Below are 57,671 nucleotides of genomic sequence, written 5' to 3'. Positions count from 1 at the left end.
GGTGAATGAAGGCGATCGTATTGCGATTATCGGTCGCAATGGGAGTGGAAAAACAAGTTTACTTAACTCCATTATTGGTAAGCTTTCACCGAGTGAAGGCTCTATTGATATTTCAAATGATGTAGTGATTGGTTATGTTAGCCAATTGGATACACACAACATGAAACTCAGTGGTGGACAACGCTTTAATAAACGCTTGTCTAAGGCGTTATCAAAATATCCTGATATTTTAATTCTCGATGAACCGACGAATAACCTTGATGAGGATAATCGTAAGAGCTTAATTAATATGCTCAAATATTTTTATGGCACATTGATTATAGTCACTCATGATATTGAATTGATTGACAAAGTCACACATATCATTTGGGATGTTGCCTCTGAGAAGATAGCGGTTTTTAATGGTCGTTATAGTGATTACCAACAAGAGAAACGGTATAAAAGTCATCGAATAACCAGTGAGATAAATCAGCTTGAGAAAGAAAAGAAATTAGTACACCAGAAGCGAATGAAAGAGCAAAAACGAGCTTCAAATAGTAAAGCCAAAGGGCAAAAACAGATTGATAACAGGAAATGGCCAACGGTTGTTAGTAAGGCTGCAATGAACCGAAGTAATACTACAGCAAACCAAAAGAAAGCCGTCATTACACAAAGTCAAACCGCCCTTAGAGATAAGCTGAAAAATTTACATTTTATAGAAGACATACATCCTCATTTCGATATTAACCAGTATGATCAGGTTAAGGGATATATTCTATCTATTTCTGAAGGTTATCTTAAATATAAAGATGAACAAGCATCAATTTTAGAAAATATAAACTTTCGAATAATGTCAGGAGATCGGGTTGTTCTAAAAGGTAAAAATGGGACCGGTAAATCGTCATTTATTAAAGCACTGCTTGGTGAAAATAATATTGATATTCAAGGTTCTTGGCGTTTAATTGGTGCCAATGATATTGGATATTTAGATCAACATTATGAAAATCTTAATGATAAATTGAGTGTGTTTGACAGTGTAAAAGAAATAAAACCTGAATGGAGTGTACAAGAGGTTAGACATAAACTGAACGAGTTTTTATTTAAAAATAACGAAGAGGTATTTAAGACCGTCAATCACTTATCGGGTGGTGAAAAAGCCAGACTATCACTTTGTATTATTTCAATGTTAAACCCGAAGTTACTGATTTTAGATGAAGTAACAAATAACCTAGATATTGAAACAAAAGAACATGTCAGCAGTATTCTCGCAAGTTACCCAGGTACACTTTTAATTATTTCGCATGATGAAATGTTTATTAGCAAGGTTCGGTGCCAGCGCTTAATTGAAATTCAAAATAAGCAGTTTATTGAATTAAATAATAAAGACGTTTATATATCAGGAGACGAATTTTGAGAGATATTATCAAGTATAACTGCGCTGTCTGGGATAACTTAGCGAAAAGTGGCAGTAGATGGACGTTGCCCGTCGATACGGAGGTTATTAAGCAAGCCCAAGCTGGGACTTGGTCGGTACATATTACGAAAAAACCGCTGCCTAGTGATTGGCTACCTAAAGATATCCAAGGTAAGAAAATCCTTTGTTTAGCTTCTGCTGGTGGGCAACAAGCACCTGTATTAGCTGCCGCTGGTGCTGACGTAACCGTGGTTGATATTTCTTTAGAACAACTCGCAAAAGATGAGTTTGTTGCTAAAAGAGACGGTTTAATGTTGAGAGCAATTCAGGCTGATATGACAGACTTGAATATGTTAGAGGATAACATCTTTGATTATATAGTTTCGCCGATTTCAAACCTATATATCCCTGATTTAACGCGTCTATGGACCGAGTGTTATCGTGTTCTGGTGTCTGGCGGTATATTGTTGGCGAGCTTTTATAACCCAGTATTGTTTATTTTTGAACGTTCGGAATTATTGGAGAAACGAGGATTGATAAAGCCGAATTTCATTTTGCCTTATTCAGATATTGAGAGCTTATCGAATGAGAAATATCAACAAAAATTAGAACAAGGTGAGGCAATAATTTTTGGTCATACCTTGTCACAACAAATTGGCCTTCAAATGGAAGCCGGCTTTTTACTCGCAGGGTTCTATGAAGACCAACACCCGACACCACGATTTATTATTGAAAAACACATGGATACATTAATCGCAACTAAAGCGATCAAACCTTAATTATTGATCTTATGAAGTGACCAAAGAGCCCACTTGAGACTGGGCTCTTAAGAAGGTTTAGTACGTTAAGAAGAAAAGTTGAATCTAGTTATTACTCTTTGGTGTGATTAACTTAGCGCCTGGTGAGGTGATGCCGTTAACATCATTATTGTTATATAGCGCGCAACTTTCCATTGATAAGCAGCCACATTGAATACAACTGCCTAACTGGTTTTGTAGTTGTTTTAACTCATTCATTTTATCTTCAAGCTTTTGATGCCAAAGTGTAGAAAGTTGTTCCCATTGCTCTTTTTTTACATTTTCGTTTAAGGGAATATGAGCTAAAGCTTGCTTTATTTCTTGTAATGTTAAGCCTACATTTTGTGCTGCTTTTATTACGGCAATACGGCGCAGTACAGAGCGCTTATAACGGCGCTGGTTGCTCGCAGTTCTATAACTAAGAATAAGCTCTTTTTGTTCGTAAAAATGTAACGCCGAAACACTGACGCCTGCGCGTTTTGCAACTTGTCCTACACTCAATTCCATTTGATTCTCCACATCACATATTTATTTGTTCTTGTAGCCAGTTTTTAAAGGCAAGGTATTTAGGCCGTTCTTCCATCCCTTTCATGCAGGCAATATAGTAGTTTAAATCTGATGGTATAGCTGAAAAAGGGGTCACGAGTTGCCCTGATGCTAATGGTTTTTCTATTAACTGTTGACGTCCAATAGCAATGCCTAATGAGTTTATTGCCGCTGTTATATACAAATTACTTTGATTAAAACTATAGGTTTTTTGGTAACAATCAATATCACTATTGTTTGCTGTTAGCCATCTGGGCCAAGCTTTCGATTGTGTTCGGTGTATAAATGTTGCTTCTTCTAAACCCTTAATACCTTTCTCAATTAATCCTAACTGTTGTGCATATTGAGGGCTACAAACAGGGATCAGGTTTTCATTAAATAATAATTCGGTATGTAAATCAGGATGATTAGGCTTGATGTAATAAATCGCTAAGTCGATAGGCTCATACCTAAAGTCATGAATTGAGTCTTTAACTTGAATACGGACATCAAGGTTGGGGTAGCGCTTTTGAAAAGATGTTAAACGAGGGATAAGCCATGATGCCGCAAAATTATTTGAGGTACCAATAAACAACTCACCACTTAGTTCATTGTGTTTGATGTCATTAAGCTCACTGTAGATAGCATCGAATGACTGTGATACAGCCATCTTTAGCCGTATACCTTCAGGAGTCAGCTCGAGTTTGCGAGTGAGCCGAATAAATAATTTAAACCCAAGCTGTTGTTCTAAATTTTTAATTCGATGACTTACCGCACTTTGAGACATATTTAAATATGATGCCGCTTTGGTAAAACTAAGCTCTCTGGCTGCAATATTAAATACATGCATATTTGCCATTAGAATTTGTTGTTTATCCATTCAACCTCCTTATGCATGAGTAAAACTCATTTATAGGCGATAAGTCTTCGTTTGTTAAGGCTGTTGAAACGGTTTTTAATGAATTTATCTAAACTGTAATGTTTTGCTAAAGGAAAAGAGAATGAAAAAGCCATTAAAAATTGTTGTGATTGGTGCAGGCTCTAGTTATACCCCAGAACTTATTGAAGGCTTATTAGTCCGTAAAGATGAAATGCAGATTTCAGATTTATGGCTCGTTGATATTGAAGATGGATGGGAAAAAGCGCAAATCATTGCAGCGTTAGCGAAAAGAATGGTAGATCGTGCCGGTGTTGATATGACAATTCACCTAACACAGGATCGACAATTAGCATTAAAAGATGCTGACTTTATTTGTTCTCAATTTCGAGCTGGTGGACTTGAAGGGCGGATAAGAGATGAAAAAATCGCTCTTAAATACGGTATGATTGGGCAAGAAACCAATGGGCTTGGTGGCTTTGCTAATGCTTGTCGCACTATCCCTATTGCTCTCGATATCTGTCGGGACATTGAAGCACTATGTCCTGATGCGTGGCTTTTAAATTTCACTAACCCATCGGGTATGGTGACAGAGGCTATTTTGAAGCACACGAATGTTAAAACGGTAGGACTATGTAATGTGCCTGTAACGATGCAAAAAGGGGCGGCAGCAATCTTAGGCTGTAAAGAACAAGATTTAATGATCCAAATTGCAGGTTTGAATCACCTCGTTTGGGCTACTCAAATATTACATCAAGGGCAAGATAAACTTTCTGAAGTACTAGAGGCTGTATTAGCGGGGAACGACAGTATGGTGCCACAGAATATTCCGCCGTTCGCTTGGCCTGAAAATTTGGTTCGCTCGCTAGGTATGATCCCTTGTGCTTATCTTCGTTACTATTATCAAAGCCAAGATATGTTGGATGAAGAAGTGAAAGAGTTGCAACACCAAGATCAAGGTTGCCGTGCTGAAGTTGTAAAATCGATAGAGAAGAAATTATTTGATATTTATCGCGATCCTCACCTTGATGTAAAACCCAAAGAGTTAGAACAACGTGGTGGTCAATATTATTCAGAAGCTGCGTGTGAATTAATGAATGCTATTCATAATGACAAGCGTTCAGTTATGCATGTTAATACTCGTAATAATGGGGCAATTTCAGGTCTTCCTGATGACTGTGCTGTTGAAGTGAGTGCGATGATCACCAGTGCTGGCCCTATTCCTTTTAATGTTGCGCCTCTGCCGACCGATACTCTGCGCTTAATTCAATTAATGAAAGAGTTTGAGACCTTAACGGTAAAAGCAGCAGTCGAAGGGGATATGAATGCGGCTATTCGCGGATTGATTTTAAACCCTATCGTACCAACAGGACATGTACTAGAGCAGGCATTAGCTGAAACGATTGAAGCGAATCGAGCATATATGCCTCAGTTTTCTCATCTGCATTAATCGTTAGTCATATTGTTTAAGTCTCTGTAGAGGATTGGTAAATGAAATTAATAATGAATGCCGATGATTTTGGGTTAACAGAGGGGGTTAACCAAGCGATAATTCAGTGTTTACAGGCTGGCATTGTGCAATCAACAACATTAATGGTGAATCAACCGGGGACGTTAGATGCCATTACCAGAATGAAAAAAGGTGAATGTGGCGATGCCGATGTTGGATTACATATTACATTAACGTCGGGTAAACCTGTGCTCGAACCTGAAAAGGTAAGGAGTTTAGTTGATAACAATGGCTATTTTCTTAAAAAGCCTGAACTGTTCTCTCGCCAGTTATCAGAGATAGATCAAGAGCAAGCTTATCAAGAAATGCATGCACAATATGCTTGTGCGTTGGCTTTAGGTTTAGAACCTAGCCATATTGATACTCACCATTTTGCAGCAACTATCCCATCGATTAAACATGCCTTTATTCGTTTTTTAAATGATATCGGTTTGCCAGCAAGACGTGTTGATGTGATGACGGAAGGAATGAGGGATTTAACGGTCGCAACACCAGATATCTTTGATATGGGCTTTTTTGATGAGGGGGTGTCGCTATCAAGGTTAAAAGGTTATTTACTTGAATACCAGGCACAGTTTACTCATACATGCGTCGAATTTATGTGTCATCCTGGTTTAGCCGACGATCCACTATTACAATCATTATCAAGTTATAGTGATAAGCGCTTTGAAGAGTTACAAATTCTAACCGATCCTCAATTTAAGCTATGGTTAAAACAGCATAAGATCACGCCGACGAATTTCTCCGCATTATAGTTAATAAGTGATGAGCGATGTTGAGTACCGTGATAGTTATCGTTTTAATGAGTAACTATCACGGTGACTTATTTATTGCTCAATCGTGATATTTGATGTTGGGATTGAACAACAGGCTAGTACTACACCTTGTTGTTTTTCTTCTTCACTCAATGCTGCGCTGTCTTGTTGTAATACATTCCCTTCAGCCACTTTTACTTTACAGCGTCCACATAAACCTGCACGACAACCACTTTTTATTGGTAGCTCTGCCGCTTCAATTTGATCTAACAAGCTAGCTTGGTTGTTACCTGTAAATTGTTGCTGCTTATATTGGATGTTAAGTGATTGTTCTTGTTCTGGCTTGGTCAATACTTTATTAAATAGCTCTTGATGAAAGCGATCGGTCGGTAAGCCTTGGTTTCTTAATAACTCTTGCGCTATTTGGTTAAAACCACTGCTGCCGCATACATAAGCATGGTAGTTATCTTGTATGTCAATGTTCGCAAAGTGCTCTGAGCAAATACGTCCATGATAAGCATGTGATGTATCATTATCTTGAGTTAAACAGATATGAATACTAATTTCTGGGTGGTTTCGTTGTATTTCAGCAAGCTCAGCAGCAAAAGGAATGTCTGTTTGTGTTTTACAGTAATGATAAAAAGTTAGTCCCTGAGTATTTTTCTCAGAAATTAAGCTGCGTAGCATCGACATCATAGGTGTAACGCCACTACCAGCAGAGAGCAGCAAGGTGTTTTGATGTTTATGTGGCTCGAGGTAAAACTGACCTGATGGTTTTTCACTCCATATCGTATCACCGACTTGTAAGTTATCGTGAAGCCAGTTTGACACAGTTCCTTGCTCAATTCGTTTAACTGAAATAGTGTATTCTTGCTCTAGTGGTGATGAAGACAGCGTATAACAACGTTCAACGATATTACCGTTAATCGCAATACGAATAGGAAGGTACTGTCCTGGTAAGTATGGTGCTAAAGCTGTGTCTTTTTGTGCTTTAAAAGAAAAAGAAACAAAATCTTTTGCAATGATTTCACGCTTAACGCAGGTCAGGGCAACACGTTGGTCTGGGTATGTTTCTGGAGTACGGTGCTCTAACACTTCAACCTGATCCCCTTGACGAACAATGCCTTCTTTTACCACGATGGCATTCATGCCAAAGTTCACGTTAGTTGGAATGACTTTATCTGTACGAAAGGTCATGAGTGTTGCAAGGGGTTCATTATTATCTGCTTTTTTTGCGGTACTAGGATCATAGTTTACTAATACACAGCGGCTACAAGGAGCCTTAATTTCAAGTTCTACTTCACCAATACGTATTCTTTTCCAACTATCTTCAGCAAATGCATTAACTCCAGAAACGACTAAGTTGGCACGAAACTTATCCATCGAATGGACTTCCTGAGCACGATCATTCAGCGCATTTAGTGATGCTTCAGAGACAATCATAACTGGAAAGTTATCAGCAAAACTGACTTTAACTTGTGCTTTGCCTCCTATACGCTGGCTTTCGACACCGTTATAAAGCAGTTGTGCTGGTTGCCCAATAATTTCACTGACCCATAGGTCTGCATCACTCGATGTTGTGTAAGCTTCGCAATTATCATTCCATACAGCAGTGGAAGTCGTCATAAGTGCTAATTGTTCAAAGCTCAAAGAGAGTGGCGGTTTATTTGGGTAATTAAAAAGTAAACCGTTAGACTCAATAGTTGTACTGATAAGCAGTAGCTGGGGATAACGACGAGAGGTGATCATCGAACCGTCAGTGAGTGCAATCATAAAGCGTCGATCAAGATCAATACCCGCTGATTTAACATAAGCCTGAGATAGAGAGATTTTCTGAGTGGATTTGATGGGAAAGATATTGATCTGGGAAAGTACTTTATTCACTGGGCACCCTAAAAAGAAAACGACATTTGTTTGATGAACAATAGGGTGAAAATGTTAGTAAAATGTCAGCGTGTATGTGATTGCTTTTAAATCGGCTGCTTTTAGGTATTAATTGAGTGAAAATGACAGTATTGTAAATAAGAAAACAGATAGCCTGTCCTCTTTTTAGTTCCGTTCTGACTTACTAGCAGCCTCATCTTTTTTCTGATTTACACAACAGTCTCCAATCACGCCGTCTTTTTTCGCTTTAATAGAAAGTTGAATGTATAAAAAGATGATGAAAAATAGGAATAACACTAAAGAAATAACAACATAGAGTGGAAGTAATTCATCGTTACTCATAGCTTTTTCCTCATTAACTTAAAGCGATTATCATTTAATATAATAGATAATTTTAATAATGTTAGTTTGTTTTTACTCTAAAAATGAAAACATAAATATTAAATTTTTTTAAATAAGTTATTGGATTTATTTGTCTGATACAGAATCTATTTTATCCCGAAATAAGTGTGTTAAGTATAAATGGCAATTTTTTAATATGTTATTATTTTATGATAAAAGTTAAGTTTTTACTGAATAGGAGATACCTTCTGTATTTGTTAAGGTTTCGCTTCTTACTCTCGTGTTAGGAGTCTAAAAAGAAAACAAAGTTGCAAGATTTTACACTTCCTTAAAAATTGAAAGTCTTTACAGGAGTAATATGCATTTGATGGCTTAATGCTAGATAGTGAAGCTTTCATTTCATTTAGATAAAGTGCGTTTTCTCACTTTTTCGTAAAGGCTTTAACTCTTTAATTTACGGATAGAAGGATAAATCAATAATGCAGTTCTTGAATAAAGTGGCCATAGTGACAGGCGGCTCAACAGGCATTGGAAAATCTACGGTTGAGCTCTTAATAGATCGTGGAGCAATTGTTTATAATATTGATATTAATACGCCTGATTCAAATAATAGCCATTTTATTCACTGTGATATCACTGATTATGAAAAGCTACAAAAAGTAATTAATAATATTTACCTGAAAGAAAAAAAGATTGATGCTTTATTTGCTAATGCTGGGGTCCACTTAGTATCTAACATTGAGCAAACGTCTTTAGAAGAACTCGACAAGGTAATATCAGTAAATATTAAAGGTGTTTTTTATACACTTAAAACCGTAATCCCCTTAATGAAAGAACAACGTCAAGGTAATATATTATTGATGGGGTCTGATCAAAGTTTTGTAGGTAAAGGATTAAGTGCAGCTTATGGTTTAACAAAAGGTGCAATTGCACAACTGACTAAAAGTACCGCCATTGACTATGCCGAATTTAATATAAAGATAAACTGTATCTGTCCTGGGACTATAGATACACCGTTGCTTGAGAAGGCCAAAAGGTCATTTATGTCAGCAACAGGTCTAAGTGGTAAAGAAGTCATGAATATGTTGGAAGAAGCCCAGCCAATCAAGCGTATCGCACGACCTGATGAAATCGCTAAGCTAGCGTGTTATTTACTATCTGATGATAATAGTTTTATGACAGGTTCATTAGTGCCAATTGACGGTGGTTATACCTGCCAGTAATACGATGATACCTGCCGTTTAAAACTGTAATGATGAAAAAAAGTATTAGATATCAAGTGATAGTGAATGACGTCAATTGATGGTATCTCTTATAGTGAATTTTTCTTGTCAGATCCATGTTGACAATAAAAGCCGATCTTACGATCGGCTTTTTATATGAAAGGGCGAATTAGTTAAAGCTTGCCTTTAGCCACACCATACGGTGGTCGGAAGAAATATCTTTGCCTTTTCCTTTACCAATGCGTTCATCGTTCATCAGCAAGTATCCAGCTTCATTCGGTGCTGGCCAGTAAACACCAGAATCAACAATGTTTAGATTACTTGATGGGATAGCGTGATCCACTTGTAAACCAAACGTACTGGTTATGCGCTCTGGGTGTGGGTTATCTTGGCGACATTCACCACTTGGGAAGCAGTATTCAGCACCAAAGCTTGTCGGAACATAGGCGCCATTAGTGGCTTCTTGATTCACACGCTGGTGCTTTAATAGGGTATCAATTGTTTCGATAAAACCGTCACCCGCTTCAGGATCGGCATTAAGATCACCCACAATAACAAACTTGGCATTATCAGCTAAACCGCCTTTTGTGCCTTTGTCATCATAAATAAACTCTGCACCATCAATGTAATCTGTCCAGAATTGAATTTCATCGCGGTTTTTTTGTTTATTGTTTTCAGTCACAGTGTCAAATACCGGTGGCGTTGGGTGCGACATTAAAATGTGTACCACTTGCTCGCCTGATACTGTCGGAATGATAACGGGTGCATCAACATGGTTTTTCGATGATAAACGTACTTGATTCCATTCAGCATCGGTGTACCAGTTATCACCACAACTCATACCTGCAGGAATTTTATTTTTATCATCGTTGCAATTAGTAATAGTTGGGTTCGTTGCCGTTGGTAAATCTTTCCACTTAAAGGTTTGGAATGTACGGGTATTCGCATCATCAATTTTAAATTGAGACATGAGCGCAAACGCATACTGACCATGATATTGACCAAAGCCCCACGCATCATTTGGACCGCTATTTACTTTACCGTCGTTATTAAGATCTAAGCCGCTCATTAAACCAGTGTTCGTGGCATAACTTTGGCTAAACGGGTAGTGAATTGGAGATAATGTATCGCCGCCATCAATGCTATTAAGGCTTTGTCCTACCGCTAAGTAGTTATCTTGGAATCCATTTAAAGCGGTAAGATCATCACCAGTACCGTCGTTATTGTATTCTGCCAGTAAAATAATATTAGGACGCTGGCTTTGAATAATGGCTGCAACGTTTCTGATTTGAATGATCTTTTGTGCTTTTGCTTTGTCATCAGCACTTAGCGTATTGACAATAAAACCATCGACTAATGCTTGTTGTACTGAAGGTGTTGTTTGCATCTCATCGACAAGTTGTTCAAACGTAAAGCGGTCAAATGAAAGGTTAAAGGTCGCAACGGAGACCTCGCTTACTGGGATCACATCGTTATCGCTTTCAAATACACAGCCTGTTAATAAAGCAGATGAAATCGCAACAGCAGCAAGAGTTTTAATTAGTTTCATTCAATCATCCATATTATTGATAGAAATAACGGCGGGGAATTGCCGTGCTGCATAGTAACCTTCTATTTATAAATTAATGTGATTTGAGCACGATTTAATGCAATTAATAGCAACCGTTTGCGTTGCTTTGTTGTTTTTTACGCTAAAGATCTCAAAAAGTGTCACGCGATGTTTTAAGCAAATAGAGATTAAACAAGTTCAATATAAGCGGTATAAAGAGATGCAGGTAACGATCATGCTGTAGATATAACGCTATTTATATCTACAGCATGGTGGACTTGGGGGTTATGTCGGTTTTTTAGCTAATTGTATTAAGTTGGCACCTATATAGCTTTGATCATTGTTTAGACCTGGTAATACAAAATAATAACCACCACCAAAAGGTTTGATATATCGTTCTAATGGCTCTCCATTAAGTCTTTTTTGGGTATCAATAAAGCCTGTTTTTAAGTTTTTTTGGTATGAAACAAAGATTAACCCCATATCCAGAGCCCCTGTGTTGCTGAGCCCTAATGAGTAACTGTAGCTCCGTCTTCTAAGCTTTGCTGTATGGCGTTCGGGATTTCGAGGTTCAGCACGGCGCATGTGAGAATCAAATAAAATGCGATCACCATGCGGATCTTTATCAAATTCTGGCGAGTCTTGCTCGTGCTTCATGCCTATCGGAGCACCGCTGATCTTATGACGACCAAAATTATTTTCTTGATCTTCTAATGGCGTTCTATCCCAAAACTCAAGATTAAATCGGATCAAACGTATGGCTTGGTATGAGCCTCCTACACACCATGATTGCTCTTTATCTGTATCGGTAACCCAAACGAGCTCGTTCATGAGCTTTTCATCACTAGCAGACGCATTACCTGTTCCATCTTTAAAGCCAAATAAGTTGATCGCTGTGGACTTATTATCTATGTCTCGTGAAGGGAGAAAGCCATCCATTTTCCATCGTGGAGAAAGGTACTTATTGGTATGTTGAATAATGTCTCTAACGGCATAAATGACACTTTCAGGGCTGTCAGCACAGATTTGCAGTGTGATATCTCCACCACACCAATTAGGCTCTAATCGATCATTTGGAAAGCTTGTCATTGTTTGTAGATGCTTGGGTTTGAAGGGAGCAAGACCAAAGCGTTTGTCAAATAATGATTCTCCTAACGCGACAGTAATGGTAAGGGAATCTGGTTTGAGTGCGCGTCCCAAGATCCCAGATTCATGAGGAGGCAACTTATCATCGGTATTGGCTGGTAACACATGATCTTGGGTTAAATAAGCAATGCGTTCCGTTAGGATTTTTAGTACTGTTTCGAGCCCGTCTAGCGTTTCAGAGGTAACATCAAAGGCAATAAAAGAGGCATCTTTTTGCTCCTTAGTGATCACTCCTGCTTGATGGTCACCTTTGAAGTTAATCGTTTTACTGTAATCATGAGAAGATTCTGATGCATTCGCTGCCAGTGTCGGCATTGAAAGTGCCGCGCTACCTACTGCAAGTGTTTTCAATACACGACGGCGAGAGAGTGTAAATGTTGATGGTGTTTTCTTATCGCTCATGGTGTTTCCGCCTGATATTTGTAGTAAACATCTACGTTTAAGGTAGATCTTAATGTTGCCAGTAAATAAGCTTGATCTGATAACAGCGAATAAAGCTTCTTCTTATCATGGTTGGTTAGTTGGCCATATGGCTTAAAACTACCTTGATCTGTTACGTAGTGACCAATAAGCTGATCGATCTGCTGGTAGTTTTTAAGTATTGGCTTTAACGTTTCAGGCGAAAGAAATGGTTTAAGCTCTTCAACAATTTTTTCTGACCCTGCCATGTTTGCTGCAATATCTGCGAGATCTGAATGACTGTATATATTTTCTTGCCCATTGAGTTTTACTTCGATGATCATTTCAATATAGTCGGCAGATGATTGAACTAACTTTGGGATCTCAATATGTTCTTGCTCAACACGTTGTTTGAGATCTTTGACATACATGACTAATTCATCCACAGCGTCAGATGCTGCTGACTTATTTTTAGCTTTGAATAGCATATACTCAACGAGATGAAAGCCTTTAAAACGATAGTCATCAACACCTTGTAAAAAATAATCTGCACGCGAATTAATAATACGATCTGTATTTCCAAATAGGTCTACAACAGGGCGTATCATTTCGTAATGTTGATGTGCTTGTATGTAATAACCTTGGGCATCTTCGAGATTATTTTCCGCTAAAGACTCTTTTAAATGGTTAAGTAACTCAATGATTTGTTCAATATTGTCAGTAGCATAAACGATAAAGGCTTCCGTGGCTGGTTTATATTTGTCCGGTGTTGGTATATCTCCTTTGGCGACGATGACGTCATCACCTGTTTGGACTGGTGAACGTAATGCCTTGGCTTCAAGAGTGAAACTTGAAGCTAAAAGAAGAGATAGACAAAGGGTATTGACCAATGATCTAGTTCTGTTGTGCATGTTTTCCTCCGCGTAAGAAAAGCCATGCCATTGAGAGCCAAAAAATGATGAAGGTAATAATACTTAGCCAAATTGGCTGAGAACGATAGGCAAAGAAGGAGGACAGTAAACTTCCAAACAAGCCTGAATCATCAATAATATTTGTGGTATCCCATGCAGGTAAATACAGGAAGTCTGGAACGGAATAATCGAATTCAATTAATAGATTCAATCCTTCTTCCATGCCTTTTAGCAGTAATGACACGGCTAAAAAAAGCAATATAATTCCTGTAATGTTGAAAAAGATGCGCCACGGAATATAACGTTTGAATAGTGAAAATACATACATAGTGAATGCAGCAACGACAATGCCACTTAATACTGAAATGAAGAAATCAACAGCATTGTTTTTATTTAATGTCATGATAAAACTAGATAAAAAGACAACTACTTCACTTCCTTCTCGTGCGATTGCAATCGCGACGATGAAGGTCACTCCCCACCAACTTTTCTTTTGGGTTTGTGCTGCTAAGCCTGACTCTATGTCAGATTTTAATGATTTACCGTGGCTATTCATCCAATAAACCATTTGGACGATTAACAGACAAGCTGTAATTTCCATAATGATCATGAATAAAGATTGGCCTGTATCGTCTAGAACATTAAATACACCATAAATCAACAAAGCGAGCATAACGGAAGTTACGCAACCTATTACAACACCGCCCCATAAATATTTCAGTCCATGTCGGCTATCTGTATGTTGTTTGAGCCAAGCATAAATAATGCTGATAAGAAGTAGTGCTTCAATACTTTCACGCCAGATAACAAAGGTAACTTGTCCCATTATTCTACCTGCTCACTTGCTATTATTTTGCCTTTTGGAAGATCGAGATGAAAGTCATCAAAAAAGGTATAGGTTCCTTCCCTTAATGGTGCAATAACAACTACAGAGCTTGCTCCTGGTGCTAATACTTTTTCTTTTCGTAGTTGAGTGCTTTCAAACTCGGCGGGCTGATCACCTATATTTGATACCTTAATACGTATGATTTTCTTTGTTGGTACGTTGAGCACTTCAGGAGTGAATACCCCATTGTTTATAGTCAATTCAACGGTGAATTTCTCTGCTGCGAAAGCAGAAAAGGGCAGAGCTAAAAAAAGAAGCAAAAGAATAAACGTGGGATTTCTTTTCATAATGAATATCAGTCTGTTAAATGTGAAAAAAGGGAGCTTTAAGCCCCCCTATAAGATTAATTAAATCTTAGTAACTACCTTTTCTACCAACACCTGCGTAGTTAACTTCCCATGAAACGTCAAAAGGTTTAAACCATGGAGCCACCCCTGTTTCTTTGTCAATATGACGTCCAAATGGGGCCTTTTTGTTGTATGACGGTGGGTAGATAGTAAAGGTCACTTTATATTTACCATTACCATCTAATTTGATGTTTTTACCGTAGTGAGGACCGTCACTTGCAACCATAGGCATGAATTCACCTGTTTGGGCGGGTTTATCATCACCTAGTTTGTCTACAGAGTATTTGATCGTAAGATAAGGCATCCAATCGCCTTCCGCGAAGCCGTTGGGATTCTCTTCAACAGCATGAATATCTGCTTCTAAATGCACATCGGAATCTTTTGCAGACAAGCTGTGCATGTTCTCCATTCCTTCTGTATCCATGGTAATCGGTTGAAGGTAAACCCCTTGTATTTCCATACCATTTTTAATTACTGGCTGACCAAGAGGGTACTCTTGGGCAAATACGGAGGTAGAAGACAGAATAAAAGTAGTTGCTAGAAAAAGGTGAGCTGTTTTCATTATTGGACTTCCATTATTGATTAAACGAGTGGGGATATTAATGATAATGGTTATCATTACAATGGTTTTGAGCGGCCAGTTTCCCCACTAAATTGCAAACTAAGTTTTATGATTTTTATGGAGATATATTCTATGCATGTTCGTATCGAATAGTAATTTACTGTTTTTATTAATTATTAATGATTACATTACACTTGAAACAGGCAATGTATTTTCGATGGTATGTATAGGACTTGAGAGAAGAAGAAATGTCCTAAAACCGGAACAGTCTCTTTTTTTGTTCCGTTTTTAGATGGCTTAAAGCTCCTAAAATAGAATCATCAAATAACAGGAGCTAAATCATGAAATTTTATAATCAAATTAAAGAAATCATTAACTCATCAAAACGTTACGATAAAAAAACAGGATGGCTTGCTCGTTTGCTATATATTAGTCCTGCACAGCGACTAGAAAGGCTGAACACTATTTTTGGCTCAGAGCAGTTTTCTAAAGCCAGACCATTAACGCTCAGTCAGCAAAAGAAGTTTAATGATAATTATCTAAAGTAATGTAAGGATCCCTCTGTATGAGCCGACGAAAACTAGAATTATATGAAAATATATTTAATCGTGTCGGTCCTGGTAAAAGTAAGGTAACCATTGTAGAGGTCGCCGCTTACCTTCATTGTAGTGAGCGTCACGCAAGAACCTTATTAAATCAAATGACAACATTAGGCTGGTTAACGTGGTCACCTACTGTGGGGCGAGGTAATAAAGGTGTCCTCAATTGTTTACTGGAGCCGATACAGGCGTGCCACAAAGAGATTGATAAAGCGAATGACAACAGCAATCTAGATTTGGTTTACAAGTTGGTGGGTTTTAACGGAAGAGATACCGCAGCCGGCTTATGGCAGTATTTATCACAAGCTGTGACAGAAAAACACGACACGATCCTGGCGCCCTTCCATCGCTGCATGAAAACGCTACATCCACATTTTGTTACTGAACGTACTGAGCGCCACTTTATCTCTGAGATTTATCAAACTCTAGTTGAAGAAAAAACGAATAAGCTGACAGGTAATCTCGCTCATTTTTGGGAAAGTAATAACAACCATACCGTTTGGACCTTTTATCTTCGTCCTGAAACCCAGTTTCATGATTTATCTGTTCTAACAGCGGATGATGTTGTTGCAAGTTTTAAAGGGCTTATCCATTCAGCGCAATGGCAGCGATTGTATGATCATATAGAAAAGGTTATTGCCGTTTCTTTTGATGTGGTTGAAATTCATTTATCAGCTCCAGATCCTCTTTTTATTAAATTATTGTGTCGCGCTGAAACCGCGATCATGCCAAAACAGTTCGTATTTGCTAATGAATCACATTTTAGAGCCATTGGCTCAGGACCTTTCTTGTTAGCCGTAAATTCGAACAAACTATTACGCTTGCAACGCTTTTCACAATATAACCGTACATCTGCATTAATTGAGAAAATTGAATTTTGGATCCACGAGAGTTGGGCAGAAAGAAAGAAGTGTTATCAGAACTTTTTCTTTTTAAATGATAGTTTAAACGTCTATGAGACGGCCTGTGATTATGTCGGATCCTTCTATTGCTTGATTACAAATAAGCAATTACAAACGCAAGACGTTAAACAAAATCTAGCTGCGGCATTTTTAGGCGATCATAATCAAGCCGGTGAGAATTATCCTGTTTATACGATAAGTCATGAGAATAATCGAGAATGTCGAGAGTATTCAAAACAGTTAATTTCCTATTTTGATAAGCATGAAACACTGCAGACGAAAGAAGTAAAGTTTGGTCAGTTTCTTGATGGCGTTGATGTGTCGATTTTAGGGATACGAAAGGAAGATAATAAGTACACCAGTTGGTTTGCTTTCTTAACGTTATACCCACACTGGGCATCGGTATTGACCTTTACCCAGCAAGATTATTTACATCAGCAGATTGATGCGATCCGTATTGAAGTGGATGCGTTACGTCAACAAGCATTGATTAGTCATGTAATGACGTGGTTAGAGCAACAGCATATTTTATTTGAAATAAAGCGTGAAGGGTTAACCCTCTCGGTACCTGAGCAAATACGAGGTGTGGAGATCAATGCGAATGGGTGGTGCGATTTTTCTAAGCTTTGGATCAAACCAATGAAAGTGAAATCGGATGTCACAACGTCAATGGAAAGTCTGATCGCCAAATATTAATCAACGAGTTATTAAGTAATAAATACATAATTATTTCTTCTTGACCTCAAGTTTACTTGAGGAATTAAAGTGCTTACATATTTTAAAAAAGAAGGAAAAAATTATGAAAGGATATGTAGAGCACATCAATATACAAGTATCTCAGCCAGAAAAAACGATTCATTTTTTATTAACAGCGTTACCTGAATGGACGATTCGAGGGGAAGGGAAAATTGATAACTGGTTTGGTAAACCAATGCATTGGTATCACATTGGCGATCAGGACAGTTATGTGGCGATAGGATCAGGGGGGGAAGGTCAGGTTCCTGATTGGCAGGGAAATGTATCAGGCATTAAGCACGTTGGTATTGTGGTTGAACGTATTGATGATACGGTTGAAAAGCTAATGAATGCCGGTTATGAAATTGATCATTGGAGTGCCGATCATCCTTATCGTCGCAGTGTTTATTTTATCGATGATAACAATTTAGAGATCGAGTTTATTGAATATTTTACCGATGATTGTGCACTTAGAAATGATTACAGCCAATAAAGGTGAAATGAAATAACAAAGGAGAGAACCCTTCTCTCCTTTATGGATTGAATACAAGCGTTATAAGTATACGTTTCCACGCAGATATAAAACCGCTGATCCGGCAATAATAATGCGATCATTATCGATCATTTTACACTGTAAAACACCACCACGTTGTGAAGCTTGGTAAGCGGTTAATTCACGTTTACCAAGCTGTTCAGCCCAATATGGCGCTAAAGCAGTGTGGATTGAACCTGTCACTGGATCTTCATAGCCGCCATTGGCTGGCCAGAAATAACGAGACACAAAATCGTATTGTGTCGATTGTGCAGTGACAACGATATCGTGAGGAGCGAGTTGTTTAAGCAGCTCTGAATCGCAAACCACATCTTGTACTGCTTGTTCACTGGGTAAAACGGCAATGTAGGCTTGGCGATTTTTTAGCACCTTGGTGGGCGTAATAGATAATCCCTTGAGTAAGGCGGCTGGTGGTTCAACTTCTTCACCAGGCTGGCAAGGGAAGTTCATTTCAATATTGCTATTTGGGGCTTGTTTTACTGTCAGTGTACCGACTTGCTCAGTTGTAAAAGTGATCTCGCCTTTAAGCTGGTAAAACTGATACAGAATAAAGGCAGAGGCAAGCGTTGCATGGCCACAAAAGTCAATCTCAGTTAGAGGTGAAAACCAACGTATCGCATAGGTATTATCGCCCGTTTGTTTAATAAAAGCCGTTTCAGACAGATTATTTTCAGCGGCAATACGTTGCATTAATGATGCATCTGGAAAAGTGGTAACTGGCATGATTGCCGCAGAATTACCTTTGAAATGTTGGTCGGTAAAAGCATCGACAACGAAAATATCCATATCGTGTTTATCCTGCGTGTGCGTTAAGAATTGACAAGTATGTCTTGTCTGATCAATTTTTTGTTAATTTTAAATAAAAGTTCGCGTTCTTCATTTGTTAGTGGAGCAAAGAAGTCTTGATTGAGATTAGCAATACACACGGTGGCTTTTTGCTCAATATCTTTACCTTTATCAGTAATGACAAGATAGCGGGCTTTTTTGTTTTGTTCTGATTTATGGACGGCGATTAATTCACGTTTAATACAGTTATCGATTAAACGTTTTGTTACTGAACGTTCGCGGTGTAGTACATCAGAGACGGCTTGTTGCGGTACTTCGCCTAAGTGACTGAGCACGCGAAGTGCACCTAACATTTCTAACGTAATATCAAATTCCGTCGCCAAGGCTGAGGTGGCAATACTACGAAATTGCTTATAGGCTAATCCCATCGTAAAAGACAAACTCTTATTAAGAGAAGGGATATCAGTGTAGTTCTGTGGCATGACGTTTCTTCGCCGTAGTAATAAAATAAAACAGAGCCAATATACCTAAAGTACAGCTCAGTTCCCATCCTCGAAGGAAAGTACTACTTAATCCTAACTCACTATTGGTCATATAAAGTTGGATTGGTAGCATGGTTGCGAGCAAAATATCAGGATGTAACTCTTGGTGTGGGCCTTCATCAGTATAAATTTTGTAACTTATCACGTAAATCAGTCCAAATAATCCCAAACCATAAATAATAATATCACTTTGATAACCGGCAATAAGCAGCATAAATATCGCTGCAATAGCGCATCCGCCGACTTGAGTAATAAAACGTGATTTAACGATTTTTAAATATGCTTCTCGACTGGTTTGGGTTGCTGCAGCAATGACTGGCACCATACAAAATGCGCCAGAAATTAGATTTACAATCATTAAAAAACCAAGTCCTAAACCAATCAAACTCACTGATATTAAGCGTTGTTGAGTGGTGACAGGGGTTGTTTTCGGTTTGAAAGAGCCAGATGCTGTTTTCGGTGGTAGTAGCCAAAAAAACAGCTTGGTTACACAGATACTAACAACAATTGCTAACCCCACTTCGTGTAAACGCTGCGGCATATCCATATTGGTATGTAGCGCAAAAACGATATTTAAAATCCAGTTTATCGTCGGCATAAACAGCGCGCCCACTTTTGCGTGAGAATCTGCCCGTTTTCTTAGTTGATCGAACAGTACAATACTGATCGTCCAAATAATAAAAGGATGATCGCTAAAGACTTCAGACACGAAAACTGCACAGTAAGCGGATAGCAACACTAAGGCGAATGTTTTGCTCAATCCTTTCCAACTGTAGTCTTTTACTTTAGTCGCAATAATTATTGGAAAAAGCGCAAAATAGACATGTGAATTTACATGAAAAATCTTACCGAACATCATACAGATGCACACAATACACGTGGTACGCAGTACATCTGTATTCATTGAATGTTTCATATCCTACCTGTATTGTTTTTCTGCTTAGTAAATGTAGCGGAATAAGGCAATAACATGGATCCATACTGAGCTGATCACATCTAATACGGGATTACCATTAAGCACAATGACACTTGCACGAGAGCCTGAAATAACATCTTGTTGCGGTACATTGACAGCAATACGAGTACGGATTTTTTGTTGTTCGCGGATCCAACGTGTGTCATTGGTAACGGTTGATAGTCGTGTTAATGGGTTACTCGCATCAAAAATAGCGCGATCTTGATTTTCTATTTCGCCTTTAAATACCCGACCAGGTTGAGAATCAAAACTTATCAACACATGGTTTTTAGGTTGTAAATGGGCAATGCCTTTTTCGTTAAAGTCCGCACTTAGCCAACTGTTTTTCTCATTAACGAGGAAAAGGATCGGTGTGCCTTTATTTACATAAGTCCCCGTATCTAACTGCAAATTACTGACAGTTCCGGCCGTTGTAGCTACCACTGTTGTATTAGACAGATCCCACTCTGCGCGATCTAATTTTGCCTGTGCAAGTTCAACGGCAGCGGTGTTTTCCTTACCTGATAGTGTCGCTTTGATTTTTAGTACATCAGCTTGTGCGGCAGAAATAGCACTTTTAGCGATATCGGTAGTACTGATCGCATCATCAAGCTCTTGCTGGGTCGTTAACCCTTTACGATTTAGTGTTTGGTAGCGCTCTAATTTATGTAGCGCATTTTTCCACACTGTTTTTTTCTGTAGCACCACTTGCTGTGCTGCAGCGAGTTGCTGCCATGTTCCCAGATTGGCTTCTTTTGCTTGTTGCAATTCGGCCTGTGCTTGATCGACTGCAATTTGATAAGGCTTTACATCAATAGAAAATAAAGGTTGGTTAGCGTTAACGTGTTGACCATTAATGACATAAACATGGGTGATATTTCCCGATACTTCAGGAGCAATATTCACTACTGATTTATAGAAAGTGGCTTGTGTGGTAAATGGCGACACATTATCAGCCATTAAAAGAAAAGCTGATAATGATAAAGCGAAGCCAATCACGGTATACAAGAGAACAGAGTAAATGTTCGTTTTCATTATTTTTGTTACCTATACAACAAAATATCAAGATGATAGTACACCTTGTAATGTTGTACATGCAACATTAATTGTTGTTATGTATTGTTCGTGATGGTGTTTAAAGAGGTATTTTCGAGCGTTGGGGCATAAAAAATAGGATTCTAGCCGTGATATTTAATTGGTTTATTTGTTTTATAAATAAGACGTTAGTAGTGTTTGAGTTTATTTTTATATTTTTTTCAGTGATGAAATTTGCCTAATTGGCATTTATCTACCATATTTAACTTAACCTGTATTGAGATAGTTACTCGAGCTTACGGAGGATTGGAGCTGTTTTTAAAGACTCACGGATACAGGTATCAGTGATTATTAATAGACCTCTTAGACCCGTTATTGGTAGTCACTCAGTTGCATCGCGCAACATGTGAAAAGTAGACAAAGCAATACATGTAAGAGCAACAAAGTAAAAGTTACACAGTAAAAAGCAACATCGTAAGAGCTACGCATGTAAAAGCTTCTAAGTGAAAACTTAGTTGTTAACAATTTGGTAAGTGACACCGTTTAAAAATTTGCTTCTTCGCCAATATATAGCGGTCCGCACAAACATTGTGGGACACGGCAAGCTCAACGTAATGAGTGGCGAAGCGTAACAATATTGGTGTGCCGAGTAAGTACACTAATAGCAACACCAAGCCGCACTGCAATAGTGCGGCTTTTTATTTTTAGAGACTTATTAATAATTCAGAAAATCACAATAAATATTAATTATTCCTATTGAAAATCATAAGATGTTGAAAATAAATATAAAATAAATGTTATCCACAAATTCAGTGGGTAACTCTGACTAATTATCAAATTTGTCTGGTGGTTTTTTGTGCATTTTTATAATGAGAGGTGATACCTCGTTGAGTTATGTTATGCGTATTGTTATGTTCAGTCGTTTGAGCGACAGCCATTAAATAATTCAATTTGTGATTAGTTTTATATATTTCATCATTCCTATTAGGTATTAGTAAGTTCTGCACCTGTATTCGTGATATAGATATTTTGACTTTATACACCGCTATTACTTTTACTTTTTTATGTGCGATAAATTATGGGGCGGTAAGTGGTAAGTCGTAAGTGATGTGAATACAAGGAATAAAGGAGAATTCGATGGAAAACGCAACGACAACATTTAATATCGTAAGCCTTTCTGATTCGATGACTCGTCATGCTCATAATTACCACCAAATGGTCGTAGGCCTAACAGGACAAAGCGAATTTGATATTAAAGGGGTAAGAAAGGGCTTACTTGCTGGCACGGGTTGTGCGGTGAGTGCTAATGTAGAACACAGCTTTTATGGTGATCACGATAACCAAGTATTAGTCGTAAATACGCCGTTGCGTTGTTCAGATAATAGTATGGCTTTATTTGCAGAATCATCACGCACTGGCTATTTCAATCTTGATTTGCGTACTCAACAGCTCATCTCTTTACTTACTGCTGAAGCACAGCAATCTAAAATAGATACAGGATTGTGTAATAGTATAAGCCAAACAATATTTTACTTATTAAAGCGCAGTCTTATTTCGCCTACTCAAGAGAGACCAACCTCAAGGTTAGATATCAGTTTAATTGATAGCTATATTCAACAACATCTTGATAAGAAAATTTCGGTTGCTGAGTTAGCGAGTTTGGTTTTCTTGGCTCAAAGTCAGTTTTATTTACTCTTTAAAGAGCAGGTAGGTATTACTCCTCACCAATATGTTTTGCGCAAACGACTGGAATCCGCCAAACAATTAATTTTAGGTCAACGGATACCTCTATCTCAAATAGCCCAGTTGTGTGGATTTTCTAGTCAAAGCAGTTTTAGTCAGGCTTTTCGTCGTCTGTATGGCCATCCCCCTACTCGTTATCAAGATCATGTTTGATATTACCTTTATCTATCTTATTTACTTGTTTCAGATCTCGTATTACCGATGTGCGGAGAATAACTAAAATATCTCGTAGGAATGAATAAGACGACATTAACATTTAACCATAATATCTTTTTCCAGTAACAGTTTAACAACATTGCTGTTGAGGTATTTTTGTATCTCATGGCTAATGCCATAGAGGAAACCTGATGTTTAAAGCCGTTGATGTACTCCATTCTTCCTTTATAGAGAAGCCTTTAGCTCAATTATGGGCATTAATTTCACCATTGTATGCAGTTGATGAGTCTGAGTGGTTAACCCAGTTGCTACCCTTAGCAGAACCTACCGATGAAGAGCGCGCGCATAGTGCTGTGCAGGCTAGTGAGCTTATTGCTCGTGTTCGTGCGGATAAAAATGCGGTTCAAATGATTGACGCACTTTTATTGGAATACAGCCTAGAAACCAAAGAAGGGATCTTATTAATGTGCTTAGCTGAAGCACTGATGCGTATTCCTGATCCCGCTACTGCCGATGCCCTTATTCGCGATAAATTAAGTGTTGCTGATTGGAAATCTCATCTTAAAAATTCTGATTCGTTGTTTGTGAATGCCTCAACATGGGGGCTCATGCTAACAGGGAAAGTAGTAACGTTAGATGCCAAACAAGACGGTACACCAACGAATGTAATTAACCGCTTGGTTAATAAAATGTCAGAGCCAATGATCAGACAAGCTATGCACCAAGCGATGAAAATCATGGGGCACCAATTTGTTCTAGGGCGAGATATATCTGAAGCGATGAAAAACGGCAAACCTAAACGAGAGCAAGGGTTTACTTATTCATTCGACATGCTAGGTGAAGCGGCACTAACCTCTCAAGATGCCGAAAAATATTACAATGATTACCTTACGGCAATTAAAGCGGTAGGGAAGGTCAATAGTGCCATTTCAGCTCAATCGGCTAGTCAATCATCAGATCCTACTGTATCCATTAAGCTATCAGCATTGCATCCTCGTTACGAAGTCGCCAATGAAGCGCGTGTGTTAGAGGAAATGTACCATTCTGTTCTTGAGCTATTAATTTTTGCCCGCGAGCATAACGTTGGGATCACGATTGATGCTGAAGAAGCAGACAGATTGGAATTGTCATTAAAACTGTTTGAAAAGTTGTATCGCGCAAAAGAAGTGAAAGGTTGGGGGCGGTTTGGTTTAGTTGTACAAGCGTATTCGAAACGTGCTTTACCGGTATTAGCGTGGCTTGCAGCTCTTTCAAAACAGCAAGGTGATGTGATCCCACTTCGATTAGTAAAAGGTGCCTATTGGGATAGTGAACTGAAACTTTGTCAGCAAGCAGGCTTTAATGGTTATCCTGTTTTTACTCGTAAAGAAGCGACAGACAGTTCTTATTTAGCCTGTGCTAGGTTTCTACTATCTGAGCCTCTAAAAGGGCTGATCTACCCACAATTTGCAACTCATAATGCTCACACGATAAGTGCTATTGTTGCGATGGCGAAGCATTCTTGCTTTGAATTCCAACGCTTGCATGGCATGGGTGATGCGCTATATAACCATGTGATGGATATGCATAAAACACAAGTACGTATTTATGCACCAGTAGGAAGTCATAAAGACTTACTGCCATACCTTGTTCGTCGTTTATTAGAAAATGGTGCCAATAGTTCGTTTGTTCATCGCTTGGTTGATGCTAATTGTCCAATTTCCGATCTCACCCAACACCCTGTTGATGTGCTTAAGCAACGTAAGACACTGCACAATAGCTTGATCCCATTACCGAAAGATATTTTTGGCTCTGAACGAAAAAACTCATCAAGTATCAATATTGATATTGAATCACAGTGGCAGCCTTTTCATCAGGCGGTGCATGCCTTTGATAAGGTGAAATGGAAAGCATCACCTATTTTGAATGGAAAACCGACACCTATTTTGGCTGCCGAGCGAGTTTGCGTGACGGCACCTTATGATCGTGAGGAGGTGGTTGGTGAGCTGACCTATGCCACATCATCACAAGTAGATACAGCAATGGCATCTGCCCATGACGCTTTTGCTGATTGGTCACAATGCTCTGCAAGCGAGCGTGCAAATTACTTATTGCTATTGGCCGATAAACTTGAATTACATCAAGCGGAATTAGTGGCGTTATGTCACCGTGAAGCTGGTAAAACCATCCACGATGCGATTGATGAAATTCGTGAAGCGGTGGATTTTTGTCGTTATTACGCCGAGCAAGCACAAACTAATTTTGATAAGCCTAAACGCATCACTAGCTTTGATGGTGTCGATCAAGAGATGACCTATCAAGGACGAGGTGTCTTTGTTTGTATTAGCCCTTGGAACTTCCCGTTGGCTATTTTCTTAGGTCAAGTATGTGCCGCTTTAGTTGCAGGTAATACGGTAGTGGCGAAACCTGCAGAGCAAACCTCATTAATTGCTTGTCGTGCTATAGAATTACTACTGCTTACTGGTATTCCACAAGGTGTTATTCAAGTAGTAACGGGATTGGGTCGTGAGATAGGCCATCAGTTGACGTCAGATGAGCGTGTTGCTGGTGTTGCCTTTACTGGTTCAACACCTACAGCCCAATTGATTAATCGTACATTAATGGCACGTGATTGTGCGCCAGTCCCATTTATTGCCGAAACTGGCGGTCAAAATGCAATGATCGTTGATAGTACAGCGCTACCTGAACAAGTCGTACGTGATGTATTACGTTCAGCGTTTGCCTCTGCAGGTCAACGTTGTTCAGCATTACGCGTACTCTTTATTCAGCAAGATATTGCAGAACGTGTGATCACCTTGATCAAAGGGGCGATGGCTGAGCTTAAGGTGGGGGATCCGCAATTACATGCTACCGATGTGGGGCCTGTCATTGATCTTGCTGCGAAACAAAAGCTTCTTACTCATATTGAATCGTTAAAAAACCAAGCGCGATTAATTTGTCAAACGCCGTTACCAGAAAGTTGTGCGAGTGGCGATTTTGTTCCACCGACGGCCATTGAAATTCAACATATTGATCTATTAGAGCAAGAGCACTTTGGCCCAATTCTTCATATTGTGCGTTTTAAGGCGAGCGAGATTGATCAAGTCGTTAATCAAATTAATCAAACGGGATTTGGTTTAACGATGGGGATACATAGTCGAAATGAGCGTACCTATAGTGAAATAGCGTCACGTGCCAAAGTTGGTAACTGTTATATCAACCGTGATCAAGTGGGAGCTGTTGTTGGCGTCCAGCCTTTTGGTGGTCGAGGGTTATCTGGTACAGGACCAAAAGCGGGCGGGCCTCATTATTTGTACCGTTTTATGCAGTCAACGATAGCGCCAATCAACGTCACTCATCAACGCGAGATGGAAGGAACAAACAATGAAAAATAATTCGCAGTTAATGGCGTTATCTCCACAAGTACAAAAATCACTACAAAGTAGCATTTTTGCTTCTTCTGTATGGAATGATCTGGACTTTGAAACGCGAATCGCTATTCTACGCCGCTGGGCAAAATCGCTAGATAATCAATCTGCGATGATGGTGAATTTTCAGTGTAACAATGCACTGGAAATGGTCGCTGAGATGCAAGTAATGCCTGGGCCAACAGGTGAAAGTAACACGCTTTATTGTGTTGGACGCGGCGTATTTGTTGTCACTGCAAGCGATGTTGTGGCTAACCATGTGGTTATTGCTCAAATTGCCACAGCATTGGTGTGTGGCAACAGCGTTATGTTGTGTTTGTCACCTGATCATCCTTTAAAAACTGGTGTCATTCTCAGTCAACTAGAGCAAGCAGGATGTGTTGCCAATGTACTTAGTGTTATTGACAGCGCTGACTTTGATGCATTGATTCAAATCGAAGAGATTGCAGCAGTCGCTTATAGCGGTACAGAGGATCGTGCGTTGAGCTTAGCGCGTCAATTAGCAGCGAGAAGTGGACAGTTAGCGCAATTAGTGGCAGAAACCGATCTTGATAATCTACCTGTCATTGGTAGCCCAAGTTACTGTTTACGCTTTATCACTGAACGTACCAGAACCATCAATATTACAGCCGTCGGCGGTAATGCAACGTTATTAGAGCTTGGTTGTGGAGAAACTGACTGACCAAACCTTACTTAATATGATAATAGGCCTTTGCCATGAACAAAGGCCATTTAAAAGGAAGTACAACTTATGATTGAAAATAACTTCGCGATTACAGCGACCTTTGTAGCGTATCTACTAGGGATGCTAGCGATTGGTTATATCGCCTATAAACGCACATCGAGTTCCAGTGATTATTTTCTCGGTGGGCGTTCATTAGGTCCTTGGCCTTCTGCGATATCTGCAGGAGCATCGGATATGAGTGGCTGGTTATTATTAGGATTACCGGGATACGCATATCTAGCAGGTTTTGAGTCATTATGGCTAGCTGGTGGCTTATTATTGGGGACGTGGTTGAACTGGCTGATCTGTGCTAAACGCCTCCGCACATATAGCATAACAGCAGACAACTCACTGACTTTACCTGAGTTTTTATCACGTCGATTTGATGATAATTCAAAGCTTATCCAAACGATTTCCGCCTTCTTTATTTTGCTCTTTTTCCTTTTCTATACCAGTGCTGGTTTAGTGGCAGGCGGCAAACTGTTTGAAACCGTCTTTGGTTTAGATTACACGCTCGCGCTATTTATCGGTACTTTGTGTGTTGTAACGTATACCTTATTTGGAGGATTCCTTGCGGTATCTTGGACTGATTTAGTGCAAGGTCTATTGATGTCAGCTGCACTGCTTATTGTGCCGATCGCAGCGATGAATGCCGATCCGGTTCAGCTAATGGAAACGCTTCATAACAAGAACCCTGAATTGCTGACGTTCTGGCATGATATTAAAGGTCAGCCATTATCATTTATGGTTATCTTATCATTACTAGGCTGGGGACTCGGTTACTTTGGCCAGCCTCATATTCTTGCGCGTTTTAAAGCGACACGCTCAAATAAAGACATTAGTACAGCACGTCGTATTGCCGTGGTGTGGACGGCTCTGTCGATGATTGGTGCGTTACTAGTTGGCTTAACGGGGATTGTTTATGTTGATGGTAACCTTGGTGGTGAATTAGCAGATAGTGAAAAAGTATTCATGTTGCTAGTGAATGCGATTTTCCATCCCGTGATGGCCGGTATTTTATTAGCGGCAATTTTGGCGGCGATCATGAGTACTGCGGATTCTCAGTTGTTAGTCTCTTCATCGGCACTGGCTGAAGATTTCTATAAACAAGTATTTCGTCCACAAGCTTCAAGCAACGAAATTGTTATGGTTGGGCGCATTGCAGTTATTGCATTATCAATCATTGCCTTCGTTTTAGCATTAAACCCTGATAGCTCTGTATTAGGTCTTGTGTCTTATGCTTGGGCGGGGTTTGGTGCGGCATTTGGCCCTGTGTTGCTATTAAGTCTGTACTGGAGTGGTATGAACCGTTATGGCGCGATTGCAGGTATCGTGATAGGTGCTGTAACCGTTGTTGTATGGAAGCAACTAACAGGTGGGATGTTTGACTTATATGAGATTATTCCTGGCTTTATCTTTGCCACTGCTGCGGTTGTGGTTGTGAGTAAAGCAACCGGTCGTCCGTCAGAAGCGGTACAAAAGCAATACCAGCAATATCAAAAAAATCTGGTTGAATTCGATTAATATTATCTAATATTGCGCAATAAAAAATCCCTGTATCAGCTTAGCGGTACAGGGATTTTTTTATTATAGATGACAATGTTCGTTGCACTGGCTATAGACGTTATGTATTAGTCAACGAGTGGATAAACACCATTTTCATCATGTGTTTCCTTGCCTGTGATTGGTGGGTTAAACACACAAGCCATCACCATTTCTTTGTCTTCATAAGCTCGTAAATAATGCTCATCGTGTTTATCTAGAATGTATAGCGTGCCAGGTTTAATTGGGTAAGTTTCACCACCAACAACTTCAATTTCACCTTCGCCACTCATGCAGTAAACTGACTCTAAGTGATTTTGATAATGAATATGGGTTTCAGTGTTCTCAAAGATTGTCGTGATGTGAAACGAAAACCCCATCTTGTCATCTTTAAGTAGCATACGAACACTTTCCCAAGTTTCAGAAGCTACACGGCGTTCACTGTCTCGGCATTCATCTAATGTTCTAACAATCATTTTTTGTCCTTAAATTACGATGCTTTTTTAAAGTTTTTAGCAACAACGTGCTCAACCGCATTTTCAAAAATCGCTAAGCCTTGCTCAAGCTCTGTCGTTGTAATGGTGAGTGGGCTAAAGAACTTCACGACTTCATCGTTAGGACCTGCGGTTTCAATCACTAATCCATTTTCAAAACAGGTTTTGGTGATTTGGCTAGACAGAGCGCCATCGTTACACTCAATACCAATCATCATGCCTCGACCTTTTCTTTGCACAAACATATCAGGATGGTCGTGTAGGCACTTATCAATCACGTTAGCAATAATGTTTGAGCATGCTGCAACGTGTTTTTCTAGTTGGTCATCAGCCCAATAGGTTTCAAGTGCTTTCGTTGCAGTAATGAATGCGTGATTGTTGCCACGGAATGTCCCGTTATGCTCACCTGGATTCCAAATATCGAGCTCTGGTTTGAATAGCACGATTGCCATTGGTAACCCGTAACCACCAATTGATTTAGAGAGGGTAACCATATCTGGTTTAATACCTGATGGCTCAAAGCTAAAGAAGGTACCAGTACGACCACAGCCAGCTTGAATATCATCAACAATTAATAAAATATCATTTTGTTTACAGACTTTTTCTAATCGTTGTAACCACTGGTTAGACGCAACGTTTAAGCCGCCTTCGCCCTGTACGGTTTCAATTAAGACTGCGGCTGGCTTGTCCATACCTGCTGAATTATCCGCTAGCATCGTTTCAAATAATTTAAGGCCATCAATATCCGCATAACCTTCAAACGGAATACGAGTGACATTGTTTAAACTTGTCCCCGCACCTTGACGGTGATGTTGATTGCCTGTTGCAGCTAGTGCTCCGGCTGTACAACCATGAAAACCATTGGTGAAAGCCACAATAGAGCTACGTTTTTTCACTTTACGTGCAAGTTTGAGTGCCGCTTCTACAGCGTTAGTACCGGTTGGACCCGTAAATTGAGTAACGTAATTGAGTTGACGAGGAGCAAGAATATTGCGCTCTAATACTTCAAGGAAATCAGCCTTTGCTGTAGAGTGCATATCTAAACCATGAGTGATCCCATCTTGTTCGATATAGTCGAGCAAAGCCTGTTTAAAAATAGGGTTATTATGGCCGTAGTTCAGTGATCCAGCACCGGCTAGAAAATCTAAGTAACGATCTCCTTGTTCGGTTTCAAGCCAACTCCCTTTTGCTTTAGTGAAAACGACGGGAAAACTGTTTGAGTAAGAACGAACTTTAGATTCCTGCTTCTTAAAAATATCCATAATATGGCCGTTATTATCCTTTCTGTTTAATTTGAGTTAAAGGGATGCGATACAACAATTCCGTTTCGTGTTTACCTTTAAAATGTATATTCTTGTCTAAAAATGTACTGACTTCGCCATTGTGACCATTACGTGCATCGAGTTTATTAAATAACGCCCACGAGGCATTATTTTCTTCCGTAATGGTTGTTTCTATAGCATTAATATTATTTAGAGAGTCACGACTTAACAGGTTATCTAACATGGTAAAAGCGAGCCCTTTTCCTCTAAATTGAGGAGCAACGGCAACTTGCCATATAAATAAAGTATTTGGTCGATCAGGTTTTTGGTAACCAGAGATAAAGCCTGCTATTTCACCATCATATTTTGCAATAACACACGTATTACTAAAGTGAGTTGTTTGAAGAAAATTACAATAAGATGAATTGGTATCTAGAGGGTGACAGTTTGCGATCAACGTAAAAACATCATCGCCATCATGAGCCATTGGTTTTGAAAAAGTCCACTTTTGTATTTGGTCTTCACCTGTATCGGAAGTGACAACCGAAGGTGTTGATATGTCCATATTAAGAGTCTATTCCTTTGAGCTCTAAATAATTTGATGGGTATTATTACCCATGAAGGTGATAATTATTTGATTAAAAGTTGAATAATCGTGATTTATTTGAGCAGTGTCTCGTTTATTTATGTACATGGATGAAAGTTAAGTGGTTAGAGCTCTAAATTGTTTTGGTGATTGAAGTATTTATTAAAAGCCTTATCACCCTCTGAAACAAAATTATGCGTGTCGTTTTATATTTTGCAGATGTAGCTAAGCTCGGCGTTGGTGTGAAAAGTTATGTACTTATTTACTGACGGGAAAGTAAAAAATAAATAGTAATTACAGTTACGGTATGGGTATTTATATGTCGTCATTAGTGCATTTATATATTGATATATACCTTCAGGTGTTTATTGGTGCTTTATTATTCTATTTAACGCTTATAGTTCTATTGAATATACGATCTTTCTGAAATTTTATTTCCCTTAATTACGTTCTTTAATTACTGTCGTTTTCTTTTAAAAAGCGCATAGTATTTTCATTATTTCTTGATGGATTAAGGAAACTTATAATGTTAATCATGATTAACTTAGATATTGAGAATGCGGTGGCTTTTTCAATTGATGGCAAAGTGACTGAAGATGATATGAAACGTATTTTGTTGGATGCTCAGGCTAAGACAGAATTACACGGTAAAGTTGTTATATTTGAGCAGATCGACAATTTTGATGGGATTGAATTTTCAGCATTGCTAGAAGAAGTGCGCTATTTGTTTCATTCAGGAATATCACATGTAGCAAAAGTGGCTGTTGTTGCAGATAAAAAATGGATAGAAAAAGTCGTAAAAGTGGAAGACAAGCTGTTTCGTAAAATAGACATTAAGTTCTTCCTGCGAGAAGAAAAAGATCAAGCAATTACGTTTTTAAAACAGCAATAGCTTGATTTTAATAAATTATATATGTGCACCATAAGTTTCATTTATCGTGCACTTTTTCTAACAAGATTGGCGCTTTATGCTCTGGAAAGTTAATACTATTTTGCTCATGTCAATTGCGTTATTTAGAATGCAATCTAACAGTAGGTTTGCAGCCCGTTCTCCTGCTTTATCAAAAGAGTAGTGAAAAGTGGATAACGAAGGGCTACAAACTGAAGCTAGCTCGTCATCTCCAACCCCAAGAATTGCAATATCTTTTCCAGGTTTAAGCCCTTTATCTTGTATTGCTTGAATCGCTCCAATAGCAATTCTATCAGTTGCACAAAAAAGCCCATCTAAATGCGGGTATTCATTTAGATATTTCTGTGTCAGTTGATATCCAGAATCTATAGTGAAATCACCTCTACCATGAAATAATAAAGATTGTTTTTGTCTTTTTAAGCTTTTAATAAATCCGGACGAGCGTAATTGATCAACGGCAATATCATCACCTTGTACTCCAAGAAAACCAATGTTTTGGCAACCACGAGCTATTAATCTATTAGCTGCTTCAATACCCACACGCTCATCATCATGAACAACACTTAAAATATTAAACATAGAACCATCTTGACCTACCAGCACAACTGGTACGGATGATTTTTGTATACTTTCAACGATGGCTTTGTCGATATTTGTTGCATATAGGATGATTCCCTCAACGCGCTTCTGATTAAAAAGGTGGATGTAGTCCAGTTCTTTTTGATGAACTTGGTGTGTATTTGCCAGTAATACTTGCTTACCAGCCTTTTCAAATACAGTGGTTAAGCCATCAACACCTTGTGCCGTTGCATGGGACGAAACGCGAGGAACGATAACACCAATAAGATTGGTTTTTTGCGATTTTAGATCTTTTGCGACTTGATTGGGTAAATATCCACATTCGGCTATAGCTTGTTGTACCTTTTTTTTCGTGGATTCTTTTACTCCATATTCATTATTTATCACTCTCGACACTGTTGATTTTGATACACCAGCTAAAAGTGCAACATCATGAAGGCTAGTCATAATAGAGTCCTAGTTTTTGGGAAGGTTCTCAAGATTGAGTTACTAAATGCAGTTATTTTAAATATTTTAACGCTGAAACAATCATGTTGAAAAGAAAATAAAAGATCATACTCACATAAATGAAGCTAACTTTTGATTGTGTATAAATTATCAGCAAAAATTATTTCTGCAAACGTTCCCAGAGTTGGTTGTAAGCTAAATAATAATTATTGGTATAAGAAATGAATTATCCGGAAGTAGCACGATCATTGATAAAGTTGTTAGGTGGTCGAGATAATATAACAGCAATTGCACATTGTGCGACAAGGTTGAGACTGGTTGTTGCAGATGAAAATAAAATTGATGAAAAAGCAATAGATAATCTTGAAGGTGTAAAAGGTCAGTTTAAAGTTGCATGTCAATATCAGATTATTTTTGGTTCTGGTGTTGTAAATCAAGTATACGCTGAGTTAGCTAAACTGACTGGACAGTCTGAAATGTCAACAAGTGATGTTGCTGCAGTTGGTGCAGATAAACAAAATGTTGTGCAAAGAGCTGTAAAAGGTTTATCCGATATTTTTGTACCTATAATTCCAGCAATAGTTGCTGGTGGCCTATTGATGGGTATATATAACCTTCTAACAGCACAAGGTTTGTTTATTGATGGCAAGTCACTTATTGAGGCCAATCCACAATTATCTGATTTAGCAAACATGATTAATACGTTTGCTAATGCACCATTTGTATTTCTACCAATTTTATTAGCGTTCTCAGCGACCAAAAAATTTGGCGGTAACCCTTATTTAGGTGCTGCGTTAGGAATGTTAATGGTTCATCCTGACTTATTGAATGGCTGGGGATTTGGTAGTGCATCCGTAACAGGTGATGTACCTGTATGGCAAATCTATGGAATAGATATACAGAAAGTTGGTTATCAAGGTTCAGTTCTTCCAGTTTTAGTATCTGCTTTTATATTATCAAAAACTGAGCAAGGACTTCGTAAGATTATTCCTTCGGTTCTTGATAATTTACTAACCCCGATGTTAGCTATTTTCATAACTGGTTTTCTTACTTTCACTGTGGTGGGGCCATTTACACGCGATCTTGGTTTTATGCTTGGTGATGGCTTAAATTGGCTTTATAACTCTGCTGGATTTCTGGGCGGGGCTGTTTTCGGCTTATTATATGCGCCGTTTGTAATTACAGGTATGCACCACAGCTTTATTGCTATTGAAACTCAGTTACTTGCTGATATTGCAAGAACAGGGGGCACTTTTATCTTTCCTATTGCTGCGATGTCTAATATCTCTCAAGGTGCAGCAGCGCTTGCTGTTGGTGTGATGAGCCGAGATAAGAAAATGAAAGGTATTGCAATTCCATCTGGTATTACAGGATTGTTAGGAATTACTGAGCCAGCAATGTTTGGTGTTAATTTAAAACTTCGTTATCCATTTATTGCTGCAATTTGTGCTGCAGCTGTTTCTAGTGCGTTCATCACATTTTTTAATGTAAAAGCTCAAGCGTTAGGTGCTGCAGGTATTCCAGGAATTATCTCTATTAGCCCAGAGAAAATTATTTACTATATAGCTGGAATGGGTATCGCCTTTGTTACTGCTTTTGTATTGACGTTATTGCTTGGAATGCGTGTAAGAGAAAGTAATAAAGTACATGCTTCATAAGTAATTGGGTGAAGCTTTTTGTTTCACCTAATTCCCGCTTCCCAATGACATAGCCTAAATTTATCTGTTGGCCGAATATCATTAAATGGCTTGCTAGATGCTATTTCAATAATTAAGGAATATTAAAGATGAACCAAGTATGGGTGACGGGTGATGCCGTTGTTGATTTAATTCCATCGCACGACAACGCTTTATTAAAGTGTCCTGGAGGTGCTCCTGCAAATGTTGCTGTTGCTATAGCTAAACTTTCTGGGAAAAGTGCTTTTTTTGGGAGAGTTGGTAAAGATCCTTTTGGTGACTTCATGAACTCCACTTTACTGATAAATGGTGTTAATACAGAGTTTCTGATAAAGGATCCTTCTCAACGAACATCAACTGTAATTGTCGATTTAGATGAACATGGTGAACGAGACTTTACATTTATGGTAAAGCCTAGTGCTGATCAATTTATGACTTTGTCGGACTTACCCTCTTTTAATCAAGGTGAATGGCTTCACGTTTGTTCTATTTCTTTAGCAAATGAGCCAAGTCGAAGTAGTACGATTGAAGCAATCAGACGAATAAAATCGTTAGGTGGGTATGTCAGCTTTGATCCTAACTTACGAGAAGAGGTTTGGCAAAATCAGTCAGAAATTGAGTCAGTTGTCATGAAAGTAGCTTCTATGGCTGATGTTTTAAAATTTTCGGAAGAGGAACTTTTAAAACTTACAAACAGTAAATCTTTGGAAGAAGGCCTACAGAAAGTCGCTACTAAAGAAAACACTCTAATACTCGTTACTCAGGGAGCGAAAGGGGTGTGGTGTACCTATGATAATCAACAAACACTTTTTAGAGGTAGAGTATTAACACCCGTTGATACGACTGGCGCTGGTGATGCCTTCGTTGGTGGGCTTCTTGCATTTTTATCTCGCCATTCTCAATGGAAGCAAAGTGACATCATATTTGAAGCCATAAAATGGGCAAGTGGATGTGGCGCACTGGCAACAACTCAGAAAGGAGCCATGACCGCTCTTCCCTCAATGGATGAACTGCTGACGTTTATTAATGAGTGATTCCTAAATTATTTAAGACCATATATATTTATGAAATTAAATCGTAATTGGACAGTTGAACAAAGGTACCGTCCTTTAGAAGAAATACCTAAACTTGCTATTTCGGCTATGGTTGAAAAGCGTCGTCAAGATCAAGGGTATCCGACGTATCACATTGCTCCCTCTTTTGGTTTGTTAAATGATCCTAATGGCTTATGTTATTTTAATGGTGAACACCATATTTTCTATCAATGGACACCCATAGGCCCTGTTCATGGACTCAAGTATTGGTATCACCTTACAACCAAAGATTTTGTGAATTTTGTAGATCACGGTGTAGCAATAAAACCAAATGAAGATTTCGATTCTCATGGAGTCTACTCTGGCGGTGCAATTGTGATTGATAATGAGGTTGCTCTTTTCTATACCGGTAACAAAAGGGATAAGGACTGGAAAAGAATACCGACACAATGTATGGCTAAGATGTCTGCAGACGGAAATATCGAAAAGGCTGGAGTACTTATTGAGAACTGTTGTTATACCGAGCACTTCAGAGATCCTAAAGTGTGGCATCATAACAACAGTTATTTTATGGTCGTCGGTGCTCAGAATCGTCAAAAAGAAGGGGGGATGATCCTATATCAAAGCGATGATCTCTTATCATGGCATCACAAAGGTCCGATTAAAACTAATTATAAAAAGTTAGGGTATATGTGGGAGTGCCCCGACTTTTTTGATATTAGTGGTCAATCTGTAATGCTATTTTCCCCACAAGGGGTAGTATCTCAAAATGATTATGATTTTAAAAACATACATTCAGTTGCTTATATAGTTGGGGACAACTTGAACCTGGAAACGATGGAGCTTGAAAATCATGATGAGATAAAACAGCCCGATTATGGTTTCGACTTTTATGCCCCTCAAACTTATGAAGATCATTTAGGGAGAAGAATTTTAATCGCTTGGGTTGGACTCCCTGATATTGATACGCCTTCAGTTGAACATGAGTGGGCTGGAATGTTGTCGTTACCTCGTGAATTAAAAGTTGTTGACGGTTACCTAATTCAATCCCCATTAACTGAGCTTACCGCTCTTCGTGGCGATCCAATTCTGGTAAAGGATGAACACAAAGTTCCGACGGGTAGCTTTTTACTTAGTGTCGATGTCGAGTGCAGTGAATTTTCGTTAAAATTTGGAAATGAGAGTGGCGACTTTATCACTTTTAGTGCAAATCAATATGATTTCACACTTGATCGAACTTATATGACGCAGCTTTACGCGAAGAATTTTGGCTTATACCGAAAAGCCCCAAGAATATGTTTAAAACAAAAAATTGAAATTTATTTAGACCAATCTGTAATAGAAATCTTTATTAATAATGGAAGGCATACTATGACAAGTCGTTTTTTCATAAATGATTTAAGCTTCTTTTCTATTAATGGAGATATAAAAGTAGAATATTTTCCAATGAAAGCTACTTCTAAATTTGTGCTTTAGTTATTTTAATATTAAATGTGAGATGTTTTTTGCTATTAACCTTTCATCTCACATAACTTATCTATTAAAGATAACTTTTTATTATTTATGCTCTTTATTTATATGTAATAAATATATCACTATAAATTTTTATAAATAACGTACAGTAAAATTTGAAATTATTAATAGGGCAGTAATAAAATGTCGTAATTTTATCCGCTTAATTGATCTTTTTTATCAATTTATACTCTTCTTGGATACTGTTCTTCTTATAAGCACTATGCAAATGAATATACCGTGTAAAGAGTTATAGATGGATGGTTCAGACTTTGTGAACCATCCTATGACTATGGGATAGTGATGTAAATTGAGTGCAATTATTCCTAAATAAGTTTTAGCTATTGTTAAGCGTATTACTATTAAGGATGAAGATTGCGAGTAACTACTGTTTCGAAGTCTTTAACTCCAACAATATCGGGTAAGCCATTACCATCAATATCACCAATTAATCTAAAGTTATTGGTTGTAGTAAACTCTGCTTGTTTTACAAAATTATTCCATTGCTCTGTTGCGATAGGTATACGGTTGTGAAGAGTATAGACTGATGTAACAGAACCTAAGTATTCGAAACGTTGACCTGTTGATAAAGCTACATAAATATCTTTGCTACCAATATTAAGTAGGTCGGCTTTACCATTTCCTGTCATATCTACTGCTTTTCTAACATAGTTTGCATTTGACCAGCCGAGAAAATCCGCAACATCACCTTCGCCGTCATCACCCCGAAGCCATTTTGTTCGTAAACTAAAGCCTCCTTCTGGATATTGTAAAGATACATAAATGCCGTAATGTCCATAACTTATAATATCTTGACGCTTGTCACCATTAACATCAGCAAATTGTCGAATTGTCGTTTCACCTTTGTCTTTCTCAAATGTTTCTGAATGATCTGGATCTGTTGTACTCATATGCCCAAAGGAATCTGAAACTTTTACAGGTTTAGCAAAATGATCGCCTTTGTTAAATTGAACATAAGTTCCATGTGTACTAAATATACCAATATCCGTCAGGCCATCACCATCAATGTCTGCCATCTGGATAATATCTTTTGTTAAATCAAAGGAATTATTTAAACCCCAAGATTTTTCATCTTTAAATTGACTTCCTGTAGAAAGGGCTACATTTATACTTTCATTAGTAATTGAAATAGCATCAGCAAGATTATCTTTATTTATATCAGCAGCAAAGTGTCGAACCGTTTGTTGATCACCACTATCATAACTGCCCCAAGTTTGAGGAGAGTAGAACTGTTTTCCTGATGATAATCCAACGACTAACTCTCCAGATTTAAAGCCAATTAGATCACTTTTTCCGTCACCATTAACATCACCTAAAGCAAGAGTACTTTCCTGAGGAGACCAGCCATCTTCTATAGTAAACATTGTCGACCAAATTTCATCTTTACCAAATTCACTGGAGCTATAGCTGTTTTGTGGAGTAAAAAAGCTATCTCCAAACTGTGCATTGAAAGATTTCATCGCTGATCTATCGGTTGTGTCATTACCACGAAAGATATGATAGTGGCTTGATACCAGTTGATAAGAATTGATATTCACACCCTTATCTTCAAGTTCATCAATTATAATTTTTGTTTCAATTGCATTCTCATCTGTTGTTGTTGAGTTTTGTTCAAGAATAATTTGGTTCTCATTAACATGATGTTTTTCTATTAAAATTTTCTTAAGAGCTTGCGCTTCTGTATCTTTTCCATGGGCAACACAAGTTTGTATTGTTGTAGGGTTTCCCTTTCCTGCTAATAGATATACTGGATTCTCTAATGTTTGAGCTACTTCATATGCACGATCTGCTCGATATACAAGGAGCTGTCTAGGGGTACAGCTTGTTTTATTTAGCCCAAGACCAAGCGTAATAACCAAATCAATTGGTTTGTCCATAGGGTCATCTTCTACAGGATGTTCTGAATGGCAGGCAGTTATAGAAAGGGATAGCGCTAAAGAAAGCAATGTAATATTCTTTTTGAACATATTTATTCCATGAGTGTAGTAAATAACTCATTATTAAGGATAAATATGTCATTAAGGTTACTTTATCGAGTATATGAGTGATAATTATTCCCTTTAGTGTTATTTTTAATGCTTAATTGAGATAATTTGTTTGACTGTTTACTGCGCTTTATGCCGAATCAACTTGAAGGTGCTGTTTTTAGAACCTTCAAGTTATAATTAATTCGAGATACCAATGAGTCTGCGCTCTTTGGAAGAGTCACATTAAAAAATTGATCTATTTCTGCCTTGAAGTCTCGTTTGGTTTTGAAATAAGAATTGTTTCTCGACTTCTCATTCATGATCCGTTTATCGGATTGAGAGGATCTTATTTTGGTTAAGAGGGAGCATAAGGATACGACTGGTAGCTTTTTATTTCTTATAAATTTCGAGTTCAGCGAGTTTACATTTGATCGAACGCATATAACGCAAATATACGCAAAGAATTTTGGTTTATTCCGAAAATTCCCTAAGAATATTACTAAAAAATAAAATTGAAATTTATCTAGATCAATTTGTGATAGAAGTCTTTATTAATAATGGAAAACATAATGTGACAAGTCGTTTTTCATAAATTATTTAAGCTTTTTTTCTATCAATAGAAATATAAAATTATAGCACTTCCAATGAAATCTGATTATAAATTTGTATTTTATCTATTTTAATATTAAGTATGAGATGGTTTTGCTACTAATTTTCCATCTAACATGATTTATTTTTTAAATATAAGTTTTCGAAAATACCTATATTAATTTTTATTAAATGATATAGGTGTTTGTTCTTTGTTCTTTGTTCTTTGTTCTTTGTTCTTTGTTCTTTGTTATTTGTTATTTTTATATAATAAATATGTCACTATAAATTGTTATAAACCACTAACACAAAAAATATAATTTATTTATAGGATAGTAATGAAACGCCGTGATTTTCTTCGATTAAGTGCTCTTGGTTTATCAATTTACACTCTTCCTGGATGCCGTTCTTCTCATAAAGATAATAATAACAATGATTATCAATCACCATTTGAAATCCCTGGGTATGATGGTAAAAGTCATCGATTTGCTGTAATTGGCGATAATCATAATGATTGTAATATATTAAAAGGAATGCTTGAAGAAGCTGAAAAACAAGGAATCAAAGATATCCTTTTACTTGGAGATCAAGTGGATAGTTACAGAAGCTCTAAAGGTAATACCGCTGGGTATTTAGCCGACGGTTACATGCGGATGATAAAAGAGAATGGATTTGATAAAAAACTTAATTTTTATCCTATTCGCGGAAATCATGATACTTACACCGATAATCATGATAAAAGTTATTATCAAGTGAAACATTTTTATAATAATCATGTTGGCACATTAGTTGATGAAAGTGTGATTACTCGTCCTGAATACCTTCAAACTGATTTTAATCCTTTGGATTGCTGTAGCACATACAGCTTCATGCTTGGAAATACATTATTTGTAGCACTTGATTTCTTCTTTACATATAGATGGACAGGTGAAAGTGACATTCATTTAACTACTTTGCATGATGAAGTCACTGATATTTATCAAGGTGATGAATGGTTATTAAACAAAGAGTTTATTGAAAATACAATAGAGAAAAACAAAGGTAAATTTAATAATATTATTGTATTTGGGCATTACCCCTTTGCTGGACATAATCACAAAGGAGATTTACGTGATCAGGATCAACTAGGGAGAATTGAAGAAGAGCATCCTGGATTTACCGAAAGTTTACTATCATTATTTGCTAATAATAATATTACTTACTTATGTGGACATGATCATCATGTTGCTAAAAGTTTAATTTATCCATCTGGAGATGTGTCTTACTTAGACAATATTAATAGCTCCTCTAGTGATGCTTTTGAACAACCTAACTTTATTCAGATGATATGTGGTTCTTCGTCTTATAAGCATTATGAAAATGAATATACATTTTTAGATGGGTATGAAGTTCCTCTATACCTACAGCATACTCGTGGTGTAAGAGATAATACTCAAATTGAAGAGCAAGCGCCGGAAACAACTAATCATATGATGTTGGTAGAAGTGCGTGGTTCATTAATGAATATGACCATGATAGGAAATAATCATAATTGGCAAACTTCTGATGGAAAATATAGCGATGATGATGGCTTTAAGAAAAGTTTAGATAACCCTGATGCTGAGCAATTTTATTTAGAACCCCAAAATTGGCATATTTCATCTGTTACTAATTTATTTGCAAATAATCAATCGGTTGTTGTGCCGCCTAATGGTAGCTATGAAACAAATATACCGAGTGCTAATTTCTCTGGGAGTAAATCGACAGTTGCTTCTATAACCTCTGGTCAAAACATAACTTTTAATGGATTACGACCAACAGAGGGAGCTAACGAGGAGTGCCTAGATGTTGATTTTGCAGAACAAGTAAGCTTTGTATGGCTGAAAAGTAGGCAAGAAAAAGTACTGTCAGATGTTCTTTTTATTGATGGTATGCAAGAGCAAACAGGGGTCGATTTTGATGAGTTTGGTAATGTCGTTAATGATATGCCTTGGTATATCGAGCCAAAACCAAAAACTGATAGTTTTACTCTAACATTTAAAACTAAATTACCATCAAGCATTTCTGATGGGGTTACTATAGCTTGTTATGATGAGGAATCAGAGCAATGGGAGTCATTAAATACCAGCTACCAAGATGGATGTTTTATTTCTGAAAATGTTTCCCAGAATGGATTTTTTGCCATAGTAGAACGTTAATACAAAGGCGGTAAGTTTAATTAACTTACCGCCGTTTAATATCTTGATTATTTTAGAGTCGTTTAAATATAATTGAAGTATTAATACCACCAAACGCAAAATTATTGCTCATAATATACTGGCAATCAAGGTTGCGACCTTCGCCGCGAATGTAGTCTAAATCACCGCATTCAGGATCGACGTTCTCAAGGTTAAGCGTTGGGCTGAACCAGCCGTCATGCATCATTTCTAAACTGAGCCATGCTTCAATCGCACCACAGGCACCAAGGGTATGGCCTAAATAGCTTTTCAGAGAGCTAATTGGAGTGTTGTTGCCAAAGATACTTGCTGTGGCTTGGCTTTCTGCTATATCACCTTTTTCGGTTGCAGTACCATGTGCTGAAATGTAACTAATTTCAGTTGGCGATAAATTTGCCTGTTGCAGTGCCATTTCCATACAAAGCTGCATGGTTTCTTTTTGTGGCTGTGTTACATGGGCGGCATCACAGTTACTCGCAAACCCTACAACTTCGGCATAGATTTTAGCGCCACGTGTGATGGCATGCTCATATTCTTCTAACACTAATGTGCCAGCGCCTTCACCAATTACCAAGCCATCACGATCCGTATCATAAGGTCGTGGGGTTGATTTTGGCTCATCGTTTTTAAGGCTCGTTGCAAACAGGGTATCAAATACCGCAGATTCTGTTGGGCAAAGCTCCTCTGCGCCACCTGCAACCATCACGGTTTGATAACCATGTTTAATCGCTTCATAGGCGTAACCAATCGCTTGGCTTCCTGAAGTACATGCACTACTCGTGGGAATCACACGACCACGTAATCCAAAAAATAAGCCGACATTGACAGCTGTCGTATGTGGCATCATTTGAACGTAAGTTGTCGCGGTAATAGCGCGGGTGCTTTTTTCGTTGAGCATGACACCAAAAGCGCTGATTGCTGGTGTACTGCCGGTTGAGGAGCCATAAGCAATACCCGTTTGACCGTTTGTCAGTACTTCATTGTCCAGTAACCCAGCTTGATTCAGTGCATTTTCTGTCGCCAGTGTCGATAGCTTAGAAACACGCCCCATTGAACGGATTTTTTTACGGGTGTAATGCTTCGGTAAAGTAAAATCTTCAATAGGGGCTGCAAGTTTGGTATTTAAGCCGTCATAAAGCTCATAATCTTGCATATAAATAGTGGCGTTTTCACAAGCTCGAAGTTTAGGTTCGATACGTTCCCAATCGTTACCAAAGGCTGTAACACCCGACATGCCAGTGACAACAACGCGACGACTCATACTAAACCTCCGTTTACCGAAATCACTTGGCGAGTCACATAGCCTGCAATATCAGACATTAAGTAACTAACCAGTCCTGCTACTTCTTCAGGCTCTCCCATACGACGAAGAGGCACTTGTGGTAGTGCGTGTTCTTTTACGTGCTCATCGACCATACCTGTATCAATCAGGCCGGGCGCAACACAGTTAACGGTAATTTTACGCTTAGCAAGCTCTAGCGCTAATGACTTAGTTGCGCCAATTACCCCCGCCTTTGCCGCACTGTAATTGGTTTGTCCGCGGTTACCCGTAATTCCTGAAACCGATGCTAAAGTCACAATACGGCCGCCTTTACGCTTTTGCACCATAGGCATTACGCAAGGGTGTAACACGTTGTAGAAGCTATCAAGGTTTGTATGGATCACGCCATCCCATTCTTGTTCTGTCATAGCAGGGAAGGCCGTATCTCGGGTGATCCCCGCGTTACTGACGACACCGTAATAAGCACCATGCTCGGCGATATCGGCTTCAAGTTGCTCGCGGCATTGCTGACGATCACTGATATTAAATTGAATAAGGCGACCTTGGCCGCCAGCGTCAGTAATCGATGCCAATGTTGCTTCAGCGCCTGGTTTATCACTCATGTAGTGAACGGCGATAATGAAACCATCTTTAGCGAGCTGAATAGCGATTGCGCGACCGATACCCTTACTGGCACCTGTTACGAGTACGTGTTGAGTCATGGGTTTTTCCTATTATTGTTATCTAGTTGCATTTGTTCTAATTGTGATTTTGAGGGAACAAAGGCATTGAGTTGACTACTTGCTACGATTTGCTCATGACAAATGATCTTGCAGTCAAAAACAGCCATACCGTTATTTTCCATAATTTGTTCGGCATGAATGTCTAAAATATCGTGTTCTTTAAATTCACTACACTCACTGTGGTAGCGACGACAACCGAGCAGAAAACCAATGGGGGTATCTTCACCATTTTTCCATGCGTGGAAACCAGACCAACCAGCGACAGTTTGAGCCATAAATTCGATCCCAACATAAGCGGGGATTGACTGTGTTTTTGAATCAAAGTAGAGGCAATGGCGACTGATCGCGACACGACAATGAATATATTTTTCACCCACATCAATCAGATCATCAACAAGGATCATTGGTGCTTCATGGGGTAAAAGTTGATGTAATGGAGGGCAATTAGTCATCGGTACGTCCAAAAATAAGGCTGATGTTGTTGCCACCAAATGCAAATGAGTTACTTAACATGACAGGTTTAGTGAATACCGTATCTGCAGGTGCTAATTGGATTGGCAGATCGTCTGCGACAGCACCATCATTAATTTGTGTTGGTAGCGGTAAGTCATAACGCAGTAAGTGCCAACAAATGGCTGCTTCAACTGCGCTTGCCGCACCTAGCGTGTGACCTGTTAATGGTTTGGTTGAACTCACAGGGACTTGATTGCCGAAAACTCGTGCAATCGCTTTTGCTTCCATTGCATCATTTAACGGGGTCGCTGTCCCATGGGCGTTGATATAACCAATATCTTCAGGAGTAAGTTTGGCATCTTTAAGGGCTTTTCGCATTGCCGTTTCTGCACCAGTACCTTCTGGGTGTGGCGCTGAAATATGGTGAGCATCAGAGCTATCACCGATACCGAGCAACGCAATATGAGGAGCGGGTTGGCGTTCATCAGGCGTGCGAGCTAGCAACATAAAAGCGGCACCTTCACCAATATTTATGCCGTTACGGTTATCACTAAAGGGGTTACATAAGGTGCTAGAGAGTGAATCTAAACCATGAAAACCGTTAAGCGTTAAACGACATAGAGTATCTGCGCCACCGACAATAACGGCATCCACTACTCCTGCTTTTAACATACGCTTGGCAGATAAAAATACCCGCCCACTAGACGAGCAAGCGGTTGATAAGGTGTAACAAGGGCCGGTTAATTGATAATAGTCAGCGATAAATTGCCCTGTATTAGAAGGCTCTTGCTGGTGGTAGTGATAGTCAGTTGGAAAATTCTGGGTGTTTTTTTTGGTGGTTAACGCATGTTCACCATCGCTGATCCCTGATGTGGTTGTTCCGACAATGACGGCAATACGATCATGGCCGTACTGGGTAATTGCAGCATGAATATCAGGTTCAATTTGCTGTAAGGCAGATAAAACTAAGCGATTATTATCCGTATTCTGATGTGGAAAAAGGTTGTCATCAATTGTCGGTAATGGTGATGATACTTTTCCTATGACAGTATCAGAGCCGTCATTTAGCCAGCCTTGAACTGGTTGCATGTCAGAACTCATTCCTTGACGTAAGCGTTGGTGGATAATGTCGTTACTACAGCCTAACGCTGAGTTAAACCCACACCCTCGAATATAGATTGGCTGTTTGTCGGCTATCTTTTGCATAGTGCTCGTATTCGGTTATTCAATGATGGCTGAGAGTTCGTTATTTTTGCGTTGATTGTAGTGTTTTAATGTCAATCGTATAGTGCTGTTGATGATGGGTGAAGATAATTTCACCTTTTAATGGATTGGCATTTTTATAATCAATATCCGCGATTATATCACCTTTACTATCAATTAATTGTCGATGGCTTGGTGTTTGTTTTAATTGCCAACCGACTTGCTTCAGAGGGGCTTGCCAAGCATTGATCGGCCACAGCGTGATCATGATATTAAATAATACTTGTTTGGGATCGGGTAATGTTGCTCCTAGCCCTGGCATCACGTACGTCTCAACTTTCTGATCTTGATAATCTAAACTTAAAATACGTGTTCCCCACGAGGAAAAACCAGCTAAAGCGACACGTTTAGGATCAACTTGTAATTGGACGGGCAGTTGATGGCTTTGTTTATTCCATGTCGCGGTGATTAATTGGCTTGCCGTTAATGAGTAACCCAGTTGAGCAGGCGTCGGCAAGGTCACAAGCGTATTAGGTGCAATTTCAACTTGGTTTTGTTGCACCATTGGTTTACTTGCACATCCCACTAACATCACGCTAGCTATTAATAAAGTAAGCATACTGTTTGTACGTTTTCTTATGTTTTTCATAGCTTGTTGCCTTACTTATTTGTGTGTTTGTGGATCTTTTTCTCGAGTCATTACCAGAGGGGCGAGTAGCCAAGCGATAATGATACCTGTTAACACCGTGATACCAAAGCTGTGGATGGCTTGGGTTTCACTCAGTGCTAGTAAACCAAACGATAATACTGTTGTTAATGCTGACAAGGTGATCGCGAGTAATGTGGTGATCCCTTGTTGGTGTCCTGTTTCAGGTTTTAGTTCAGCAAAAAATAGGCTGTAATCAATACCGATACCCAAGATTAATATCAAGGCTAATAGGTTGAACAAGTTCAGTGGGGTACCCGTCAAGCTAGTGATCGCAATTCCTGCCATTCCTGCAATTAACGATGGCGCGATCATTTTTATCCCTTGTTTTATGCCATAACGCCATGCGAGTAACAGATAAATGGCAAAGGTTGCCGCAATAAGCAGCCATGTTACATGTTCTCGATATTGACCAAAGAGTGATGAAATTTCATCGGCTTTATTGAGATAAGTTAACGCATTATCGTGTTGTGCCAACTCTTCTATGGTGTGCTGTTGCTTGATGTCGTGCAGCAAAATTACAGCACTATATTTACTTACACCGTGCTGATCTTTGAGCGCACCTAACCACATGAAGCGAAGTGGCGAAGAGACAGATGAAGCGAGGAAATGCGTCATCGTTAACGGTTCAAAGGTTGCTGAAAATGTTACAGGTTTCGCAAGGTTTAAGCGCTGACTAAGCGTTGCGCCTTGTTCCTGATAAAGCTGTTGGACTAATGCGAAATTGGCTTTTTGTTGGTCAAGCGTGGGGATGTATTGCCCAAGGCTTTGGTAGCTTTTTAATGCTCCTTGTTGAATTAATCCATCCAAGGTGTGATCGGTCGAGGCAATTTTATTAAGCAGCGCTTGTTCACTATCCGCTTTAACTAACAGCATTTGTTGGCTACTGCTAACACCCGTAATAGCCTTAATGGTGGCTTCTTGTTGTTGTAATGAAGCTGGAAGCGCTTGTAGCTGGCGAATGTCATCGTTGTAGCTTGCTTTAGTTAAACCATAAAGAGCTAACAGTGCTAATAGGATCGGTGTTACCCAGCGAACACTCGGCTGTTGCCATATATGTAGCCAGCGACCTAATATACTAGCAAAGGGGATAGACCGAGGTGGGCTAGGTTTAGCGGCAAGGGTTGGATACCAGCAGACTACGGTGGCGTAGGCGGCGGTTAAGCCAATGGCTGAGAATAAAGATAGCTGCTGCAAACCCGGAAAAGGGGCGACTAACATACCTAAATAACCAATCAGGCTAGTAATTAAGCCGAGTGTAATTGCGGTAAAGATATGTTTTAAGCCTTGCTGTGAGTTCCAGTGTTTACCTGCAGCTAACCTGTCGGTCAGGTAATGAAAAGCATAATCAATCGATACCCCAATTAAACTTGCGCCAAACACCAAACTAAACAGATGCACTTTGCCAAAAATAGCCACGGTTGCGACAAAGGCTGCCACTAAACCACAAGTGATGGATAACAGGGCAAGGGCTAATGGTAAGGTACTGCGATATACCGCAATCAGTAACATGATAATGCCCAGTAGCGAGCCTAATCCAATCGTACTGATTTCATTTTCTGCGCTTTTTGTCCCGTGGGCAGCATAGAAAATCACGCCAGTTTGCTGAATATCTAATGCAGATTCAGGAAGTGAATACTTACTTTCTATTTGCTGTTCTAAGGCGTGTAAAGCGGGAAGTTTATCTTGTAACCCTATGTTATAGGCTGAGCCTGCAAGGTTTGCAGTAATTAACGCGTAATGCTTACCTTGATATTCAGTGGTGAGAAAGCCTTGTTTGAGACTGAATTTTCCCGCTTTGGCAGTGAGGTCGGTAAGGTATTCACGAAATAATAAGAATGGGTCGTTAGTAAGCTCAGTGCCTGTAATGCCAGAAAACGGATTATACATGGCGTTTAATACGTTTTGTGTTTGTTGTTCGGGGTGTTCTCGCAGTCGCGTTTGTTGCTCAGGCGTGAGTAATTGAAAGCGTTTGGGATAATAAAGTTTGGCCCATGCTTGTTGCTGATCTTGACTGACTTTGGCGTCGATATGACTAAAGAGTTTTAGCGAAGGTAATGCTTGGCTAAAATCGTTGGCAGCTTTAAGCATGGTATCGCTGTTTTTACTGCCGACAACAAAGACAACTTTGTCGCTCATGCTGGTGGCGATATGATCAAACGCTTGTTGAGCAATAGGATCTTGGCGATTTTCAGGTAGCAGTGCCAAGATGTTTGTTTCGATAGGAAGCTGTTTACGCGCAGTGAGTTGGTAGCCAAGTGCAGCTACCAAGATCAACATAATCGCGAGCCATAAGCTGGCTAACTTAGAATTGGAAAACACGTTTTTCTTCTGATGTCAGAGTCGTTGGGGTGGTGGTTTGTTGGCTAAAGGTGATGAGAGTTTTATCACCTCGAATTTCATCTAGCTCTAGCTTATTAATGAACTGGCCACCTTCAATTGAAATTTTACTAAAGACTTTATTTAATGGGGGTGCTTTGGGAGTAAGCACTAACTGCCATTGCTCATGTGTTTTACTGTCTTTTAAGGTTTTCAGTGATAAATCAAACTGCTCTGTAAGCTGCGAAGTATCGCCTTTAAACAGTGATAAGAATACGTGGCTAAAGTAAAACACCATTGGATTATCACTGGCAGCCAGCACTTGTGCTGGTTGATTATCAAATTGTTGGCTGAGTTTATCTTTTGTCAGTACTAAAGAGACAGGCATAGGGGCTGTTTGATGCCACCATAATCCCTTTTTTGCCGATAAGAGAAACTGACCGCTAGAGATGAGTGGCTGATCAAACATGGCCATTTCACGTTGTTGGCTAAAATCACCGCGAACTAAAGGCTCTGAAGATAATTTTGTTTGTAATTGTTCTAGCGTTATTGCCCGGGCTGAAATGCTAGTAAGTGCTAACATAGAAACTGTAATGATTGCTTTTACCACGCGTTTAAAATGGGCACTAAAACGAGAATGATTACGCATTGTTGGCATGATATGCCTCCACTTTGTCGGTAAATATTTTAGGCGAAACAAAACACATTTCACGTTTGTCGATACTAACTGCCACTTGCATGGTGTAGCCCTTCGTCATACGTGCGCCAGTTTCACCATCATAAATGACGTAATCAACTCGCATACGATTTTCCCATTCAGTTAATGTTGCCGTCACTCGAATGGGGTGATCATAGGGAATCGATTTTACGTATTTGACTCGGGTATCAATGATAGGCCACACATAGCCAGATGCTTCCATTTCACGATAACTGTAGTTCAGTTTGTTCATTAACTGATGACGTGCTTCTTCAAAATAGCGGAAGTAGTTACCGTGATAAATAACGCCCATGGGATCGGCATCTTGAAAGTTTGTGGTGAGTGATAGTTCTGCACTAATCAATATCGGTTTACCTACTGTCATTTATTGATTTCCCTACGCACATAAAACAAGAAAATATAAGTTATCAAAATGATAGCTAAAAAAACTATACTCACTCTGTATGTAGAGTGAGTATTTGGTTAATTTTTGAAGCGTAATAGAGGTTAGTAATACAATGCCCAGTGCTGCTGCTGAATCATATCAATGAACAGACGTAAATCATGCTCAAGCGGACGATCTTCAATCACAACTTCAAAGTGCTCTAATACAGATTGATTCATCTTTGTTAATGCAGGACTGAGGTGTGAAGCGTTGAGTTCATCATCACGTTTTCTCAGTTCAATTGCTTGGGTTGCTGCCAGTAACGAAGCGGCAGTCACCTGTTCTGTTAACTGTAATACACGTAAACAGTCACGTGATGCAATGGTTCCCATACTGACTTTATCTTGGTTATGGCACTCCGTTGAGCGAGAGAAAACACTGGCTGGCATCGTGTGTTTTAAAGCTTCTGCCGTCCATGCTGAAATCCCAATTTGCACGGCTTTAAAACCATGGTTGATCGGCTTACGTTCACCAACGGCACCTGTTAAGTTAAAGGGTAAGCCATTATTAAACTTATAATCCATTAGCTGAGCCATTTGACGATCGAGTAGATCGGCAATGTTAGCGACTGCTGTTTTTAACGTATCCATTGCCATCGCAATATGACCGCCATAGAAGTGACCGCCATGAAGAACATGCTCGTTATCACCGTCAATAATTGGGTTATCGTTGGCGCTGTTGAGTTCGTTTTCAATCATTTGGCGTAGCCAAGGTAGGCTATCTTGTAAAACCCCAATAACATGTGGCGCACAGCGCAGAGAGTAGCGATCTTGCAAGCGATCACTGTTACGAGGTGGACGTTCAGCTTGCAGATCAGAACGTAACCAACTTGCGATTTGTTGTTGACCCGGGTGAGGTTTTACCGCAAACAGTGCCTCATCAAAGTGGAAATCATTACCTTGCATTGCGACAGAAACCATCGCGGTAATTTTAGTTGCCATTTGCGCAAGATATTCAGCGCGTTTGTAGGCTAGACAAGCCAATGCGGTCATCACAGATGTACCATTCATTAACGCTAGCCCTTCTTTAGGGCGTAATTGGATTGGCGAGATGCCAAGCTCAGTAAACACTTCAGCGGTTGGGCGAATTTCACCCTTGTAGATAACATCACGTTCACCAATTAAGGTGGCTGCAACATAAGACAGTGGCGTTAAGTCGCCACTGGCACCAACAGAGCCTTCTTCTGGAATACGTGGCACGATGTCATGATTAATCAGCGTGACTAACTGGTTGAGCAATTCATGACTCACGCCTGAAACGCCTTGTGACAGTGAACATAAACGTGTGGCAAGTACTGCGCGAGCTTGAGGTTGCTGTAGCACTTCACCTAAACCACAACCGTGAAAGCGTGTAAGGTGCAGAGGCAATTCGTCAACCAATTTAGGTGGGATCGCCACAGTACAAGAATCGCCATAGCCAGTGGTTACACCATAAATGACGCCTTCATCTTTCAATAAGCGTTCAAGAAATGCTACGCCGCGATCAATTTTTTCATTGAATGCAGTGTCGTTGTTCATTTCTGCATGGGCACCATTGGCAATCGCGCAAACATCTTCAATTGTGAGGCGTTCAGCACCAAACTTAATGGTTTGTTGAGTTGTTGTCGAATTAGTCGTTGTCATTGTTTTTTCCACTAAGCTGCCAAAAATTAAAAAAGTTATACCACTGCAATGGGACTTGAATTGTGTAAGATTCTAGTCGTGACGCATAGTCTTGAACCACTTGTTGTAATGCTGTTTCTCGTGTTTTACGAGGTAAGATCAAAGCATCACTAAAGGGTTCTAAGTAAATATCAAAATGGGGCTCTGCTTGGCTGTCATCACGTAAACCAAAGAGTAAATAAACGGGCGCCTTCATGACCGAAGCCAGAATAAAGGGGCCTTGTGGGAACGGGGCCGGTTTACCTAAGAAATCGGCCCATACCACACGTTGCTCTTTGGTGACCGACGTTCTATCACCGACAATCACTATCCATTCACCTTGCTCAATTTTTTGCTGTAACATGATGGCAGTACTTGCGCTGAGCTCATTGACTTGAATAAGGTTCAGATCTGAATCAGGGTTAATGGCTTTTAATACCGCATTAAAGCGCTCTGCGTGTTCGGTAAAGACCAAAGCGTTAACTTTTATATCGGGATGACGAGAACTTAACGCACGACAAAGTTCTAGATTTCCAAGGTGAGAGCCTAAAATGATGGCACCTTGTTTTCGTTTGGCGAGATCATCAAAATGTTCACTACCATGAATGGTTAAGTGTTGCTCTGAATAATCGCCTTTCCATGCCACAAGTTTGTCGAGCATGGTATGACCAAATGATAATAAATGATCATAGCTATTGAGCTTTTTCGGCAATGAAAGCTGATTTTCACTTGCGTATTGTTCAAGTTGCTCTAAATAATCTTCAGATGCTTTGCGAGCCGTTTTCCCCGTTAAGTAGTAATAGCCCATCACGGCTTTTAAGATCAGATTAAATGCTTTTCGTCCGAGCAGAGAATACACCGCAAGTAATGTCTTGATCCCTACAATGGTGCCGCGCTCGGCATGGGATGACCAATGTTGTTGATCGGGTGACTTTCGTTTAATTAGCCTAGGGATACGTGGCAACATGCCAAAAAATAGCTTGGTATGCATCCAACTAATTTTGACGTTATCCCACAATGCATCAAAGTGAGAGATACCATCTTCTGGATAAATAACTTTGGTATCAATAAAACGAATATCGCCGTTACCCCAGTAAAAACGCACCATGATTTCAGTATCAAAATCCATTCTCAAACCAAGCTTGTTGTGATTAATCACATTCATCATGGCATCGATAGGGTATGAGCGAAAACCACACATACTGTCTTTGATAGCAAACGAAAGGGTTTCAATCCAGACCCAAATATGGGTGGCATAACGACCATAGAGTCGCGATTTAGGGATTGATTCATCGTAAATCGGTTGACCTGAAATCAGTGAGTCAGGATAGGTTTTTGATTCATTGATCAGCTTAGGTAACGCGGATAAATCGTGCTGACCATCGGCATCAATTTGAATGGCATGGGTAAAGCCAAGTGCTTGTGCCTGCTTTATGCCAGCGATAACTGCCCCCCCTTTACCTTGGTTTTGCGGCAGGGTAACAATGTTGATATTGGGGCGTTTGGCTTGCTCCGATAAAATTTTACGGGTAGCTAATTCACTACCGTCATCAACAATGACAATGGGGTAATCATAATTTATTAACTCATTCACAACGGCAGGCACCGTTGCGCCATGGTTATAGCAAGGGATCAGAAAGCAGGGCTTAAATTCACACATGTTGACGACCTAGCTTAATTTTACCTGATGAATGTTTATGTAGCGTGCCATTAGCATCGGTTGAGGTATAGCTAAAATGCAGTTTTTGCTGATCGTCACGCCATTCAAGTGTGAGAGTGATGGTACTATCTGGCAAGATTGGCTCTTGGAATTTAATCACATCCATACCGTTAAATAAGGTTGGCATATTAGGAAAGCATTGCTTGGCAAAATGTACAGCCCAGTCAATTTGGCTCACACCGGGTAATAACGGGAAAGTTGGGAAGTGCCCTTTAAAATCAAAAAGTTGATTGTCAGGGCGCAAGGTGATCTCGGCCTTATAACCATCAATATGTTGAGCGAGTAATGTGGGTGTTCTATTGGTCATCATTATTATGCTTACTATGTCGAGGCGTCATCAGTAAATAACGATTCTAGATCGCTAACTAAACGCTTTCCTTGCGTATTTAAAGGAATGCTATCAACAAGGCGGTAGCTGCGTGGAATACCAACCGGCTCAATCCATTGGCGTAGTTGTTGACGCAGGAGCAACCAAAACTTCCCTTTTCCACGTTGCCGAACGTCTTTTTTCCCTTCATTTGATAGTGTAATCACTGCGCCTAAAATAAGACGATTATTTTGCTCTAAGGGTAATACAGCGGCTTCTTCAATCCATGGCAACGAACATAGGCGCTGCTCAACATCGGTTAACGAAATGCGTTTTTCTTCTATTTTAATTATACGGTCGGTACGACCTTTTAAAATGAAATGATCGTTATCGATCTGTTCACAATGATCACTGGTTTGATACCACAGATCTTGATCAATAAACGGCGATAAAATCTTAAGGCATTGCTCTGCATTCAGTGCGATGTCAATAACAGGGAAGCGTTGCCATGGTGTTGAATTATCATGTTGCTGACGATAAGCAATCCCTCCCGTTTCCGTACTACCAAAGACTTCAAAAGGTAATTTGCTAAATAGTGTTTGGCATTGTTGAGCTGCCGCTAAGGTTAGCGGCCCACCAGAAGAGAAAATTGCGCGATAGTCTTGTGTTTTATCTTCATTATCAAGGCGTTTTAGCAACGCAGGGCTGCTAATGAGCACACAACTATCACTGGCTTGTGCCATTACCTGCTCTGGGTAGATCAAATCAAAACGACTGAAACTGCGATCGCAGCAAAGCGGCCATAAAATACGAAACAATAAGCCATAGATATGTTGATGTGAAACGGTACTAACAATCGTGGTTTGCGCTAATTGCTGCCCCCATAGCATTTCTAACTGGGCGATTTCGTAATTTAGTAACGCGAGGTTTTTAATAATGGCTTTGGGTTTTCCGCTAGAACCAGACGTAAACAGCGTTAGTTGAATATCTGCGAGCGTTAGTGGTTCAAATACAATAGGAATATCGAGTGAGGACTGCCAATTTATCGTATTTAGCTTGAGGCTAATACACGATTCAGGGCATTGGATATTGTTATCGTGGAGTAAGCCATCAAAATGGTGGCTAAGCTCTGCAAGGGCTGCTGGTTGATGATTTCCTGGTAACACCATGTGCTGTTTACTGTGGGCTAATGCCATAAAGGCGACAGCAAAGAAGTAGCTATCTTCGCAACATATCGCCCATTGTTGTTGCTCATAGCTGTTTAGCTTTTCACACAGTAAAGCAACATCATTGTGAAACTGCTGCCACGATTGATGACCTGATGGATCGACAGACACCGGAGATTGGCGCTCAGACTGCTGCATTAATTGAGATAACGGAATCATTGTTGTCGGCAGTATTAATGGTTTCATGGTAATTCCGGTGTTGAAGGTAGAACAATTAGAGAGGAGCAATAATTAGAGATTAATTTCTCACTGTGATTTACGCTGAACAAATTGTCGTACAACCCATTCAATCGCAAACAGACTGCCCGCAAGAAGGTAGCTGATCAACCCGTTGTATAACGTCCATATTTGCAGTGGAAGAAAACAGGTTGTGAGTGCGATTGAGCCATTAGCAATAAAAAATACACACCATACTTTGGTGACATTGCGCGTATAGCGAACGCCACTTGGTGGTAAATCAGGTTCTTGCAGTCGTGCTAGTCGCTCAATGAGGCTCTGTTTTTGCCATAAACTGGCACTAAACAGCCCAAGCATAAGGATATTGACGATCACTGGATAATAAAGAAACCAGCCATGTTCACGAAAAATGCTGCCGAGTAAAGCAAGGATGAGTCCCGCGCCACCGCTGAGCCATGCAATATACTTAAGTTCACGAAGCTGAGTTTGTTTCGCCGCGATAATGCGGAGTAAAAACAAAATCGCAAGTAGTCCCGCAACTACCCCTAACCCCCAACGGCTTAAACCATAGTAAACCGCAAGAGGATAGGCGAGTAACGCTAATGCTGACACACCTGTCAGCAAACTCATCATCAATTATTCCTTAACAAGTTCGATCACTGCATCGACCACGTCATCAACGGTACGGACAGCTTTGAACTCTTCAGGTTTGATTTTCTGACCGGTCATGTTTTGTAAGTGAACGACTAAATCAACGGCATCAATACTGTCTAAATCAAGTTCAGTGTATAGATTGGTTTGCGGTTGAATGTCATCTGCGTCAAGCTCAAACAGTTCAACAAGAACATTTTTCACTTGGTCAAAAACTTGGTTACGATTCGCTTCTGTCATTTTTTTTACGCTATTTTATGAGTTTTTATTATTAGAAATATAGTTTGCTAAGTTAGCAACCGATGCAAAATGTTCGCGAGTATTGGTGTCATCAGCATCAATAACAATATTGTATTTTTTCTTAATCGCTAAGCCCAATTCTAACGCATCAATAGAATCTAAACCTAGGCCATCATTAAATAGCGGGGCATCTGTTTCAATATCATCAATAGTGATGTCTTCAAGATTTAATGCATCAATGATGAGTGTTTTTAATTCGTTATGTAGTTGTTCCATAGTACCTACTTGTGATTGTTATCATGATGCTGAACAGTGTGTTGAGCAGGAAAAAGAGCATCATCAAGATAACGGTTGAGCTTACGTGCTGCTGTTGTGGCGGAATCACTACTTTCAATAAATGATCCAACCGCTATTTTATCCTTTACTTCGACTAAGAAGAAAGGCTTGCTGTCGGGAACTTGATACCACTTTTTTTCTTTGGTTAAAAAGCTAGGTTCAACCGTGATATGAATAACACGGAGATCCGATGCAGTGCGAACTGCTATCTGTGCAGCCCCACGTTGTAATTTAGATTTTTTCCCTGGCGTGGTACGAGTACCTTCAGGAAAAACTAATAAGACATTACCGCTACCTAATCGTTCACTACAGTCATCCAGCAAACTTTCAGGATCTCTATTGGGAATATAGCCCGCCGCTTTAACAATGCCTTTCATAAACGGATTATGCCAGATAGCCGCTTTTACCAAACAGTCGCACTGAGGAAGTCGAGAAGCGATCAGAACATAGTCAATTAAACTAGGATGATTGGCCACAATAAGGCAATTTCTATCGTTCTCTAACAATTCTATGTTTTCAAACCGATAATCAATCGTGCCCCAAAAACGCATGGTGCGACAGAAAAAATCAAATGATTGTTGAATAATTTTCTGTATTTTAAATTCGCGCTGTTGGGCGTTTTTTGCTGTTCGCGTCATTAACGGGAAAATAATGAAGGTTAAGGTGAGTGCACCGACACCAAATAAACTAAAGCAAAATCCGGTTGCAACAATACGCCAATATTTATTCAGCTGTTGCGGCATAGTGAGTCTTGATGCTGTCACTTGTTTCGTACCCAGTGCCAGTGGTTACGCTGATCTGAGAGGCTAAATGATTCGTCCCCTAAAGAGAGATGTTTAATTACATCTAATGTTTGTGGATATCCCATAGTGACTTCCTTGCTGCTTTTATCTGTTTTATTCCATTGTAGCGTATAGCCACTACCAGCAGATAAAATAGCACTGAATGCATAACCTTGATGAGCTTGGGTTTCAAACTCCTGATATTGTTCAGGTAATGGTTCATCAAAATCGACTAATAAAACCTGATGGGCTGGATTTTCGTTTAGATAACACGCCGCTTCGATGAGTGCAGAATGAAGCGTGTGCTCTGCTGCCGATAATGATGTCACAGGGATTGGCTGTTTAGTGATAATGGTATAAAGCCCTGCTGCCGTATTGTGAACGGATTGCGAGAAGGCGATGGGTGACGCATCGTCACCTTTAATGATCGACTCGACTAAATTAACAGTGCGGTGTAATTCACCATGACGACTTGAGAAAATAATGTAATCAATCTGCTGTTGCTCTGAGATATGCAAAGCCGTTTGTAACGCCAATTTGGTTAAATTACTCATACGACGTCGCATCATCGGCGGTATTTTATCAAACACAATAGGCTCTGGTGCTTGAGGCCAGTTTTGGGTTATTGCCCATTGCTGCCACTCAGCGAGAGATGACAGGCCGAGTGAGCGAGCTTCCCACTGGTTAATTGTAAAGTGCACAGAGTTCA

At 39.3% G+C, this 57,671-nt stretch carries 54 protein-coding genes and 1 pseudogene (2 of these 55 cut by a window edge); 18 read left to right on the top strand and 37 right to left on the bottom strand.

Translation table 11 applies throughout. The annotated features are described in order from the left end of the window. Together CTN01_RS05745 and CTN01_RS05740 are read left to right on the top strand one after the other, a co-directional pair. Nucleotides 1-1,393, top strand: partial view of an ABC-F family ATP-binding cassette domain-containing protein gene (locus CTN01_RS05745; protein ID WP_045148556.1) — the 3' portion only. It extends 71 nt beyond the left edge of the window; 1,393 of the gene's 1,464 nt are visible here — the last part of the coding sequence; its start codon lies beyond the left edge, outside the window; the stop codon is at nucleotides 1,391-1,393. Next, a complete protein-coding gene (locus CTN01_RS05740; RefSeq protein WP_045148554.1) occupies nucleotides 1,390-2,172 on the top strand; it encodes a class I SAM-dependent methyltransferase in 783 nt (260 codons plus the stop codon). Before CTN01_RS05745 ends, CTN01_RS05740 begins: the two co-directional genes overlap by 4 nt. A gap of 84 nt (nucleotides 2,173-2,256) precedes the next feature. On the opposite strand, the gene soxR is transcribed toward CTN01_RS05740, so the two are convergent. Both soxR and CTN01_RS05730 read right to left on the bottom strand, forming a co-directional pair. Continuing rightward, a complete protein-coding gene (gene soxR / locus CTN01_RS05735) occupies nucleotides 2,257-2,697 on the bottom strand; it encodes a redox-sensitive transcriptional activator SoxR (RefSeq protein WP_005366656.1) in 441 nt (146 codons plus the stop codon). 13 nt (nucleotides 2,698-2,710) lie between these two features. Then, entirely contained in the window at nucleotides 2,711-3,595 is an 885-nt protein-coding gene (locus tag CTN01_RS05730) for a LysR substrate-binding domain-containing protein (protein WP_045148552.1), read from the bottom strand. Between the two features lie 121 nt (nucleotides 3,596-3,716). On the opposite strand from CTN01_RS05730, the gene CTN01_RS05725 reads away from it, so the two are divergent. Further along, nucleotides 3,717-5,042, top strand: a complete 1,326-nt coding sequence (locus CTN01_RS05725) for a 6-phospho-beta-glucosidase (protein WP_045132009.1) — start codon at nucleotides 3,717-3,719, stop codon at nucleotides 5,040-5,042. 41 nt (nucleotides 5,043-5,083) lie between these two features. Beyond that, complete coding sequence (locus CTN01_RS05720) at nucleotides 5,084-5,857, top strand: carbohydrate deacetylase (protein ID WP_045148551.1); 774 nt, start codon at nucleotides 5,084-5,086, stop codon at nucleotides 5,855-5,857. 72 nt (nucleotides 5,858-5,929) lie between these two features. Here CTN01_RS05720 and CTN01_RS05715 read toward each other — a convergent pair whose 3' ends face one another. Both CTN01_RS05715 and CTN01_RS22730 read right to left on the bottom strand, forming a co-directional pair. Then, nucleotides 5,930-7,741, bottom strand: a complete 1,812-nt coding sequence (locus CTN01_RS05715; RefSeq protein ID WP_045128208.1) for an MOSC N-terminal beta barrel domain-containing protein — start codon at nucleotides 7,739-7,741, stop codon at nucleotides 5,930-5,932. A 165-nt stretch (nucleotides 7,742-7,906) separates the two neighbouring features. Beyond that, a complete protein-coding gene (locus CTN01_RS22730) occupies nucleotides 7,907-8,083 on the bottom strand; it encodes a hypothetical protein (RefSeq protein WP_162836217.1) in 177 nt (58 codons plus the stop codon). 479 nt (nucleotides 8,084-8,562) lie between these two features. Here CTN01_RS22730 and CTN01_RS05710 point away from each other — a divergent pair, with 479 nt between their 5' ends. Beyond that, complete coding sequence (locus CTN01_RS05710) at nucleotides 8,563-9,306, top strand: SDR family NAD(P)-dependent oxidoreductase (protein WP_005366646.1); 744 nt, start codon at nucleotides 8,563-8,565, stop codon at nucleotides 9,304-9,306. Between the two features lie 169 nt (nucleotides 9,307-9,475). On the opposite strand, the gene CTN01_RS05705 is transcribed toward CTN01_RS05710, so the two are convergent. From CTN01_RS05705 to CTN01_RS05680, 6 genes are all read right to left on the bottom strand, one after another. After that, nucleotides 9,476-10,855 carry an endonuclease/exonuclease/phosphatase family protein gene (locus tag CTN01_RS05705; protein ID WP_045148549.1) on the bottom strand — a complete coding sequence of 460 codons (1,380 nt, stop codon included), beginning with the start codon at nucleotides 10,853-10,855 and terminating at the stop codon, nucleotides 9,476-9,478. Between the two features lie 285 nt (nucleotides 10,856-11,140). Further along, nucleotides 11,141-12,403, bottom strand: coding sequence for an iron uptake transporter deferrochelatase/peroxidase subunit (efeB, locus tag CTN01_RS05700; RefSeq protein ID WP_045148547.1), 1,263 nt, complete (start codon nucleotides 12,401-12,403; stop codon nucleotides 11,141-11,143). Next, nucleotides 12,400-13,311: an EfeM/EfeO family lipoprotein gene (locus CTN01_RS05695; protein ID WP_045148545.1), complete on the bottom strand. Its 912-nt coding sequence runs from the start codon at nucleotides 13,309-13,311 to the stop codon at nucleotides 12,400-12,402. The genes efeB and CTN01_RS05695 overlap by 4 nt, the downstream gene beginning before the upstream one ends. Beyond that, on the bottom strand, nucleotides 13,295-14,137 hold the full coding sequence (locus tag CTN01_RS05690; RefSeq protein WP_107342111.1) for an FTR1 family iron permease: 843 nt from the start codon (nucleotides 14,135-14,137) through the stop codon (nucleotides 13,295-13,297). Before CTN01_RS05690 ends, CTN01_RS05695 begins: the two co-directional genes overlap by 17 nt. After that, nucleotides 14,137-14,484 carry a cupredoxin domain-containing protein gene (locus tag CTN01_RS05685; protein WP_045148543.1) on the bottom strand — a complete coding sequence of 116 codons (348 nt, stop codon included), beginning with the start codon at nucleotides 14,482-14,484 and terminating at the stop codon, nucleotides 14,137-14,139. The genes CTN01_RS05690 and CTN01_RS05685 overlap by 1 nt, the downstream gene beginning before the upstream one ends. A 67-nt stretch (nucleotides 14,485-14,551) precedes the next feature. After that, on the bottom strand, nucleotides 14,552-15,106 hold the full coding sequence (locus CTN01_RS05680) for an iron transporter (protein ID WP_045148542.1): 555 nt from the start codon (nucleotides 15,104-15,106) through the stop codon (nucleotides 14,552-14,554). Between the two features lie 341 nt (nucleotides 15,107-15,447). On the opposite strand from CTN01_RS05680, the gene CTN01_RS05675 reads away from it, so the two are divergent. The 3 genes from CTN01_RS05675 to CTN01_RS05665 all read left to right on the top strand — a co-directional run bounded on the left by CTN01_RS05675 (nucleotide 15,448) and on the right by CTN01_RS05665 (nucleotide 17,835). Continuing rightward, entirely contained in the window at nucleotides 15,448-15,654 is a 207-nt protein-coding gene (locus tag CTN01_RS05675; RefSeq protein WP_005366643.1) for a hypothetical protein, read from the top strand. A gap of 17 nt (nucleotides 15,655-15,671) precedes the next feature. Next, nucleotides 15,672-17,303, top strand: coding sequence for an SgrR family transcriptional regulator (locus tag CTN01_RS05670; RefSeq protein ID WP_045130431.1), 1,632 nt, complete (start codon nucleotides 15,672-15,674; stop codon nucleotides 17,301-17,303). Between the two features lie 103 nt (nucleotides 17,304-17,406). Further along, on the top strand, nucleotides 17,407-17,835 hold the full coding sequence (locus CTN01_RS05665; RefSeq protein ID WP_045083159.1) for a VOC family protein: 429 nt from the start codon (nucleotides 17,407-17,409) through the stop codon (nucleotides 17,833-17,835). 60 nt (nucleotides 17,836-17,895) lie between these two features. On the opposite strand, the gene CTN01_RS05660 is transcribed toward CTN01_RS05665, so the two are convergent. The 4 genes from CTN01_RS05660 to CTN01_RS05645 are packed head-to-tail and all read right to left on the bottom strand — an operon-like array spanning nucleotide 17,896 to nucleotide 21,213. Then, on the bottom strand, nucleotides 17,896-18,681 hold the full coding sequence (locus CTN01_RS05660; protein WP_045148540.1) for a PhzF family phenazine biosynthesis protein: 786 nt from the start codon (nucleotides 18,679-18,681) through the stop codon (nucleotides 17,896-17,898). A 23-nt stretch (nucleotides 18,682-18,704) separates the two neighbouring features. Beyond that, nucleotides 18,705-19,163: a MarR family winged helix-turn-helix transcriptional regulator gene (locus tag CTN01_RS05655; protein ID WP_005366633.1), complete on the bottom strand. Its 459-nt coding sequence runs from the start codon at nucleotides 19,161-19,163 to the stop codon at nucleotides 18,705-18,707. Beyond that, the gene (locus CTN01_RS05650; protein ID WP_045130429.1) at nucleotides 19,144-20,139 is read right to left on the bottom strand and encodes a DUF2955 domain-containing protein; all 996 of its coding nucleotides are present in this window, start codon (nucleotides 20,137-20,139) and stop codon (nucleotides 19,144-19,146) included. The genes CTN01_RS05655 and CTN01_RS05650 overlap by 20 nt, the downstream gene beginning before the upstream one ends. A 24-nt stretch (nucleotides 20,140-20,163) precedes the next feature. Further along, on the bottom strand, nucleotides 20,164-21,213 hold the full coding sequence (locus CTN01_RS05645; RefSeq protein WP_045130428.1) for an HlyD family secretion protein: 1,050 nt from the start codon (nucleotides 21,211-21,213) through the stop codon (nucleotides 20,164-20,166). A gap of 1,137 nt (nucleotides 21,214-22,350) precedes the next feature. On the opposite strand from CTN01_RS05645, the gene CTN01_RS05640 reads away from it, so the two are divergent. The 4 genes from CTN01_RS05640 to putP all read left to right on the top strand — a co-directional run bounded on the left by CTN01_RS05640 (nucleotide 22,351) and on the right by putP (nucleotide 28,767). Continuing rightward, entirely contained in the window at nucleotides 22,351-23,109 is a 759-nt protein-coding gene (locus tag CTN01_RS05640; RefSeq protein ID WP_045148538.1) for a helix-turn-helix domain-containing protein, read from the top strand. 194 nt (nucleotides 23,110-23,303) lie between these two features. After that, nucleotides 23,304-26,486, top strand: a complete 3,183-nt coding sequence (gene putA, locus CTN01_RS05635; RefSeq protein WP_045148537.1) for a bifunctional proline dehydrogenase/L-glutamate gamma-semialdehyde dehydrogenase PutA — start codon at nucleotides 23,304-23,306, stop codon at nucleotides 26,484-26,486. Then, a complete protein-coding gene (locus tag CTN01_RS05630; protein ID WP_052666590.1) occupies nucleotides 26,476-27,201 on the top strand; it encodes an aldehyde dehydrogenase family protein in 726 nt (241 codons plus the stop codon). Before putA ends, CTN01_RS05630 begins: the two co-directional genes overlap by 11 nt. 69 nt (nucleotides 27,202-27,270) lie before the next feature. Further along, on the top strand, nucleotides 27,271-28,767 hold the full coding sequence (gene putP / locus CTN01_RS05625) for a sodium/proline symporter PutP (RefSeq protein ID WP_005366607.1): 1,497 nt from the start codon (nucleotides 27,271-27,273) through the stop codon (nucleotides 28,765-28,767). 107 nt (nucleotides 28,768-28,874) lie between these two features. On the opposite strand, the gene CTN01_RS05620 is transcribed toward putP, so the two are convergent. From CTN01_RS05620 to ectA, 3 genes are read right to left on the bottom strand one after another with little or no spacing between them, the layout of a single operon-like run. Next, the gene (locus CTN01_RS05620) at nucleotides 28,875-29,261 is read right to left on the bottom strand and encodes an ectoine synthase (RefSeq protein ID WP_045083152.1); all 387 of its coding nucleotides are present in this window, start codon (nucleotides 29,259-29,261) and stop codon (nucleotides 28,875-28,877) included. Nucleotides 29,262-29,275: 14 nt separating this feature from the next. Next, nucleotides 29,276-30,541, bottom strand: coding sequence for a diaminobutyrate--2-oxoglutarate transaminase (ectB, locus tag CTN01_RS05615; protein ID WP_045148535.1), 1,266 nt, complete (start codon nucleotides 30,539-30,541; stop codon nucleotides 29,276-29,278). A 13-nt stretch (nucleotides 30,542-30,554) separates the two neighbouring features. Further along, nucleotides 30,555-31,106 carry a diaminobutyrate acetyltransferase gene (ectA, locus tag CTN01_RS05610; protein ID WP_045148533.1) on the bottom strand — a complete coding sequence of 184 codons (552 nt, stop codon included), beginning with the start codon at nucleotides 31,104-31,106 and terminating at the stop codon, nucleotides 30,555-30,557. Between the two features lie 547 nt (nucleotides 31,107-31,653). Between ectA and CTN01_RS05605 the strand changes: the two genes are divergently transcribed. Continuing rightward, nucleotides 31,654-32,019 (top strand): SpoIIAA family protein, encoded by a 366-nt coding sequence (locus tag CTN01_RS05605; protein WP_045148531.1) that lies wholly within the window; start codon nucleotides 31,654-31,656, stop codon nucleotides 32,017-32,019. A gap of 57 nt (nucleotides 32,020-32,076) precedes the next feature. Here CTN01_RS05605 and CTN01_RS05600 read toward each other — a convergent pair whose 3' ends face one another. Continuing rightward, nucleotides 32,077-33,063, bottom strand: a complete 987-nt coding sequence (locus CTN01_RS05600) for a LacI family DNA-binding transcriptional regulator (protein ID WP_045148529.1) — start codon at nucleotides 33,061-33,063, stop codon at nucleotides 32,077-32,079. A gap of 221 nt (nucleotides 33,064-33,284) precedes the next feature. Between CTN01_RS05600 and CTN01_RS05595 the strand changes: the two genes are divergently transcribed. From CTN01_RS05595 to CTN01_RS05585, 3 genes are all read left to right on the top strand, one after another. Then, nucleotides 33,285-34,721, top strand: coding sequence for a sucrose-specific PTS transporter subunit IIBC (locus tag CTN01_RS05595; RefSeq protein WP_045148527.1), 1,437 nt, complete (start codon nucleotides 33,285-33,287; stop codon nucleotides 34,719-34,721). A gap of 128 nt (nucleotides 34,722-34,849) precedes the next feature. Continuing rightward, on the top strand, nucleotides 34,850-35,773 hold the full coding sequence (locus CTN01_RS05590) for an aminoimidazole riboside kinase (protein WP_045148525.1): 924 nt from the start codon (nucleotides 34,850-34,852) through the stop codon (nucleotides 35,771-35,773). A 30-nt stretch (nucleotides 35,774-35,803) separates the two neighbouring features. Then, a complete protein-coding gene (locus CTN01_RS05585) occupies nucleotides 35,804-37,249 on the top strand; it encodes a sucrose-6-phosphate hydrolase (protein WP_045148523.1) in 1,446 nt (481 codons plus the stop codon). A gap of 398 nt (nucleotides 37,250-37,647) precedes the next feature. On the opposite strand, the gene CTN01_RS05580 is transcribed toward CTN01_RS05585, so the two are convergent. Both CTN01_RS05580 and CTN01_RS05575 read right to left on the bottom strand, forming a co-directional pair. Continuing rightward, complete coding sequence (locus CTN01_RS05580; RefSeq protein WP_045148521.1) at nucleotides 37,648-39,273, bottom strand: ElyC/SanA/YdcF family protein; 1,626 nt, start codon at nucleotides 39,271-39,273, stop codon at nucleotides 37,648-37,650. Nucleotides 39,274-39,431: 158 nt separating this feature from the next. Then, nucleotides 39,432-39,599: pseudogene (locus CTN01_RS05575) on the bottom strand (IS630 family transposase); the annotation flags it as partial. Nucleotides 39,600-39,739: 140 nt separating this feature from the next. Between CTN01_RS05575 and CTN01_RS23230 the strand changes: the two are divergent. Both CTN01_RS23230 and CTN01_RS05570 read left to right on the top strand, forming a co-directional pair. Beyond that, the gene (locus tag CTN01_RS23230; protein ID WP_162184263.1) at nucleotides 39,740-39,865 is read left to right on the top strand and encodes a GH32 C-terminal domain-containing protein; all 126 of its coding nucleotides are present in this window, start codon (nucleotides 39,740-39,742) and stop codon (nucleotides 39,863-39,865) included. A gap of 334 nt (nucleotides 39,866-40,199) precedes the next feature. Then, the gene (locus CTN01_RS05570; RefSeq protein WP_045148519.1) at nucleotides 40,200-42,038 is read left to right on the top strand and encodes a metallophosphoesterase family protein; all 1,839 of its coding nucleotides are present in this window, start codon (nucleotides 40,200-40,202) and stop codon (nucleotides 42,036-42,038) included. Between the two features lie 52 nt (nucleotides 42,039-42,090). On the opposite strand, the gene CTN01_RS05565 is transcribed toward CTN01_RS05570, so the two are convergent. The 17 genes from CTN01_RS05565 to CTN01_RS05485 form a co-directional block, all read right to left on the bottom strand. Further along, nucleotides 42,091-43,317 carry a beta-ketoacyl-ACP synthase gene (locus CTN01_RS05565; protein WP_045148517.1) on the bottom strand — a complete coding sequence of 409 codons (1,227 nt, stop codon included), beginning with the start codon at nucleotides 43,315-43,317 and terminating at the stop codon, nucleotides 42,091-42,093. Then, nucleotides 43,314-44,039, bottom strand: a complete 726-nt coding sequence (locus CTN01_RS05560) for a 3-ketoacyl-ACP reductase FabG2 (protein WP_045148516.1) — start codon at nucleotides 44,037-44,039, stop codon at nucleotides 43,314-43,316. The genes CTN01_RS05565 and CTN01_RS05560 overlap by 4 nt, the downstream gene beginning before the upstream one ends. Further along, the gene (locus CTN01_RS05555) at nucleotides 44,036-44,512 is read right to left on the bottom strand and encodes a hotdog family protein (protein WP_045148515.1); all 477 of its coding nucleotides are present in this window, start codon (nucleotides 44,510-44,512) and stop codon (nucleotides 44,036-44,038) included. The genes CTN01_RS05560 and CTN01_RS05555 overlap by 4 nt, the downstream gene beginning before the upstream one ends. Continuing rightward, nucleotides 44,505-45,719 (bottom strand): beta-ketoacyl-[acyl-carrier-protein] synthase family protein, encoded by a 1,215-nt coding sequence (locus CTN01_RS05550; protein ID WP_045148514.1) that lies wholly within the window; start codon nucleotides 45,717-45,719, stop codon nucleotides 44,505-44,507. Before CTN01_RS05550 ends, CTN01_RS05555 begins: the two co-directional genes overlap by 8 nt. 40 nt (nucleotides 45,720-45,759) lie before the next feature. Next, nucleotides 45,760-46,365 carry a DUF3261 domain-containing protein gene (locus CTN01_RS05545; RefSeq protein ID WP_045148513.1) on the bottom strand — a complete coding sequence of 202 codons (606 nt, stop codon included), beginning with the start codon at nucleotides 46,363-46,365 and terminating at the stop codon, nucleotides 45,760-45,762. Nucleotides 46,366-46,380: 15 nt separating this feature from the next. After that, nucleotides 46,381-48,744 (bottom strand): MMPL family transporter, encoded by a 2,364-nt coding sequence (locus tag CTN01_RS05540; protein WP_045148511.1) that lies wholly within the window; start codon nucleotides 48,742-48,744, stop codon nucleotides 46,381-46,383. After that, on the bottom strand, nucleotides 48,728-49,399 hold the full coding sequence (locus CTN01_RS05535) for a LolA family protein (protein ID WP_045148509.1): 672 nt from the start codon (nucleotides 49,397-49,399) through the stop codon (nucleotides 48,728-48,730). Before CTN01_RS05535 ends, CTN01_RS05540 begins: the two co-directional genes overlap by 17 nt. Then, entirely contained in the window at nucleotides 49,383-49,823 is a 441-nt protein-coding gene (locus tag CTN01_RS05530) for an acyl-CoA thioesterase (protein ID WP_005366582.1), read from the bottom strand. Before CTN01_RS05530 ends, CTN01_RS05535 begins: the two co-directional genes overlap by 17 nt. 122 nt (nucleotides 49,824-49,945) lie before the next feature. Further along, nucleotides 49,946-51,505 (bottom strand): HAL/PAL/TAL family ammonia-lyase, encoded by a 1,560-nt coding sequence (locus CTN01_RS05525; protein WP_045132023.1) that lies wholly within the window; start codon nucleotides 51,503-51,505, stop codon nucleotides 49,946-49,948. Further along, a complete protein-coding gene (locus CTN01_RS05520; RefSeq protein ID WP_045148507.1) occupies nucleotides 51,492-53,183 on the bottom strand; it encodes a glycosyltransferase family 2 protein in 1,692 nt (563 codons plus the stop codon). The genes CTN01_RS05525 and CTN01_RS05520 overlap by 14 nt, the downstream gene beginning before the upstream one ends. Beyond that, entirely contained in the window at nucleotides 53,176-53,550 is a 375-nt protein-coding gene (locus CTN01_RS05515; protein ID WP_080896187.1) for an ApeI family dehydratase, read from the bottom strand. Before CTN01_RS05515 ends, CTN01_RS05520 begins: the two co-directional genes overlap by 8 nt. 14 nt (nucleotides 53,551-53,564) lie before the next feature. Beyond that, nucleotides 53,565-54,962 (bottom strand): AMP-binding protein, encoded by a 1,398-nt coding sequence (locus tag CTN01_RS05510; protein WP_045148503.1) that lies wholly within the window; start codon nucleotides 54,960-54,962, stop codon nucleotides 53,565-53,567. Between the two features lie 60 nt (nucleotides 54,963-55,022). Beyond that, a complete protein-coding gene (locus CTN01_RS05505) occupies nucleotides 55,023-55,586 on the bottom strand; it encodes a COG4648 family protein (RefSeq protein ID WP_080896181.1) in 564 nt (187 codons plus the stop codon). Nucleotides 55,587-55,589: 3 nt separating this feature from the next. Continuing rightward, a complete protein-coding gene (locus tag CTN01_RS05500; protein ID WP_005366568.1) occupies nucleotides 55,590-55,844 on the bottom strand; it encodes an acyl carrier protein in 255 nt (84 codons plus the stop codon). A gap of 15 nt (nucleotides 55,845-55,859) precedes the next feature. Beyond that, a complete protein-coding gene (locus tag CTN01_RS05495) occupies nucleotides 55,860-56,120 on the bottom strand; it encodes a phosphopantetheine-binding protein (protein ID WP_045148502.1) in 261 nt (86 codons plus the stop codon). Nucleotides 56,121-56,125: 5 nt separating this feature from the next. Next, the gene (locus CTN01_RS05490) at nucleotides 56,126-56,923 is read right to left on the bottom strand and encodes a lysophospholipid acyltransferase family protein (RefSeq protein ID WP_045148501.1); all 798 of its coding nucleotides are present in this window, start codon (nucleotides 56,921-56,923) and stop codon (nucleotides 56,126-56,128) included. Between the two features lie 17 nt (nucleotides 56,924-56,940). Next, nucleotides 56,941-57,671, bottom strand: partial view of a beta-ketoacyl synthase chain length factor gene (locus CTN01_RS05485; RefSeq protein ID WP_045148499.1) — the 3' portion only. 1 nt of this gene lie beyond the right edge of the window; 731 of the gene's 732 nt are visible here — the last part of the coding sequence; only part of the start codon is in view: it crosses the right edge, with 2 bases visible at nucleotides 57,670-57,671; the stop codon is at nucleotides 56,941-56,943.

Origin of the sequence: Photobacterium angustum (genome assembly GCF_003026365.1) — a bacterium.
Lineage (GTDB): Bacteria > Pseudomonadota > Gammaproteobacteria > Enterobacterales > Vibrionaceae > Photobacterium > Photobacterium angustum.
Note: the sequence above shows the minus strand (reverse complement) of the source record. Positions and strands in the feature narration are given on the sequence as shown.

What these genes read in the sequence shown, in the direction of transcription:
- CTN01_RS05630 (WP_052666590.1), top strand. Translation starts at nt 26,476, where the DNA reads ATGAAAAATAATTCGCAGTTAATGGCGTTATCTCCACAAGTACAAAAA.
- CTN01_RS05545 (WP_045148513.1), bottom strand. Translation starts at nt 46,365, where the DNA reads ATGAAAAACATAAGAAAACGTACAAACAGTATGCTTACTTTATTAATA.
- CTN01_RS05640 (WP_045148538.1), top strand. Translation starts at nt 22,351, where the DNA reads ATGGAAAACGCAACGACAACATTTAATATCGTAAGCCTTTCTGATTCG.
- CTN01_RS05655 (WP_005366633.1), bottom strand. Translation starts at nt 19,163, where the DNA reads ATGCCACAGAACTACACTGATATCCCTTCTCTTAATAAGAGTTTGTCT.
- CTN01_RS05670 (WP_045130431.1), top strand. Translation starts at nt 15,672, where the DNA reads ATGAGCCGACGAAAACTAGAATTATATGAAAATATATTTAATCGTGTC.
- CTN01_RS05665 (WP_045083159.1), top strand. Translation starts at nt 17,407, where the DNA reads ATGAAAGGATATGTAGAGCACATCAATATACAAGTATCTCAGCCAGAA.
- CTN01_RS05530 (WP_005366582.1), bottom strand. Translation starts at nt 49,823, where the DNA reads ATGACAGTAGGTAAACCGATATTGATTAGTGCAGAACTATCACTCACC.
- CTN01_RS05515 (WP_080896187.1), bottom strand. Translation starts at nt 53,550, where the DNA reads ATGACCAATAGAACACCCACATTACTCGCTCAACATATTGATGGTTAT.
- CTN01_RS05555 (WP_045148515.1), bottom strand. Translation starts at nt 44,512, where the DNA reads ATGACTAATTGCCCTCCATTACATCAACTTTTACCCCATGAAGCACCA.
- ectB (WP_045148535.1), bottom strand. Translation starts at nt 30,541, where the DNA reads ATGGATATTTTTAAGAAGCAGGAATCTAAAGTTCGTTCTTACTCAAAC.
- ectA (WP_045148533.1), bottom strand. Translation starts at nt 31,106, where the DNA reads ATGGACATATCAACACCTTCGGTTGTCACTTCCGATACAGGTGAAGAC.
- CTN01_RS05725 (WP_045132009.1), top strand. Translation starts at nt 3,717, where the DNA reads ATGAAAAAGCCATTAAAAATTGTTGTGATTGGTGCAGGCTCTAGTTAT.
- efeB (WP_045148547.1), bottom strand. Translation starts at nt 12,403, where the DNA reads ATGAGCGATAAGAAAACACCATCAACATTTACACTCTCTCGCCGTCGT.
- CTN01_RS05560 (WP_045148516.1), bottom strand. Translation starts at nt 44,039, where the DNA reads ATGACTCAACACGTACTCGTAACAGGTGCCAGTAAGGGTATCGGTCGC.
- putA (WP_045148537.1), top strand. Translation starts at nt 23,304, where the DNA reads ATGTTTAAAGCCGTTGATGTACTCCATTCTTCCTTTATAGAGAAGCCT.
- CTN01_RS05605 (WP_045148531.1), top strand. Translation starts at nt 31,654, where the DNA reads ATGTTAATCATGATTAACTTAGATATTGAGAATGCGGTGGCTTTTTCA.
- CTN01_RS05730 (WP_045148552.1), bottom strand. Translation starts at nt 3,595, where the DNA reads ATGGATAAACAACAAATTCTAATGGCAAATATGCATGTATTTAATATT.
- CTN01_RS05680 (WP_045148542.1), bottom strand. Translation starts at nt 15,106, where the DNA reads ATGAAAACAGCTCACCTTTTTCTAGCAACTACTTTTATTCTGTCTTCT.
- CTN01_RS05565 (WP_045148517.1), bottom strand. Translation starts at nt 43,317, where the DNA reads ATGAGTCGTCGCGTTGTTGTCACTGGCATGTCGGGTGTTACAGCCTTT.
- CTN01_RS05590 (WP_045148525.1), top strand. Translation starts at nt 34,850, where the DNA reads ATGAACCAAGTATGGGTGACGGGTGATGCCGTTGTTGATTTAATTCCA.
- CTN01_RS05505 (WP_080896181.1), bottom strand. Translation starts at nt 55,586, where the DNA reads ATGATGAGTTTGCTGACAGGTGTGTCAGCATTAGCGTTACTCGCCTAT.
- CTN01_RS22730 (WP_162836217.1), bottom strand. Translation starts at nt 8,083, where the DNA reads ATGAGTAACGATGAATTACTTCCACTCTATGTTGTTATTTCTTTAGTG.
- CTN01_RS05595 (WP_045148527.1), top strand. Translation starts at nt 33,285, where the DNA reads ATGAATTATCCGGAAGTAGCACGATCATTGATAAAGTTGTTAGGTGGT.
- CTN01_RS05690 (WP_107342111.1), bottom strand. Translation starts at nt 14,137, where the DNA reads ATGGGACAAGTTACCTTTGTTATCTGGCGTGAAAGTATTGAAGCACTA.
- CTN01_RS05695 (WP_045148545.1), bottom strand. Translation starts at nt 13,311, where the DNA reads ATGCACAACAGAACTAGATCATTGGTCAATACCCTTTGTCTATCTCTT.
- CTN01_RS05675 (WP_005366643.1), top strand. Translation starts at nt 15,448, where the DNA reads ATGAAATTTTATAATCAAATTAAAGAAATCATTAACTCATCAAAACGT.
- CTN01_RS05520 (WP_045148507.1), bottom strand. Translation starts at nt 53,183, where the DNA reads ATGTGTGAATTTAAGCCCTGCTTTCTGATCCCTTGCTATAACCATGGC.
- CTN01_RS05490 (WP_045148501.1), bottom strand. Translation starts at nt 56,923, where the DNA reads ATGCCGCAACAGCTGAATAAATATTGGCGTATTGTTGCAACCGGATTT.
- CTN01_RS05645 (WP_045130428.1), bottom strand. Translation starts at nt 21,213, where the DNA reads ATGAAAACGAACATTTACTCTGTTCTCTTGTATACCGTGATTGGCTTC.
- CTN01_RS05495 (WP_045148502.1), bottom strand. Translation starts at nt 56,120, where the DNA reads ATGGAACAACTACATAACGAATTAAAAACACTCATCATTGATGCATTA.
- soxR (WP_005366656.1), bottom strand. Translation starts at nt 2,697, where the DNA reads ATGGAATTGAGTGTAGGACAAGTTGCAAAACGCGCAGGCGTCAGTGTT.
- CTN01_RS05620 (WP_045083152.1), bottom strand. Translation starts at nt 29,261, where the DNA reads ATGATTGTTAGAACATTAGATGAATGCCGAGACAGTGAACGCCGTGTA.
- CTN01_RS05585 (WP_045148523.1), top strand. Translation starts at nt 35,804, where the DNA reads ATGAAATTAAATCGTAATTGGACAGTTGAACAAAGGTACCGTCCTTTA.
- CTN01_RS05650 (WP_045130429.1), bottom strand. Translation starts at nt 20,139, where the DNA reads ATGAAACATTCAATGAATACAGATGTACTGCGTACCACGTGTATTGTG.
- CTN01_RS05685 (WP_045148543.1), bottom strand. Translation starts at nt 14,484, where the DNA reads ATGAAAAGAAATCCCACGTTTATTCTTTTGCTTCTTTTTTTAGCTCTG.
- CTN01_RS05580 (WP_045148521.1), bottom strand. Translation starts at nt 39,273, where the DNA reads ATGTTCAAAAAGAATATTACATTGCTTTCTTTAGCGCTATCCCTTTCT.
- CTN01_RS05500 (WP_005366568.1), bottom strand. Translation starts at nt 55,844, where the DNA reads ATGACAGAAGCGAATCGTAACCAAGTTTTTGACCAAGTGAAAAATGTT.
- CTN01_RS05535 (WP_045148509.1), bottom strand. Translation starts at nt 49,399, where the DNA reads ATGCCAACAATGCGTAATCATTCTCGTTTTAGTGCCCATTTTAAACGC.
- putP (WP_005366607.1), top strand. Translation starts at nt 27,271, where the DNA reads ATGATTGAAAATAACTTCGCGATTACAGCGACCTTTGTAGCGTATCTA.
- CTN01_RS05550 (WP_045148514.1), bottom strand. Translation starts at nt 45,719, where the DNA reads ATGCAAAAGATAGCCGACAAACAGCCAATCTATATTCGAGGGTGTGGG.
- CTN01_RS05705 (WP_045148549.1), bottom strand. Translation starts at nt 10,855, where the DNA reads ATGAAACTAATTAAAACTCTTGCTGCTGTTGCGATTTCATCTGCTTTA.
- CTN01_RS05600 (WP_045148529.1), bottom strand. Translation starts at nt 33,063, where the DNA reads ATGACTAGCCTTCATGATGTTGCACTTTTAGCTGGTGTATCAAAATCA.
- CTN01_RS05510 (WP_045148503.1), bottom strand. Translation starts at nt 54,962, where the DNA reads ATGAAACCATTAATACTGCCGACAACAATGATTCCGTTATCTCAATTA.
- CTN01_RS05660 (WP_045148540.1), bottom strand. Translation starts at nt 18,681, where the DNA reads ATGGATATTTTCGTTGTCGATGCTTTTACCGACCAACATTTCAAAGGT.
- CTN01_RS05525 (WP_045132023.1), bottom strand. Translation starts at nt 51,505, where the DNA reads ATGACAACGACTAATTCGACAACAACTCAACAAACCATTAAGTTTGGT.
- CTN01_RS05570 (WP_045148519.1), top strand. Translation starts at nt 40,200, where the DNA reads ATGAAACGCCGTGATTTTCTTCGATTAAGTGCTCTTGGTTTATCAATT.
- CTN01_RS05720 (WP_045148551.1), top strand. Translation starts at nt 5,084, where the DNA reads ATGAAATTAATAATGAATGCCGATGATTTTGGGTTAACAGAGGGGGTT.
- CTN01_RS05710 (WP_005366646.1), top strand. Translation starts at nt 8,563, where the DNA reads ATGCAGTTCTTGAATAAAGTGGCCATAGTGACAGGCGGCTCAACAGGC.